Source organism: Stenotrophomonas mexicanensis, assembly GCF_032911605.1.
Classification (GTDB): Bacteria; Pseudomonadota; Gammaproteobacteria; order Xanthomonadales; family Xanthomonadaceae; genus Stenotrophomonas; species Stenotrophomonas maltophilia_A.
Genome location: NZ_JAWJTG010000030.1, coordinates 1 through 56,064, shown reverse-complemented (window position 1 = coordinate 56,064; position 56,064 = coordinate 1). Strand labels below are relative to the sequence as shown.

General features: G+C 64.5%; 53 protein-coding genes and 1 pseudogene. 22 read left to right on the top strand and 32 right to left on the bottom strand.

The genetic code is table 11. From position 1 onward, the window contains the following. Nucleotides 1-14: 14 nt before the first annotated feature. Genes R1L06_RS13830 through R1L06_RS13820 form a run of 3 tightly spaced genes read right to left on the bottom strand, consistent with a single transcriptional unit; the run spans nucleotide 15 to nucleotide 4,763 of the window. Nucleotides 15-2,213, bottom strand: a complete 2,199-nt coding sequence (locus R1L06_RS13830; RefSeq protein WP_317217982.1) for an ATP-binding protein — start codon at nucleotides 2,211-2,213, stop codon at nucleotides 15-17. Between the two features lies 1 nt (nucleotide 2,214). Beyond that, a complete protein-coding gene (locus R1L06_RS13825; RefSeq protein WP_317217981.1) occupies nucleotides 2,215-4,101 on the bottom strand; it encodes an EAL domain-containing protein in 1,887 nt (628 codons plus the stop codon). A 44-nt stretch (nucleotides 4,102-4,145) separates the two neighbouring features. Continuing rightward, a complete protein-coding gene (locus R1L06_RS13820) occupies nucleotides 4,146-4,763 on the bottom strand; it encodes a DUF4126 domain-containing protein (protein WP_005411305.1) in 618 nt (205 codons plus the stop codon). Between the two features lie 180 nt (nucleotides 4,764-4,943). Between R1L06_RS13820 and R1L06_RS13815 the strand changes: the two genes are divergently transcribed. From R1L06_RS13815 to ampE, 5 genes are all read left to right on the top strand, one after another. Beyond that, nucleotides 4,944-5,687 (top strand): DUF6776 family protein, encoded by a 744-nt coding sequence (locus tag R1L06_RS13815; protein WP_019336613.1) that lies wholly within the window; start codon nucleotides 4,944-4,946, stop codon nucleotides 5,685-5,687. A 4-nt stretch (nucleotides 5,688-5,691) separates the two neighbouring features. Next, nucleotides 5,692-6,156 (top strand): bactofilin family protein, encoded by a 465-nt coding sequence (locus tag R1L06_RS13810; RefSeq protein WP_006398829.1) that lies wholly within the window; start codon nucleotides 5,692-5,694, stop codon nucleotides 6,154-6,156. Nucleotides 6,157-6,187: 31 nt separating this feature from the next. Further along, on the top strand, nucleotides 6,188-6,580 hold the full coding sequence (gene erpA, locus R1L06_RS13805; RefSeq protein WP_005419789.1) for an iron-sulfur cluster insertion protein ErpA: 393 nt from the start codon (nucleotides 6,188-6,190) through the stop codon (nucleotides 6,578-6,580). Nucleotides 6,581-6,726: 146 nt separating this feature from the next. Next, complete coding sequence (gene nudC / locus R1L06_RS13800; protein WP_317217980.1) at nucleotides 6,727-7,632, top strand: NAD(+) diphosphatase; 906 nt, start codon at nucleotides 6,727-6,729, stop codon at nucleotides 7,630-7,632. A gap of 134 nt (nucleotides 7,633-7,766) precedes the next feature. After that, entirely contained in the window at nucleotides 7,767-8,654 is an 888-nt protein-coding gene (gene ampE, locus R1L06_RS13795) for a regulatory signaling modulator protein AmpE (protein WP_032127176.1), read from the top strand. Between the two features lie 583 nt (nucleotides 8,655-9,237). Here the strand turns inward: ampE and R1L06_RS13790 are convergent. The 7 genes from R1L06_RS13790 to R1L06_RS13760 form a co-directional block, all read right to left on the bottom strand. Next, nucleotides 9,238-11,619, bottom strand: a complete 2,382-nt coding sequence (locus tag R1L06_RS13790; RefSeq protein ID WP_317217979.1) for a methyl-accepting chemotaxis protein — start codon at nucleotides 11,617-11,619, stop codon at nucleotides 9,238-9,240. 101 nt (nucleotides 11,620-11,720) lie between these two features. Then, entirely contained in the window at nucleotides 11,721-12,104 is a 384-nt protein-coding gene (locus R1L06_RS13785; protein ID WP_010482470.1) for a hypothetical protein, read from the bottom strand. A gap of 136 nt (nucleotides 12,105-12,240) precedes the next feature. Next, entirely contained in the window at nucleotides 12,241-12,732 is a 492-nt protein-coding gene (locus R1L06_RS13780) for a chemotaxis protein CheW (protein WP_317217978.1), read from the bottom strand. Between the two features lie 243 nt (nucleotides 12,733-12,975). Continuing rightward, on the bottom strand, nucleotides 12,976-13,749 hold the full coding sequence (locus tag R1L06_RS13775) for a flagellar brake protein (protein ID WP_032129226.1): 774 nt from the start codon (nucleotides 13,747-13,749) through the stop codon (nucleotides 12,976-12,978). A 158-nt stretch (nucleotides 13,750-13,907) separates the two neighbouring features. Beyond that, nucleotides 13,908-16,565, bottom strand: a complete 2,658-nt coding sequence (locus R1L06_RS13770; RefSeq protein ID WP_317217977.1) for a methyl-accepting chemotaxis protein — start codon at nucleotides 16,563-16,565, stop codon at nucleotides 13,908-13,910. Nucleotides 16,566-16,775: 210 nt separating this feature from the next. Further along, nucleotides 16,776-17,669: an NAD-dependent epimerase/dehydratase family protein gene (locus R1L06_RS13765; RefSeq protein WP_164080613.1), complete on the bottom strand. Its 894-nt coding sequence runs from the start codon at nucleotides 17,667-17,669 to the stop codon at nucleotides 16,776-16,778. A gap of 98 nt (nucleotides 17,670-17,767) precedes the next feature. Then, on the bottom strand, nucleotides 17,768-18,679 hold the full coding sequence (locus R1L06_RS13760; protein WP_032128585.1) for a S41 family peptidase: 912 nt from the start codon (nucleotides 18,677-18,679) through the stop codon (nucleotides 17,768-17,770). A 50-nt stretch (nucleotides 18,680-18,729) separates the two neighbouring features. On the opposite strand from R1L06_RS13760, the gene R1L06_RS13755 reads away from it, so the two are divergent. Beyond that, on the top strand, nucleotides 18,730-19,194 hold the full coding sequence (locus R1L06_RS13755; RefSeq protein WP_317217976.1) for a MarR family winged helix-turn-helix transcriptional regulator: 465 nt from the start codon (nucleotides 18,730-18,732) through the stop codon (nucleotides 19,192-19,194). Nucleotides 19,195-19,199: 5 nt separating this feature from the next. Here the strand turns inward: R1L06_RS13755 and R1L06_RS13750 are convergent, their stop codons facing one another. After that, complete coding sequence (locus R1L06_RS13750) at nucleotides 19,200-20,684, bottom strand: DUF4434 domain-containing protein (protein WP_317217975.1); 1,485 nt, start codon at nucleotides 20,682-20,684, stop codon at nucleotides 19,200-19,202. Nucleotides 20,685-21,007: 323 nt separating this feature from the next. Here R1L06_RS13750 and R1L06_RS13745 point away from each other — a divergent pair, with 323 nt between their 5' ends. After that, the gene (locus R1L06_RS13745) at nucleotides 21,008-21,313 is read left to right on the top strand and encodes a KGG domain-containing protein (protein ID WP_032128582.1); all 306 of its coding nucleotides are present in this window, start codon (nucleotides 21,008-21,010) and stop codon (nucleotides 21,311-21,313) included. Between the two features lie 10 nt (nucleotides 21,314-21,323). On the opposite strand, the gene R1L06_RS13740 is transcribed toward R1L06_RS13745, so the two are convergent. Then, nucleotides 21,324-22,796, bottom strand: coding sequence for an MFS transporter (locus R1L06_RS13740; RefSeq protein ID WP_317217974.1), 1,473 nt, complete (start codon nucleotides 22,794-22,796; stop codon nucleotides 21,324-21,326). 126 nt (nucleotides 22,797-22,922) lie between these two features. On the opposite strand from R1L06_RS13740, the gene R1L06_RS13735 reads away from it, so the two are divergent. Further along, nucleotides 22,923-23,543 (top strand): TetR/AcrR family transcriptional regulator, encoded by a 621-nt coding sequence (locus tag R1L06_RS13735; protein WP_317217973.1) that lies wholly within the window; start codon nucleotides 22,923-22,925, stop codon nucleotides 23,541-23,543. A gap of 15 nt (nucleotides 23,544-23,558) precedes the next feature. Here R1L06_RS13735 and R1L06_RS13730 read toward each other — a convergent pair whose 3' ends face one another. Continuing rightward, entirely contained in the window at nucleotides 23,559-23,909 is a 351-nt protein-coding gene (locus R1L06_RS13730) for a VOC family protein (RefSeq protein ID WP_317217972.1), read from the bottom strand. Between the two features lie 124 nt (nucleotides 23,910-24,033). Then, nucleotides 24,034-24,234, bottom strand: a complete 201-nt coding sequence (locus tag R1L06_RS13725) for a hypothetical protein (protein WP_080291777.1) — start codon at nucleotides 24,232-24,234, stop codon at nucleotides 24,034-24,036. Between the two features lie 188 nt (nucleotides 24,235-24,422). Here R1L06_RS13725 and R1L06_RS13720 point away from each other — a divergent pair, with 188 nt between their 5' ends. After that, entirely contained in the window at nucleotides 24,423-27,791 is a 3,369-nt protein-coding gene (locus R1L06_RS13720) for an autotransporter domain-containing protein (RefSeq protein ID WP_317217971.1), read from the top strand. Nucleotides 27,792-27,857: 66 nt separating this feature from the next. Here the strand turns inward: R1L06_RS13720 and cml are convergent, their stop codons facing one another. Next, nucleotides 27,858-29,045, bottom strand: a complete 1,188-nt coding sequence (gene cml / locus R1L06_RS13715; protein ID WP_317217970.1) for a CmlA/FloR family chloramphenicol efflux MFS transporter — start codon at nucleotides 29,043-29,045, stop codon at nucleotides 27,858-27,860. A gap of 198 nt (nucleotides 29,046-29,243) precedes the next feature. Next, nucleotides 29,244-30,149, bottom strand: a complete 906-nt coding sequence (locus R1L06_RS13710; protein WP_317217969.1) for a LysR family transcriptional regulator — start codon at nucleotides 30,147-30,149, stop codon at nucleotides 29,244-29,246. 107 nt (nucleotides 30,150-30,256) lie between these two features. Between R1L06_RS13710 and R1L06_RS13705 the strand changes: the two genes are divergently transcribed. Continuing rightward, nucleotides 30,257-31,747 (top strand): MFS transporter, encoded by a 1,491-nt coding sequence (locus R1L06_RS13705; protein WP_317217968.1) that lies wholly within the window; start codon nucleotides 30,257-30,259, stop codon nucleotides 31,745-31,747. Between the two features lie 85 nt (nucleotides 31,748-31,832). Here the strand turns inward: R1L06_RS13705 and R1L06_RS13700 are convergent, their stop codons facing one another. Continuing rightward, nucleotides 31,833-32,285: a PA2169 family four-helix-bundle protein gene (locus R1L06_RS13700; RefSeq protein ID WP_005419568.1), complete on the bottom strand. Its 453-nt coding sequence runs from the start codon at nucleotides 32,283-32,285 to the stop codon at nucleotides 31,833-31,835. A gap of 554 nt (nucleotides 32,286-32,839) precedes the next feature. On the opposite strand from R1L06_RS13700, the gene R1L06_RS13695 reads away from it, so the two are divergent. Both R1L06_RS13695 and R1L06_RS13690 read left to right on the top strand, forming a co-directional pair. Further along, nucleotides 32,840-35,674 (top strand): TonB-dependent receptor, encoded by a 2,835-nt coding sequence (locus R1L06_RS13695; protein ID WP_032128574.1) that lies wholly within the window; start codon nucleotides 32,840-32,842, stop codon nucleotides 35,672-35,674. Nucleotides 35,675-35,932: 258 nt separating this feature from the next. Then, the gene (locus tag R1L06_RS13690) at nucleotides 35,933-36,961 is read left to right on the top strand and encodes an IclR family transcriptional regulator (protein WP_317217967.1); all 1,029 of its coding nucleotides are present in this window, start codon (nucleotides 35,933-35,935) and stop codon (nucleotides 36,959-36,961) included. 8 nt (nucleotides 36,962-36,969) lie between these two features. On the opposite strand, the gene R1L06_RS13685 is transcribed toward R1L06_RS13690, so the two are convergent. Continuing rightward, a complete protein-coding gene (locus tag R1L06_RS13685) occupies nucleotides 36,970-37,920 on the bottom strand; it encodes a DMT family transporter (RefSeq protein ID WP_317217966.1) in 951 nt (316 codons plus the stop codon). 7 nt (nucleotides 37,921-37,927) lie between these two features. Here R1L06_RS13685 and R1L06_RS13680 point away from each other — a divergent pair, with 7 nt between their 5' ends. After that, the gene (locus R1L06_RS13680; RefSeq protein WP_317217965.1) at nucleotides 37,928-38,731 is read left to right on the top strand and encodes an AraC family transcriptional regulator; all 804 of its coding nucleotides are present in this window, start codon (nucleotides 37,928-37,930) and stop codon (nucleotides 38,729-38,731) included. A gap of 7 nt (nucleotides 38,732-38,738) precedes the next feature. Here R1L06_RS13680 and R1L06_RS13675 read toward each other — a convergent pair whose 3' ends face one another. Then, entirely contained in the window at nucleotides 38,739-39,155 is a 417-nt protein-coding gene (locus tag R1L06_RS13675; protein ID WP_049423734.1) for a hypothetical protein, read from the bottom strand. Between the two features lie 127 nt (nucleotides 39,156-39,282). Here R1L06_RS13675 and R1L06_RS13670 point away from each other — a divergent pair, with 127 nt between their 5' ends. Then, a complete protein-coding gene (locus R1L06_RS13670; RefSeq protein WP_317217964.1) occupies nucleotides 39,283-39,924 on the top strand; it encodes a glutathione S-transferase family protein in 642 nt (213 codons plus the stop codon). A 21-nt stretch (nucleotides 39,925-39,945) separates the two neighbouring features. On the opposite strand, the gene R1L06_RS13665 is transcribed toward R1L06_RS13670, so the two are convergent. Continuing rightward, the gene (locus R1L06_RS13665; RefSeq protein ID WP_317217963.1) at nucleotides 39,946-40,353 is read right to left on the bottom strand and encodes a hypothetical protein; all 408 of its coding nucleotides are present in this window, start codon (nucleotides 40,351-40,353) and stop codon (nucleotides 39,946-39,948) included. Between the two features lie 49 nt (nucleotides 40,354-40,402). Beyond that, entirely contained in the window at nucleotides 40,403-40,822 is a 420-nt protein-coding gene (locus tag R1L06_RS13660; protein ID WP_317217962.1) for an H-NS histone family protein, read from the bottom strand. A 118-nt stretch (nucleotides 40,823-40,940) separates the two neighbouring features. Here R1L06_RS13660 and R1L06_RS13655 point away from each other — a divergent pair, with 118 nt between their 5' ends. Further along, nucleotides 40,941-41,333, top strand: a complete 393-nt coding sequence (locus R1L06_RS13655; protein ID WP_121504312.1) for a DoxX family protein — start codon at nucleotides 40,941-40,943, stop codon at nucleotides 41,331-41,333. A gap of 24 nt (nucleotides 41,334-41,357) precedes the next feature. On the opposite strand, the gene R1L06_RS13650 is transcribed toward R1L06_RS13655, so the two are convergent. Beyond that, entirely contained in the window at nucleotides 41,358-42,044 is a 687-nt protein-coding gene (locus tag R1L06_RS13650; RefSeq protein WP_049401056.1) for a hypothetical protein, read from the bottom strand. Between the two features lie 60 nt (nucleotides 42,045-42,104). After that, nucleotides 42,105-42,752 (bottom strand): hypothetical protein, encoded by a 648-nt coding sequence (locus R1L06_RS13645; protein ID WP_317217983.1) that lies wholly within the window; start codon nucleotides 42,750-42,752, stop codon nucleotides 42,105-42,107. A 228-nt stretch (nucleotides 42,753-42,980) separates the two neighbouring features. On the opposite strand from R1L06_RS13645, the gene R1L06_RS13640 reads away from it, so the two are divergent. Continuing rightward, on the top strand, nucleotides 42,981-43,580 hold the full coding sequence (locus R1L06_RS13640; protein WP_317217961.1) for a hypothetical protein: 600 nt from the start codon (nucleotides 42,981-42,983) through the stop codon (nucleotides 43,578-43,580). Here R1L06_RS13640 and R1L06_RS13635 read toward each other — a convergent pair. The 3 genes from R1L06_RS13635 to R1L06_RS13630 all read right to left on the bottom strand — a co-directional run bounded on the left by R1L06_RS13635 (nucleotide 43,564) and on the right by R1L06_RS13630 (nucleotide 45,628). After that, nucleotides 43,564-44,619, bottom strand: coding sequence for a YagK/YfjJ domain-containing protein (locus tag R1L06_RS13635; RefSeq protein WP_317217960.1), 1,056 nt, complete (start codon nucleotides 44,617-44,619; stop codon nucleotides 43,564-43,566). The genes R1L06_RS13640 and R1L06_RS13635 overlap by 17 nt on opposite strands. Before the next feature lie 155 nt (nucleotides 44,620-44,774). Continuing rightward, nucleotides 44,775-44,975: a helix-turn-helix transcriptional regulator gene (locus R1L06_RS20510; protein ID WP_373695426.1), complete on the bottom strand. Its 201-nt coding sequence runs from the start codon at nucleotides 44,973-44,975 to the stop codon at nucleotides 44,775-44,777. Nucleotides 44,976-45,403: 428 nt separating this feature from the next. Continuing rightward, nucleotides 45,404-45,628 (bottom strand): DUF4224 domain-containing protein, encoded by a 225-nt coding sequence (locus R1L06_RS13630; RefSeq protein WP_051007172.1) that lies wholly within the window; start codon nucleotides 45,626-45,628, stop codon nucleotides 45,404-45,406. A 280-nt stretch (nucleotides 45,629-45,908) separates the two neighbouring features. Here R1L06_RS13630 and R1L06_RS13620 point away from each other — a divergent pair, with 280 nt between their 5' ends. Both R1L06_RS13620 and R1L06_RS20505 read left to right on the top strand, forming a co-directional pair. Then, nucleotides 45,909-46,271, top strand: a complete 363-nt coding sequence (locus R1L06_RS13620) for a hypothetical protein (protein WP_180890460.1) — start codon at nucleotides 45,909-45,911, stop codon at nucleotides 46,269-46,271. Nucleotides 46,272-46,291: 20 nt separating this feature from the next. After that, the gene (locus R1L06_RS20505) at nucleotides 46,292-46,582 is read left to right on the top strand and encodes an excisionase family DNA-binding protein (protein WP_373695425.1); all 291 of its coding nucleotides are present in this window, start codon (nucleotides 46,292-46,294) and stop codon (nucleotides 46,580-46,582) included. Between the two features lie 65 nt (nucleotides 46,583-46,647). Here the strand turns inward: R1L06_RS20505 and R1L06_RS13615 are convergent, their stop codons facing one another. Continuing rightward, nucleotides 46,648-47,091 carry a RidA family protein gene (locus R1L06_RS13615; protein WP_317217959.1) on the bottom strand — a complete coding sequence of 148 codons (444 nt, stop codon included), beginning with the start codon at nucleotides 47,089-47,091 and terminating at the stop codon, nucleotides 46,648-46,650. 314 nt (nucleotides 47,092-47,405) lie between these two features. Beyond that, nucleotides 47,406-48,338: an NmrA family NAD(P)-binding protein gene (locus R1L06_RS13610; protein WP_197561134.1), complete on the bottom strand. Its 933-nt coding sequence runs from the start codon at nucleotides 48,336-48,338 to the stop codon at nucleotides 47,406-47,408. A 142-nt stretch (nucleotides 48,339-48,480) separates the two neighbouring features. Between R1L06_RS13610 and R1L06_RS13605 the strand changes: the two genes are divergently transcribed. Further along, nucleotides 48,481-48,873 (top strand): winged helix-turn-helix transcriptional regulator, encoded by a 393-nt coding sequence (locus tag R1L06_RS13605; protein WP_262217263.1) that lies wholly within the window; start codon nucleotides 48,481-48,483, stop codon nucleotides 48,871-48,873. Here R1L06_RS13605 and R1L06_RS13600 read toward each other — a convergent pair. Further along, nucleotides 48,867-49,367: a hypothetical protein gene (locus tag R1L06_RS13600; protein ID WP_317217958.1), complete on the bottom strand. Its 501-nt coding sequence runs from the start codon at nucleotides 49,365-49,367 to the stop codon at nucleotides 48,867-48,869. The two genes, R1L06_RS13605 and R1L06_RS13600, sit on opposite strands and share 7 nt — an antisense overlap. A 471-nt stretch (nucleotides 49,368-49,838) precedes the next feature. Between R1L06_RS13600 and R1L06_RS13595 the strand changes: the two genes are divergently transcribed. Then, nucleotides 49,839-50,114: a hypothetical protein gene (locus R1L06_RS13595; RefSeq protein ID WP_088435548.1), complete on the top strand. Its 276-nt coding sequence runs from the start codon at nucleotides 49,839-49,841 to the stop codon at nucleotides 50,112-50,114. On the opposite strand, the gene R1L06_RS13590 is transcribed toward R1L06_RS13595, so the two are convergent. Beyond that, on the bottom strand, nucleotides 50,111-50,560 hold the full coding sequence (locus tag R1L06_RS13590; protein WP_317217957.1) for a BLUF domain-containing protein: 450 nt from the start codon (nucleotides 50,558-50,560) through the stop codon (nucleotides 50,111-50,113). The genes R1L06_RS13595 and R1L06_RS13590 overlap by 4 nt on opposite strands. 444 nt (nucleotides 50,561-51,004) lie before the next feature. On the opposite strand from R1L06_RS13590, the pseudogene R1L06_RS20500 reads away from it, so the two are divergent. Next, nucleotides 51,005-51,244: pseudogene (locus R1L06_RS20500) on the top strand (SOS response-associated peptidase family protein); the annotation flags it as partial. A 699-nt stretch (nucleotides 51,245-51,943) separates the two neighbouring features. Further along, nucleotides 51,944-52,783, top strand: a complete 840-nt coding sequence (locus tag R1L06_RS13585) for a DNA adenine methylase (protein WP_253086147.1) — start codon at nucleotides 51,944-51,946, stop codon at nucleotides 52,781-52,783. Between the two features lie 11 nt (nucleotides 52,784-52,794). Here the strand turns inward: R1L06_RS13585 and R1L06_RS13580 are convergent, their stop codons facing one another. After that, nucleotides 52,795-53,856 carry a hypothetical protein gene (locus R1L06_RS13580; RefSeq protein ID WP_317217956.1) on the bottom strand — a complete coding sequence of 354 codons (1,062 nt, stop codon included), beginning with the start codon at nucleotides 53,854-53,856 and terminating at the stop codon, nucleotides 52,795-52,797. 236 nt (nucleotides 53,857-54,092) lie between these two features. Then, nucleotides 54,093-55,628 (bottom strand): DGQHR domain-containing protein, encoded by a 1,536-nt coding sequence (locus R1L06_RS13575; RefSeq protein WP_253086149.1) that lies wholly within the window; start codon nucleotides 55,626-55,628, stop codon nucleotides 54,093-54,095. Nucleotides 55,629-56,064 lie beyond the last annotated feature (436 nt).

Sequence of the window (56,064 nt, the reverse complement as noted above, 5' to 3'; positions counted from 1 at the left end):
GAGCAAGCTCGATGCTACCGATGCTGTGCCAGGTAGCCCGTCAGCGCCACGCGCGCCCGGGCGAATTCGGCAACCAGCAGCGCCACCGCCACTGCGGGGCGCTGCAGGCTGCCACTACGGGCTTCGTGCTCGATCCGCTGCGCGATTGCCGACAGCGACAACGCCCCCACGTTCGCACTCGATGATTTAAGGCTGTGGGCGATTGCCTGCAGTCGCGGCTCGTCGCTGCTCTGCGCGGCCTGCTGCAGCTGCTGCACCATCGCCGGCGCATCCTCCAGGAACACCGAGACGATCTGGAGGGCGGTATCGCCGATCACCGCGTGCAGTTCGTCCAGCACATCACGGTCCAGCACCGGTTGCGTCACCGCTTGGCTTTTCGTCTCTTGTAGAGCCGGGCCATGCTCGGCTGGCGGGATTCCACTGGCCCCGGATGCATCGCCGTAGAGCAAGCTCGACGCTACGACATCGCGTGATCGCTGCCCCCAGCGCTTCAACAGCGCATGCAAGGTGGCGCGCGCGATCGGCTTGGACAGGTAATCGTCCATGCCGGCCTGCAGGCAGCGTTCGCGGTCACCGGCCATGGCGTTGGCCGTCATCGCGATGATCGGCAACCGCGAGCGCCCGGTTTCCGTTTCTTCCGCACGCCAGCGGCGCGTGGCGGCGTAGCCGTCCAGCACCGGCATCTGGCAATCCATCAGCACCACGTCCACGCCGCCCTCGCGAAGGGCGGCCAGTGCCTGCTCGCCGTCGGCGGCGTTGCGCACCTCGCACTGGAACACGCGCAGCAGATGCTCGGCCACCATCCGGTTGACCGTGTTGTCTTCCACCAGCAGCACGCGCAGGTGCAATGGCGGCAGCGTCGGTGCGGGCAAGCCGTCTTCGGCATTGGCCAGCAGGGCGGCAGGGCGGGCAGGCGTGGCAGGCGCCGCCAGCAGTGCATGCAGGGCTGCATCATCGAAATGCGGGAGCAGCTGGCGTTGGCGCGGGCGTTGTGCAGGCGTGTCTTCCTGCAGCCACAGTACCTGCAGTGCATCATCGTCGCCGCGCTCGGCCAGCGCCTGCTGCAGCGTGACCTCGCCGTTGCGGCGGGTGCGGGAATCGACAATCAGCCATGCCGGTGCTGGTTGTCCGGGCCGCGCGGGAGCGCGCAGGCGCTCGACCACGGCATCCAGCTGTGCCAGCACCTGCACCTGCAGCCCATGGTGGGCGGCGATGCGCTCGATGCGTGCCTGCAGCGTTGCATCGGCGCTGAACAACAGTAGCGCTGCGGGGGCGCGCGCCATCGCAGGCAGGTCGCCGGGTACTTTCAGCAGCGGGATCTCGAACCAGAACGTTGCGCCCTGGCCGGGTGTGGACTGCACGCCGATCTGCCCGTGCATCAGGTCGATGATGCGCTTGCAGATGGCCAGGCCCAGGCCGGTGCCACCGTAGATGCGCGTGGTCGAGGCATCGGCCTGGCTGAAGGACTGGAACAGGCGTGCCTGCAGTGCCTCATCGATGCCGATGCCGGTGTCGATGATCTCGAAGCGCAGCTGGTGCTGGGCCGCACCTTCGCCCAGGCGCTGCACGCGCAGCTGCACCTGGCCGCGGGCGGTGAACTTGATGGCGTTGGCCAGCAGGTTGCTCAGCACCTGGCGCAGGCGTACCGGGTCGCCGCGCACCGGCAGGCGCACCGATGGGTCAAGCTGCAGGGCCAGGGACAGGCCCTTGGCATCGGCGGCGCGCTGCATCAGCTGCACCACGCCATCGAGCAGGTCGCGCAGGTTGAAGCTGGTGATCTCCAGTTCCAGCGCCTGCGCTTCCAGCCGGGAGTAGTCGAGGATGTCGTCGACGATGCGCAGCAGCTGCTGTGAACTGGCCGAAGCGGTGGCCAGCATCTGCCGCTGGTCCTCACCCAGCGGCCCGCGCGCGATCAGCTCCAGCATCGGCAGGATGCCGTTGAGCGGCGTGCGGATCTCGTGGCTCATCGTGGCCAGGAACTCGCCCTTGGCCAGCACGGCCGCTTCGGCGGCCTGCTTGGCCTGCAGCAGCTGCTGTTCCAGCTGGCCCTGGCGTTCGGTGGTATGGCGCAGCTGGTCGCGCTCGGCGGCCAGCGCGCTGTGCTCGCGCTGCAGCTGGGCCAGTGCCCGGCTGCGCGCGCGCAGGCGCATGCCCAACAGCAGCAGTGCGACGGCCGCAGCAAGGGCAACCAGCAGCACGCCCCACAGCGGCACCTCAGAGCACCGCGTTGTGGAAGTCGAAGTTCAGGTCACTGCCGGCCGACTGCACCATGTTGCCCTGGATGTAATCGACGCCGCCGACCCACATCGCTGCCGCGGCCTGCGGGTCCTCGATCTGCTGGCCGATGATCTGCAGCCCGGCGGCATGCGCCTGTTCGATCGCCTTGCGCAGTTCCTCGCGCGTGGCCGGGTTGGAATGGCTGCTGGAGAAACGCGCGGCCATGCGCACGAACGACAGCGGCAGCTGGGTCAGCAGTGCATCGGCTTCGCCACTGGGTTCGAACTGGCTCAGGCAGAAGCGCACGCCGGCGCCGGCCATGCGCTGGCAGAACTGCTGCAGCGGCACGGTGTGGATCAGCGCGTCGGGCAGGCGCACGTCGATCACCAGCGCACTGCCGGGCAGGTCACGCTGCTGCAGTGATTCCAGCAGCCAGTCGCCAAAGGCATCGCGCTGCAGGGTGCGCAGCGACTGCGAAACGAACAGGTTCAGCGGTTGCGTTGCGTGCCTGTACAGGTCCAGCAGGCCCAGCGCATGGTCCATCACCTGCTGGTCGAGGTCGGCGATGCGGCCTGCCGCTTCGGCGGCGGGAATCACCTGGCCGGCCGCCAGCACCGTACCGTCGGCCTGGCGCAGGCGCAGCAGCAGCTGGTACTGCGCGGTGTTGCCACCGGCGACGGCGACGATCGGCTGATAGGCCAGCTCCAACTGGCCCTCCAGCAGTGCCAGGTGTTCCTGTTCGGTGACGGCCTGGCGATGCACATGGCCTGCCACGCCGGCGCTGAGCAGGCGTGCCTGCAGGGTGGTGCGCTCGACCGCTTCCAGTGCAGCGTTGGCATCGTCGAAGCCCGGCGACAGCGGCGCGTAACCCACCACGCCGCGCAGATGCACCGATTCATCATCGCGGATCACGAAGGCGCGCGCCGAGAGCTGCTCACGCAGGGTCGCGGCGATGCTTTCCAGGCTGTCTTCATCGGTATTGCGGGCCAGCAGCAGGAAGCTGTTGTCGTTCAGGCGTGCCAGCAGGTGCGGATGGCCGGCCTCGGCCAGGCGCTGCCCGGCCTGCACCATCAGGCGCTCGAAGGCGGCGTAGCCATAGCGTTCGCGCAGGCCCAGCGCGCTGGCCACTTCAATGAAGAACACGCCGCCCCGGTCGCGGTGGGTGAGGGTGGCGTTGAGTTGCTGCAGCACGTGGTGACGTGTCGGCAGGCCGGTTTCCGGATTGCTGGTGGCCGGTGCGCCGGTAGCACCAGGCAGGGTTGCTGCCTGCGCACGTGCGCGGCGGATGCGGTTGGCCACCGCCGCGATCAGGTGGCGGGGGCGGATCGGCTTGCTCAGGTAATCGTCGGCGCCGCTGTCGAGCACCTCGAACTGGCGTTCCGGGTCCGGATCGCCGCTCAGGAACACGATCGGCAGCAACTGCAGGCCAGGCTGCTGGCGGATCAGCGCGGTCAGGCGCATGCCGTCCAGGCCGGGCAGGTGCAGGTCCATCAGGATCAGGTCGGGCCGATGCTCCTTGATCGCCTGCAGCGCGCCGTCGGCATCGCTGTGCACGATCGCCTGCATGCCGGCGCCATGCAGCACGCTCTGTGCGAACAGGGCCTGCGGGCGGTCGTCCTCGACGATCAGCACGCGGTAGGGCGAATCGGAGGGCGGCGGCGCCTGGTCGTTGTTGCCAGCCTCGGCAAGCACGGCCGGGGCCGGCAACGGCGGCGGTGCGCTGCCGATCGATGCGGGTGCGTCGGAGGCGGCCAGCGGCGGAACCGCGGCCGGCGCTGCGGCGACCGCGCTCGCCGGTTCAGCGGTCCAGCGTTGCCAATGATCGGCCGGAGGGGTTTCAGCGCGTCCCGGGCGGGCGCCCGCGGGGGATTCGTTTGCGGCCATCGGTGCTCCTGGTGTTCGCGTCCATTATGCGACAAGCCCGGCGATCAACCGGTACCGGGCTGGCGTGGACTGTCGGGCGACGCACTGCGTGCCAGCCAGCGCACGCCCTTCCACAAGGTGCGCCAGACCAGCCACACCAGCAGCGCGCCGGCCAGGCTGCAGGCCAGCACCACGATCAGCGCGATCCACGGGTGTGCCAGGGCCAGGGCCAGGCCACCGACCACCACGGTGTCCTCGGCGGCGGAGGCCACCCAGTTGCTGGCAGGCTCGGGCGATGTATTGAGCAGGGCGCGGGTGCCGGCCTTCAGGCCATGGCTGGCCAGCGCGACACCGGCACCGGCAGCAAGTGCGCCGGTGCCCAGCTGCCCATCCGGCGACAGCGTGGCTGCGGCAAGGAAGGCACCTGCGGGTACGCGTGCCAGGGTCTGCACCAGATCCCACGCCGAGTCGACGCCGGGAATCTTGTCGGCGAAGAATTCGGTCACCGCCAGCGCTGCCGAGGTGCCCAGCACCCACCACGATTCCGTGGCCTGCAGGGCCGGCGGCAGGTCGACCCAGCCGAGCAGGCCGGCCAGGCCGACACCGAACACGGTGAGGTAGACGCGGATGCCGGCCAGCCAGGCCAGCAGGATGCCGATCACGAACAGGTGGGCTTCGGTCATGGCGATGCTCCGGCGACGGAACTGTGCAGGGGACCACACTATCGACGATGGCATGCCTGAACGCCACAGACGGTGGCTCGCCACTGCGCAGGAAACCCACCCGTCCTGTCATACACTAGCCCGTCGTTTGCCACAGGGGCCGTACCGGTGTCGCCCTCGCGATGCCCCCGGAATCCACCCATGACCAACCGTCCTCCCATGCGCGTGCAGGTTCGCCTGCCCGGCGCGCCGCAACCGCCGGCCGACCGTCGCCGCCTGCTGGTGATCGGCGGCATCTGGCTGCTCAGCCTGGTGCTGGCCGTGCTGGGTGGCTGCTGGATGGCCACGCCGCGCGATGCACAGGGCCAGCGCCTGCAGGCCGCCGAGAAGCGCGCCGAGACGTTGCAGGCGCAGCTGACCGAACTGCGCCAGAAGCAGGCCACGCTGGAAGCCTCCGACCGCATCAGCCGCGCCGCCAACACCGAGGTGCAGTCCTCGCTGGCCGAACGCGATGAGGAAATCGCCGGCCTGCGCGCCGACGTTGCCTTCTATGAGCGCCTGGTGGGTTCGACCAGCCAGCGCAAGGGCCTGAACACCCATTCGATCGAGTTCAGCCCGGAAGCGGCCGGCACCTGGCAGTACACCGCCGTGCTGACACAGAACCTCAACCGCGGCGCCATCAGCCAGGGGCAGATGCGTTTCACCGTGGAAGGCGTCAAGAACGGCAAGCTGGCCACGATCAGCTGGGATGATCTGCACCAGCGCAGCAAGGTACCGGGACAGGATTACTCGTTCCGGTACTTCCAGCAGCTCACCGGCAGCGTGATGCTGCCGGCTGACTTCACCCCGCAACGCGTGCGGGTGACATTGGGGAGTGGTACGGGGGGTACCACCCAGGTATTCGACTGGAAACAGGCCGGTGCGCCGGCCGCCAAAGGGGAGTAGGCAGATGTTCGGAAGCAGCAAATCCAACCGTGAAGGCCAGCTGGTGGTGGATGCCCTGATCGGCAACCAGGTGGTGATCCGCGGTGATGTGGAATTCAGTGGTGGCCTGTATGTGGAAGGCCGCATCCATGGCAAGGTGATCGCCGCCGAAGGCGCCAGTGGCGCGACCCTGACGGTCGCCGAGCATGGCGTGATCGAAGGTGAGATCCGTGCCCAGGTGGTGGTCATCAGTGGACGCCTGGACGGCGACGTGCATGCCACCGAGAAGGTCGAACTGACCCCGAGCGCGCGGGTCAATGGCAATGTCCATTACCAGGTGGTGGAGATGAATGCGGGTGCCCAGCTGAACGGCCGCCTGATCCATGCCAGCGCCCCGATGGCGGCCCTGCCGGCCCCGGAAGGTGATGAGGCCAATGGCGGCAAGGGTGACACCGCCGCACGCCGCAAGCTGGCCGAGGCGATGGCTTGAAAGCCATCGTCGGCACCCCCATGCTGACACCATGAGCACGCTAGTCTCCCTGCCCGGCGCCACCCCGGTTGCCGCGCCCGATTACCAGTCGCTGGAGCGCCCGCTGAACTTCACCGAGTCGGCGGCCGCCAAGGTCAAATCCCTGATCCAGGAAGAGGGCAACCCCGACCTGGCCCTGCGCGTGTACATCGAAGGCGGTGGCTGTTCGGGCTTCCAGTACGGGTTCGAGTTCGACGAGAACCGTGCCGAGGATGACCTGGCGGTACAGACCAGCGGGGTGACCCTGCTGGTCGACCCGCTGAGCCTGCAGTACCTGATGGGCGCCGAGGTGGACTACACCGAGAGCCTGACCGGTGCCCAGTTCGTGATCCGCAACCCGAACGCCAAGACCACCTGCGGCTGCGGCAGCAGCTTCAGCATGTAAGAGGCCTGTGGCCGGAAGGTGCCAACCAAGGTTGGCACCTCAGTAGATCCACGCCATGCGTGGATGCTGTGCCTGCACGCCCACACCGGCAGATTGCGCACAGCGCCGAACTTGCCACCTGCATCGATTGGCGGCACGCTTGCCGGATGCCCAATACTCCTTCGCCGCTTTCCGGTTTCGCCTTCGTTGGCGAACCGCTGGAGCGCGCCGATGCCCTGCGCGACGATGCCGATGCACTGGCGCGCCTGTGGGCGGGCGCGCGCATTCTCGTGCTCGATCAGGACGGCAGCGCCTTCACCGGCGATGACGACCAGCCGCTGGTGCTGACCGGCGCCGACATCGGCGGCGGCCCGGGTGCCGCGATCTTCCTCGGCCTGCGTGGCGAGCAGGCCTGGTTTTCGGTCGAAGCCGCCAGCGTTACGGTTACTGCGCCCCGCCGGCTCGACCTGCGCCAGGCCGCACTGCTGTGGCCGATGGCCGATGCGACCGCCTTCAGTTATGCCCGCGGCATGTCCTACTGGCACTCGCGCACCCGCTTCTGCGGCGTGTGCGGCGGTGCCGTGGCGTTTGCCCGTGGCGGCTTCGTTGGCCGTTGCGCGCAGTGCGCCACCGAGCATTACCCGCGTGTCGATCCCGCCGTGATCGTCGCCGTGGAAAACCAGGGCCGGCTGCTGCTGGGCCGGCAGTCGAACTGGGCACCGCGGCGTTACTCGGTGCTGGCCGGCTTCGTCGAACCCGGCGAGACCTTCGAGCAGACCGTGGTGCGTGAAGTGCACGAGGAGAGCAAGGTACGGGTGACTGCCTGCCAGTACCTCGGTTCGCAGCCGTGGCCGTTCCCGGGTGCGCTGATGATCGGTTTCCGTGCACAGGCGCAGGATGACCTGCCGACCGTGGATGGCGAGCTGGAAGATGCGCGCTGGTTCAGTGCCGACGAGATCGGTGCTGCACTGGCACGCGATGTGGAGGACGATGGCCAGGGCATCCGCCTGTCGCCGCCGATCTCGATTTCGCGCGGCCTGATCGAACACTGGTACCGGCAGCAGAAGGGCTGAGCGGGGCTGACGGTGGCGCCTGTATTGCCGCCACCTGAACACGGCCCGGGTTACAGTCCGGTTCACCGCTGAGGGCGCCGCTGCGACAGGTAAGGTAGCGACGCCGAGCGTTCTGTTTCGTAGGGAGACCTGCCATGTTCACCACTCTGGCCGCCGTGCTGGTGGCACTGGCCCTGGGCCATGTTGCCCCGGCCGCTGCCGCCTCGCTGCGCCGTTTCGACGGCTTCCGGCGTTGGCTGGGCTGGCTGGACGCGCGCGGTGGCAAGGCCTGGCAGGGGCCGGCAGGCGTTGCCCTGGCACTGCTGCCGCCGCTGCTGCTGATGGCGCTGCTGGCGTGGTTGCTGCGTGGGGTGCTGTTCGGCCTGCCGTCGCTGCTGCTGGGCGTGGCGGTGCTGGCGTGGTGCTGGGGCCCGCGCGATCTGGACCGCGATATCGAAGCGATCATCGATGCCGATGACGCGGCGACGCGCCAGGCCGCGGTGCGTAACCTGCAGGCGGCCGGTGGCAGCCTGCGCGAGGACATTCCGTCACTGGTCGAGGCAACCGTGCTCAACGCCTTGCGGCGCTGGTTCGCGGTGCTGTTCTGGTTCCTGCTGCTGGGCCCGGCCGGTGCGCTGGGTTACCGACTATTGGCGTTGATGGCGGAAAGCCCGATGCGCGCCCGCGTGCCGGTGGAGCCGCTGGCACTGGCGCAGCGCCTGCTGGGCTGGATCGAGTGGCCGGTGGCGCAGCTGATGGCATTCTCGATGGCGCTGGTGGGCAACTTCGATACGGCGTGGAAGGCCTGGCGCCAGGCCCACGGCGAGCGCCTGGCCGGCAACATCGGCTTCCTGGGCGCGGTGGCGCGGGCCAGCGTCAACGCCGAGCTGCGCGAGGATGCGCATGATTACACCGAGGCGGGGCTGTTGCCGGTGTGGCAGCGGTTGCCGGACCTGCGGGATGCGATGAGCCTGGTGTGGAGGATGCTGCTGCTGTGGCTGGCGATCCTCGCCCTGCTGGTGATTGCAGGCTGGGTGACGTAGTTGCTTTGCAGGGCTTGCAGCCCTGCACCTGCAGAAGCAACAGCAACAGTAACAGCAGCTCTGGATTGGTGATGGTTGAGCGGGGCGGTGTGGGGCTGCAGGACACGCCGTAAACCCGTCCTTGGGGGCTCGATGGCGCCATCCATGGCGCCAACGGTCCCGCCAGCCCACCCCGACCCAACCCTCTCGGCATTCCTGTGACGGACGGCAAGAGCGTTGGGTTTCCAAGTGGGAAGAGGGGGCAGATCCGTTTTCCTGCGGAAAGCGAATCTGAACCCGGAAGCGGTGCTGTTGCTCTTGCTCTTCCTTCTTCAATCCGGGGTGGACGCGCACGGAAACTGTCCGTGGCCGGGAGGGTGGGCTGCGCAGGGGCGTGAGCCGCATGGATGCGGCGACCGAGCTTACATGGACGTACTTGCAGCGGCCCCTGCGCAGCCCACCCTCCCGGCCAACCCTCAGTAGCCACGCGCCTACCGCGACCACCCCGAGGGGCATCGCCGTTGGCTGGATATCCAGATGCCCCGTAAACGAAAACGCCCCAGCGCAGGGCCAGGGCGTTCTCGTACTTCAGGTCAGGCGGGCATCAGAATTCCTGCCAGTCTCCATCAGCCAGTTCGGTGGCCATCGGGCGGCCGCCTGCAGTGCGTCGGGCCTGTGGGGCGACCGGAGCCGGTGCGACCGGTGCGGCGGCACGTGGTGCCGGCGCTGCAACTGCCTTGCGGGGGGCGGCCACGACCTCGGCTTCGTCGACCACGAAGATCGAGACCGCCTCGCTCAGGTGGCCCGCCTGTTCTTCCATCGCACGTGCGGCGGCGGTGGCTTCTTCCACCAGCGCGGCGTTCTGCTGGGTGGTTTCGTCCATCTGCACTACGGTCTGGTTGACCTGCTCGATGCCAGCACTCTGTTCCTGCGAAGCCGCGGAGATCTCGGCCATGATGTCAGTCACGCGCTGCACCGAGGCGACGATCTCGCCCATGGTGGCGCCGGCCTTGTGCACCAGCGCCGAGCCGTCGTTGACCTTGCCGACGGAGTCGTCGATCAGGCCCTTGATCTCCTTCGCGGCAGCGGCCGAGCGCTGGGCTAGGGTACGCACTTCGCTGGCGACCACGGCGAAGCCACGGCCCTGTTCACCGGCACGCGCGGCCTCAACCGCGGCATTCAGTGCCAGGATGTTGGTCTGGAAGGCGATGCCGTCGATGACCGAGATGATCTCGGCGATCTTCTTCGACGAGGCTTCGATGGCCGACATGGTGGTGACCACCTGGCCGACCACTTCACCGCCCTGCGAGGCGACGCCATGCGCGCCGATGGCGAGCTGGTTGGCCTGGCGGGCATGCTCGGCGTTCTGGCGCACGGTGGAGGTCAGCTCCTCCATCGAGGCGGCGGTTTCTTCCAGGTTGGCGGCCTGCTGCTCGGTGCGGCGCGACAGGTCACTGTTGCCCGAGGCGATCTCGCCGGCGGCCGAGCTGATCGCGCGGCTGGACTGCTTGATGCGGGTGACGATCTCGCTCAGCTGCGCGGCGGTCGCGTTGGCGTCGTCTCGCATACGGGCGAACACGCCCTGGTAATCGCCGTGCATGCGCACGGTCAGATCACCCTGCGACAGCGCGGCGAGCAGGCCGGAGATCTGTTCTATGCTGCCGGCGTTGGCGTCGAGCAGGCCGTTGATCTGCTGGGCCAGCTGCAGGAAGAAGCCTTCCTTGTCGCTGGAATCGATGCGGCCGGACAGGTCGCCGGCAGCAGCCTGGGCGATCACGCGGGCCACTTCGGCTTCCACCTGCGCTTCCTGGGTGCGGTCGCGCCATTCCACCACGTAGCCGACGGTGTCGCCGCCTTCATTGCGGATGGTCGAGACCACCTGGGCGAACTGGGCGTCGCCGTACTGCATCGGGCGACGGGCGACGCCGTGTGCCTTCAGGTTGCCCAGCAGGGTCTGGTCCATCTCGCCGCGATGCTCCAGCACGGTGACCGGCTTGCCGATCAGCGAGGCTTGTGCGTCGAAGTCCGGCAGGTCGCGGCGCACGTCGTCCTGGTACTGGCTCAGGGTCTGTTGCAGGGCGCGATTGGTGTAGACGATGGTATTGCTGGTGTCGGTCAGGTACACGCCGGTGGAGCTGTAGTCCAGCGCGGTGCGGATGCGCAGGTTCTCGCGGGCGATGGCCTGGTCGGTTTCGGTGCGCTCGCGCAGGTCGCGCTGCATGCGCTGCATCGCCTGCATCAGTTCGCCCACTTCGTCCTGGCGGCTGACGTCGATGTGGCCATCGAGCTTGCCGCCGGCCACATCGTTGGCAACCGAGACGGCGCCGCGCACGCTGCCGACCAGGGCACGGGCAAACAGCCAGACCAGCACCAGGCCGAGTGCGGCGCCGCCCAGCAGGGCGATCACGGTCAGCACGGCCGAGGCGGAGTAGGTGGATTCGGCCTCTTCGCGCGAGGCGCGGGCGAGGCGGTTGTCTTCGGCGATCAGCGCTTCCAGCGCCGAAGCGGCCTTGCGGTGCTTGGTGCGGGTCTCGCCGACGAAGGTATCGATGGCGTCGTCCGGCAGGTCCAGTTCCAGCATCTCGGTGACGCTGTCATAGGAGGCCAGGGCGTCCTTCCATTCCTTGGCGAAGGTGTCGAACAGCTTCTTCTGCTGTGCGTTGTCGACCAGCTTCGGATAGTCCTTGATCGACTTGTCCATGCTGGTACGCAGCTCGACGGTCTGCTTGCGTGCATCAGCCTTGACGTCGTCACTGGCGCGGATCAGCTGCTGGTAGGCGGCGTTGCGGTATTCACCCAGCATGCCGCGCATCTCGCCGGCCATGCGGATGCTCTCCATGCGAGAACCCGCCAGCTCGGTGGTGACGTTGTTCAGCGAGTGCAGGCCGCGATAGGCGACGATACCCTGCAGCAGCATCACCAGCAGGAGGACCCCGAAGGTCAGCAGCAGCTTCGGCATCAGTTTCAGGTTGTTGATCCACGGCATGGGCGTTGCGAGCTCCTAAGGCAGACGCGCCCGGGCATCGGGCCCGGTTGCAGCAGAAACCACGCCGGCACCAGGTCCGGCGTGGTTCGACGGACAGCGGATTACTTGATGTTGGCCAGCTTCAGGCCGGCCGGCGAGCTGACTTCGATTTCGGCGCGCGAGGCGTCGCGCTGGATCTTGCCGATCACGCAGACGGTCTTGCCTTCCAGGGTTTCCAGCGGGAAGGAGAACTTGCCGCGGTTCTCGCCAGCGATGCGGGCCGAGAAGGTGTGGCGCGGGAAGGCGCCGCCCATGTACAGGAAGGTCGGCTGGCCTTCGGAACCTTCTGCGTAGCGGGCCTTCTCGACCTTGCCGCAGACCATGCCGTCCTTGCCGACCGAGCGCGGTGCCAGTTCCGGCGGGATCATGTCGGCCGACTGGGCGAACGCGGCGGAAGCAGTGGTGGCCAGGACAGCGGCCGAAACGAACGCAAGCAGGGACTTCATCGAGGTGTATCTCCGGGGATGGTGATGGTCGTTCCGGTTCTGCGCGCTCCTGCGCGACCGGCTTCTGTCCCCCTATCGGCACTGCCGGAGGGAACTGAAGGGGTTTGTGACCAGAACGTGAAGCAGGTCCGTTCGATCAGGCAGCGGCGTCTTCAACGATGCTGGCCTGGCCCATGTCGGCGCTGTCCAGCAGAGTCTCGATGTCGAGCAGGATCAGCATGCGGTCGTCCTGCGTGCCGATGCCGGAGATGAAGCGGGTATCGACGGCGGCGCCGAATTCAGGGGTCGGGCGGATCTGCTCGGCCGACAGCGGGATCACGTCCGAGACGCTGTCGACGACGATGCCGACCACGCGGTCGTCGACGTTCAGCACGATCATCACGGTGAAGGCGTCGTAGCGGGCATCGTCCAGGCGCAGCTTCAGGCGCAGGTCGATCACCGGGACGATGGTGCCGCGCAGGTTGATCACGCCCTTGATGTAGTCCGGTGCATCCGGGACCCGGGTGACCGCGTCATAGCCGCGGATTTCCTGGACCTTGAGGATGTCCACGCCGTAGTGCTCGGCACCGAGGGTGAAGCTGAGGAATTCGCCACCGGCGCTGGCGGCGGAGCTGGTCTTGTCGTTCATCGAGGGGTCCTGGTTCTGCCGGAAGTCCCGGTGTCAGGCTCGATATCGGCCCCTCGTCGGGGGACTTTAGGTGCCGGGGGAAGGCATCCACGCATGGCGTGGATCTACCGGGGAAGATGGGGGCATCCACGCATGGCGTGGATCTACACGGGAAGCGGTAGTGCCGGCCGCTGGCCGGCAACCTGGCAACAATGTGGATACGGCCATTGCCGGCCAGCGGCCGGCACTACCTGTCCGGAGGCCTCACAGCTCGCCGTTGCGGCGCGCCTTGCGCTGGCGGTCGATGCGGAAGATGTAGCGCTGGATGGCACTGTCGGCGCCACGCGGCAGGATGTCGAAGCGCATGCCCACGCGCTTGATCTCGATGCCATTGGGTTGGCGCTGCGGCAGCAGGTTGCAGACGACCAGCTCGATCTCCAGGTCGGGGCCGTCGGGCAAAGACAGCATCGCCGGGTAGCGCTTCTGCAGGCTGAACACCGCGCAGTCGGTAGGTACGGCCACCGCCAGGCCGCCGCCGCTGATGTCCACCACCCGCATCGACAGCGCTTCGGCACGGCTCTCGCCGGCGGGGATCAGCAGCTGGGGTGAATCGGTCACTGGCGTCTCCAGCCGGTACATCTCACGTCGCTGCAGATGGACCAGTTCGTCCGGCAGAGGGGCACGGAAGGCGACGTGGCCGTCGTTGTCCACACGCTGCAGTGCCTGCAGGCGGAACCGAACCAGCACACGTTCGAGCTGGGCAAAGCACAGCAGATGGTCGGCCTGTTCGGCGGCGCGGTTGGACGCCTCCTGCGGGCTGCCATCGAGCAGCAGGGTGTCGTCGTCCTCGTCGAGCTCAAGCAGCGCGGTCGGGAACGAGCGGTCGCGGCCGTCGATATGCGCATTGATCAGTGATCGCTGGTCGATCAACGATCGCAGCAGCTGCCGCAGCTGGCGCGGATTACGGACCAGGAAACGTTCGTCAGCGGCATCAGCCGCGTGGACATCATGCACTGCAGTGTCGTTGCCGTCGGACATGGAATCTACGGTCAGGGGCGGGCGCCAGCACGCGTTGGCGCGAGGCTCGATGGGGATATCGGCTACTGTGCCCGATTATGAAGTGAGAATTGCATCACTTTCCATGCGTCAGGGGTCGGATCCCTTTCCCGAAGGAAAGGGATCCGACCCCGGGTACATCAGAACTCCTGCCAGTCGCCGTCTGCGGCCAGCGCCGGCTGGGCCGTCGCCGTGCGCAGCGTACGCGCCGGGACCGGCTTTGCGGCCGGTGCGGCGGCTGCGACCTGGCGCGGTACCGGTGCCGCCAGTGGGCGTGCCGGGATGGCCGTCGTGCCCTGTGATGCCAGCCGGAAGCGGGCCACGGCTTCACCGAGCTGCACGGCCTGGTCTTCCATTGCACGTGCGGCAGCGGTGGCTTCTTCCACCAGCGCAGCATTCTGCTGGGTGGTCTCGTCCATCTGCACCACGGTCTGGTTGACCTGCTCGATGCCCGCCGACTGCTCGCGCGAGGCTGCCGAGATCTCGGCCATGATCTCGTTCACTCGACCGACCTGGCCGACGATTTCCTGCATGGTGCGGCCCGCGCCGTGCACCAGCTGCGCACCGGCACCGACCTGCGCCACCGAGGCGTCGATCAGCTCCTTGATCTCCTTGGCCGCGCCTGCCGAGCGCTGGGCCAGCGCACGCACTTCGCTGGCGACCACGGCGAATCCGCGGCCCTGTTCGCCGGCACGCGCCGCTTCCACCGCCGCGTTCAGCGCCAGGATGTTGGTCTGGAACGCGATGCCATCGATTACCGAAATGATCTCGGCAATGCGCTGCGAGGAGGCCTCGATCTGTTCCATGGTCTGCACCACCTGGCTGACCACCTGCCCGCCTTCGCTGGCCACGCCCGCTGCGGAGCCGGCCAGGGTGTTGGCCTGCAGCGCGTGGTCGGCATTCTGGCGCACCGTGGAGGTCAGCTCTTCCATCGAGGCCGCGGTCTCTTCCAGGTTCGCCGCCTGCTGCTCGGTGCGGCGCGACAGGTCACTGTTGCCGGCGGCAATCTCACCCGCCGCCAGGCGGATGCTGGCCGCCGACTGCTGGATCTGGCCAACGATCTGGGTCAGCTGCTGCACGGTGCTGTTGGCATCGTCGCGCATCACCGCGAACACGCCGTGGAAGTCACCCTGCATGCGCGCGCTGAGGTCGCCTGCGGCAATCGCGCGCAGCAGCGTCGACAGCTCGGCCAGGTTGTGGTCGCTGACCTGCATCATGGTGTTGAGGGTTTCCACCATGCGGCGGAAGTCGTGGTCGAAACGCAGCGTGTCGCCGCGCACCGCAAAATCGCCGGCGGCGGCGGCAGCGGCCAGCTGCTGGATCTGATCGTTGATCGCAGCCAGGTTGCTCTTGGTAGTGGCCATTGCAGCGGTGAACACCGCCTTCTCGCCCGGCAGCGCTTCCATGTCCACGCTCAGGTCACCCACCGCATAGCGTTGCATCACGTCGACCAGGCGCTGGGTGACGGCGTTGCTGGAGGCCACCAGCTTGTTGCTGTCAGCCACCATCCGGCCGTACTCACCCGGGAACGCCGAGGCGTCCATGCGGTAGCTGATTTCACCGGCGTCATGGCGACGCGCCATTTCCGCCTGCGCCGCCATCACCGACTGCAGCTGCCCCCGCATGCCCTGCATCGCGTCCAGCAGGCGGCCCACTTCGTCGTTGCTGCGTGCCGGCAGGGTGCTGTCCAGCTTGCCCGCGGCGACGTCGCCGGCCACGCGCACGGCTTCGGCCAGTGGGCGGATCGCCAACCGGCGCAGCAGCACATAGACACCGGCACTCAGCGTCAGCGCGGCCACCACACCAACCAGCAGGGTCAGCCACAGCAGCTGGCGCGCCTCGGCCACGATCACCGCGTGCGGCATCACCACACCCAGTGCAAAGCGCTGCGGCGCATCGCCCACACGCAGCGGCACGTATACGCGCACGTTGCCGGCGGCATCCGGAGTGAAGGCTTCGAACCGGCGGTCGGCGGCGATGTCTGCCAGCATGCTGCGGGTCAATGCGTCGCCACGCGGCTTGCCGATTTCGGCGGCATTGGCCGAGGCCAGCACCACGCCATTCGGCGAGAGCAGTTCGACGCGCCCGGCGCCCATCGGCTTCAGCGTGGCCAGGTGCTTCTGCAGCGCCGCCAGCGAGAAGTCCACAGTGAATACACCGAGGAACCGGCCGTTTTCGATGATCGGCGTGCTCAGCGTGCTCATCAGCACCTGCTGGCCACCGATGTCGTAGGCGTAGGGCTCGCTTACCTTCGCCAGCTTGTCGCGGCTGGGCACCATGTACCAGTCACCGGAGCCACTGGCCGTCTCGGTGTAGTCGGTCATCGTCGACTGCTGCGGCTTGCCGTCGTGCCAGGCCCAGTAGCTCATGTAACGACCGGTGGCATCGTGCGCTTCGGTGTTGACGAACTCGGCATCCTTGCCATCGAAGGCGTCGGCCTCCCACATGGTGCTCTTGCCCAGCCACTCGGGGTGGGTGCGCAGCTGCTCGCCCAGCACGGCAGCCAGGCTGGCACGGTCCGGAACATCGCCGCGCGCGCGCTGGGCGAGCACGGCCTCGACCATGGCGTCGTTGCTGGCAAAGGCGGTGCCCAGATCGGCCGCGACCTGGCGGGCTTCGGCGGTGGCTTCGCTGGCCATGGTCTGGCGCGAGGCGTCGATCAGGCTGGCGCTGGCCTGGCGGTAGATCAGGAACGCAGTCAGGCCGAAGCACAGCAGCGCGATCGCAGCGGTGCCCAGCATCAGCTTGTGGGCGATGCTGCCCGGGCGGCGGGCAGCGGCGGAACGGGGAGAAGGCATGGAAGGATCCGCAAGGCAGTTCAGGACGACCGGCACCGCGAGGGCACCGCGCAGGTGCGCGATCCGTCGCGCAGGCCACCGGCCGCCGGGACACGCCCGGCGCTGGAAGCGCACCGGGTTAGCGGCCGCCTGCGAACGAGGTTGAGGCGGTCCATCTGCACATTCCTGAACCTGCTCAGGGTCGGGTCAGGAACCCGCCCGGCTGCCGCCCTATTCGGCCACGCGGTCCTTGATCCATTCCGCCCGCGGCAGCACCTCGATGCTGCCAACCGCGTACTGCTGCAGCACGTCGTCCGGGCCGAAGCGCGGCTGCCAGCCCAGTGTGCTGCGCATCAGTGCACTGTCGTAGACGCGGTCAATGCTCAGCGGCAGCGGCCAGCCACGGCGCTCGAACTCGGCCAGCAACTGCGGGGCGCGGCGGGCCAGCACCCTGCGCGGCTGGGTCGCCAGTTCCAGGCAATCCTCACGCAGGAACGGCGTCGGTGCGCAGGCAATGTAGCGTGCGAAGGCAGCGCCCTCATCGTGCAGCAGCGCGGCATGTGCGCTGGCCACGTCGCGCGCGTCGATACCGCGGTGCAGGCGGAACATCGCCATCCGCTCCGGTGGCTCGGGGAAACAGCGGGCCATGCGCAGCACGCGCACGCTGAAGCCCGGCGCCGCAGCGGCTTCAGCCAACGCCTCGGCCTGCAGCTTGCTGCGATGGTAGATGGTGCGTGGCAGCGGCTCGGTATCTTCATCGATCCAGCGGCAACCGCCCGCCACCACCGCATGGCCATACAGCGCCGTGGTGCTGGTCAGCACGAAGCGGCGTGCACCGGCCTCGCGGGCAGCCTGCAACAGGTGTGCAGTCGCCTCCACATTGATCTGCTGGAATACCGCATCCGGCACCAGGCCGACATGGGGTGCGTGCAGGGCGGCGGTATGGATCACCGCGTCGACGCCCTGCACTGCCCGGATCACGGCCTGACGATCGGTGACATCGGCAATGATGCGGGTGGTGGCGAATGGGCTGCGATCCAGCCCCACCACTTCGTGGGCCGCCGCCAGCGCGCCGAAGATCGCACGCCCGATCCGCCCGGAACTGCCGGTCAACAGAATCTTCATTGAGTCCATTCACTCGAAGCGCCCGGGAACTACCGGGATGCATCGATTCTAGGCACGCTGCATGTCGTCTGCGATAGGGCGCGGTTGCAATTGTGCGTTCATTCTGGCGATGCCGATCGGGCCAGCAGCTGCCGGGCGACGAACAGCGGATCGTCACCGCCTGCTGCATCAGGCGTGACGCCGGTGCGTTCCCAGTTGGTTCCGGTACGGAGGTTGATCGGCTGCCGGTCGGGAATGCTGATCTGATAGCCATCCGGCAGCAGCACAGGATCATCGAACATATGTGCCGCACCGCCACTTCGACTACCAACGACACGTGCCCGCCCCTGCGCCTGCAGCGAGTACGCGACGAATTCGGCGGCCGACCCGGTGCGGCGGTCGATCAGCACCACCAGCGGCTTCAGGTACAGCCCCAGGCTCGCCGGTGGCAACGGTACCGGACTGCGCTGGCCACGGCGTTGCAGTGACTGCACCTGGGTGATCTCCGCCGCCAGCAGGGTCCGCACCAGCAGGTCCGCACTGCCGTCATCGCCACCACCGTTCTGGCGCAGGTCCAGCACCAGGCCGTCGGTGTCGGCCAGCAGGGTGAAGGCAGCAGCCAGCTTCGGCCGGGCCAGATCGAGCGGATAGAAGGTGCTCAGGCGCAGGTAACCGATGTTGCCTTCCAGCACCCGCACCTCGCGCACGCCCGCACCATTGCTGCGCGCATCCGCGCGCCAGGCCATCAGCCAGTCGTCCTGGCCGGCGCGGGCATCCACCCGCTCGACATGGAAGTGGCCATCGAACACGTCCAGATCCTGGTTCAAGCGTGCGCTGAACGCCTTGGGGTCCGCGCAGCTGTCCACATAGCGCTGCTGGGTGGACCAGCCGCGCACGGCCTCGGCAATGTGCGCGCCTTCGGCCACGTCCAGGTACTGCGCCTGTATCGCCGTGGCCGCCGCCTGCAGCACCGCGTCCTGGGCCGGGCAGGACGCCGCCAGCAGCGCGCCCAGGATCCACGAAACTGCCATGACCGCACCCTATGTTGATGATATGTAAGTGCTTATATATCATCACCACCATGGATCTCCAACATGCCACCCTGGGAACACTGGTGCGGGCCCTGCTCGACCAGCTCGACCCGGCGGTCGAGCAGGCCTACCGCGACCTGAAGCTGGACTACCGGCCGCGCTACACCCCGGTGCTGCGCACGCTGCTGGCGCAGGGACCCTGCCGCATCAAGGATCTCGCACTGGCCTGCGGGCTCAGCCATTCGGCGCTCAGCCAGACGGTTTCAGCAATGGTGCGCGACGGCTGGCTGCACGCTGCGGTCGGTGAAGACAGCCGCGAGCGCATCCTGCAGCTGAGCCCGCGCGCGTTGCAGGCGTTGCCGGCGCTGCAGGCGCAGTGGCAGGCCACGGCACGCGCGGCGCGCAGCCTCGATGCCGATCTTGGACAGTCATTGGAGCAGGTGCTGCGCGACGCACTGCAGGCGCTTGAACGGCGGCCGTTCGCACAGCGACTGCGTGGCACGCCCCAACGCTGAGGCGCTTACTGCTCGGCCGCCATCTCGATTTCACTGAGGAACGTCCAGCTGCCATTGGCCAACCGCAGCTCCAGCGTGCGGCACTGCGCGGCCAGCGGCGCGGCGTTGCCCAGCACGTATTCCTCTTCGGTCGAACCGCTCAGTCCGGCCTGGGGGAATGGCGCCGACAGCACACCGATCTTCACCGCAGCGGCGCCCGGCTCGGCACACATCACCTCCACAGCTGTCGGCGTGACGATGCCCCACTCCGGGCGGGTCATCGTATGCAGGCCGATCCAGTCCACCCGCCGGCGCTGGCCCAAGTCGATGGTGATGCTGGCGTTGCAATGCACGCCTACCCAGCCGGCATCCATCGGGTTGCGCGGATCCCCCACCCGGCGATCGAACAGTTCATGCCCGGTGCTGTCGGGATAGTTTGCATCCGGCGCCACGCTGTAGCTGTAGGTGGTCTGCACCGGATCGACACTGTAGGACGCACCGAGCCCATACAGCCCGCGATAGGTGTTCATCAACCGCGGAGATTCGGCATAGCCCTGGCCGGGGCCGACCACCTCGGACATGTGGTACTGGTTGAGCCAGGCAACGCGCTTGCCGGCCGAACGCGCGCTCCACAACTGCTGGTTGATGCGCTGCACCGACGCGGAGCGATAGGCACCGGACAATCCGTTGCCGGTTTCCAGGAACAAGGGACTGCCATGGTTGAACAGTTCGATGTCGGCCCACAGGCCGCTGGCCCCCAGCGCCACCGACAGCGCCTCGTAATACGCCTCGGTGGAATGACCCGGGCGATCCCACTGGAACAGGCGTGCATGCGAGGCGGCGCCGATGCCGTCCTGCCAGATCTGCACATCCACGCCGGTGGCCGTACGGAACTGTGCAGCAGCCCGGCCCACGCTGGCCGGATCCACGCTGGATGACGCCAGGTAGGGGGCCACCATCACCGGCCGCGAGGGTGTACTGCCTTTGAGCGCCGTCACGATCGCACGGTAGAACGGCGCGCGATCAGCCGGCACCTGTGCTGGCTCGTCGGTGATGTACCAGCCAGCGAACGCCGGATGCGATCCGTACTGTTGGCCCAGCTGGGCCAGCGACTGCGCCGCATCCTGTGCCACGGCCGTTGCGTTCTGCCCCTGCCAGAAGGTGGCGCACTGCCCCGAGCTGTAGGTGGTGCCGACCACGACCTTCATGCCGCGCGCGGCCGCCGCATCGAGCACGGTGCCGAGCTTGCCGGGAAAGCCGGCAATCCATTCGAAATCCTGCACGCCGCTGGCGCAGCCCACGCCGGCACGGGTGGCACGCACCTGACCGAGGATGATCGTGTCGTTGCCCAGGTCCTGCAGTTCATCCAGGAACAGCGGCAACTGCGCGGCCGGCAGTTGTTCGTCGCTGCCCGAGTAGCCAACGTGGACGAAGCTGCCGGACAACAGAGGGCTGGCTGCGTGGACGGGAGCGGTACAGGCCAGCACTGCGATCAATCCAATCCTGTTCATGTTCTACGTCCCTGTCGTGGCCAGGCGAGTGGCGTTGTTGCGCATCCTATCAACAGCAACGGTGGCCCCATCATGATCACCGGTGGATGCACGTGTGCTTCTACGCAACACTCCATCCTCACTGTGTTCCTGCGGCCCTGCTGCCGCAGTTGAGCGAGATCGCGGCAGCGAAGGCAGCGCCCGCCTGAATGGCTGCCTGATCAGCCCCGTGCGCAGGGCGCGTGAAAACCGGGGCGAAGATGGCGACCTGGACTTAGCGTGCGATGGCCAAGCATGGATGCCGTCGTCTACGAAGGCGACGCCCACACCGCAGGAGATTTCACATGACTGAGCAGAACCCGCGCAGCTCCAACCGGGGTTTCGCATCAATGGACCAGGAAAAGCAGCGCGCGATCGCTGCCAAGGGCGGGCGCGCCGCACATGCCTCCGGGAACGCGCATGAATTCAGTCCGGCCGAGGCACGTGTCGCAGGCCGCAAAGGCGGCGAGGCGATCAGCCGCAACCGCCAGCACATGGCCGAGATCGGTCGTGAAGGTGGACACGCTCGCCACGCCAATGCGCGCCAGCAGCAACAACAGCCTCAGGAGATCGAACGCACGGCAGCGGGTCCGCAACGCCAGCAGGGCTGAATGCAGCGCGTCAGGCCGGTGCGCGCTGCCGATACAGCCCGAGCGCCGCAAGCAGGGCCAGCGCACCGGCCACAGCCATCGCCCATCCGAAACCACTGGCCATCGCACTGCGATACCACGTCAGCATCTGCGGCGTGGCGTGCATCGAGCCCGGTTGCAGGATCAGTTCGCGCGCCTGTGCCACCAGCCCCCGCTGCCCGGCCGCCTGCGCGGACGCGGCGAACTGCTGCACGGCGCGCTGGCCCATCAGGCTGCCCAGCAGCGCGATGCCCAGGCTCATGCCTGCCTGACGTAACGCGTTCATCGTGGCTGAGGCAATACCCGCGCGCTCGACCGGCGCGCTGGCCATGACCGCCATGCCGGTCGCCGGCACTGCCAGCCCCATTCCAATGCCAAGCAGCACCAGCACAGCACTGGAATAGGCGTGCGAAGTAGCCGGTTCGAACGTGGCCATCGCGCACAGCGCCGCCCCGGCCAGGGCATAGCCCAGCACCAGCGCGGCGTGCAGCCCGAGGTGGGCGACCAGACGCCCGAACAACAGCGAGACGGCACCCATCAACAGGAACTGCGGAGCCAACTGGGAGCCTGCCAGCGCAGCGTTGTGCCCCTGCGCCTGCTGGAAGAACAGCGACAGGAAGAACAGGCTGGCATAGGCAGTGAAGCCCAGCACGAACGAGGCCAGGTTGAACATGCCGAAGCGGCGGTCGGCAAACAGGTCCAGCGGCAGCAATGGGCGTGCCACCCGGCGTTCGACGATGCCGAACAGGATCAACCCGGCAGCTGCCACGCCCAGCGCCAGCAGCGTCACCGGGGCCAGCAGGCCATGCGCGCCGATCGCGATCAGGCCATAGCTCAGCGCACCCAGCGCGACGACGCTGAGCAGCTGCCCGGCAGGGTCCAGCGCAGCGTGCTGCGGATGCCGCCGCTCCGGAATTCCCCAGGCGCCCAGCGCCAGCGCGAGCAGGCCCAACGGCAGGTTGATCAGGAAGATGCTGGGCCATCCGACGCGCTGTACCAGCACGCCGCCCAGCAGCGGGCCAAGCACCAGAGCCAGCGCACTGAACGCCGACCAGCCACCGATCGCACGTGCACGTTGGCGCGCGTCGGGAAGCGCGTGGCTGAGGATCGGCATTGCGGCGGGAATCAACAAAGCGCCCGCGATGCCCTGCACTGCACGCCCGGCTACCAGGGTCGCAAGATTGCCGGCACAGGCGCACAGCAGCGACCCCAGCGTGAAGGTGGCGACGCTGAGCAGCCACATCCGCCGATGACCGTAACGGTCCCCAAGCGGCCCCGCCGACAGCATCAACGCCGAAAGCGCGATTGCATACGCATTGATCACCCACTGCAGGCCGGCCATGTCGGTATTCAACGCCTGCTGCAGGGTCGGCAGGGCGACGTTGACGATGCTGATGTCCAGCGAGGCGAGGAATGTGCCGAGGTAGGCCGCCAGCACCAGGGCCGGCCGCTGGAAACGTCGCATGTACGGTTCCCGGGGGAATGATGTGCGCGCATCGTAGCCACTGACTGACCGTCGGTCAATGACTGACGGTCAGTCGGTGCCACAGGCCAGTTAGAATGGCTTCCGTCGCACCCGGATCCCTCCCACATGCAGACCCCAGCTGTCGCCAGGCCACGCACCAAACCTGCGGAAACCCGCCAGGAAGAACTGATGGACGCCGCGCAGGCGCTGTTCCTGTCAAAGGGAGTGGATGCCACCACCATCAGCGACATCGTCGCCGCAGCCGACGTTGCCAAGGGCACCTTCTATACCTACTTCGCCTCGCGCACCGAGATCCTGCAGGCACTGGCGCAGCGCTACACCCAGCGTTTCATGGAAGACGTCGACCGCGCCGTGCAGCAGTACCCGACCCGCGATGGCGTGGCGCGCCTGCGCGCCTGGATCCGCGCCAACATCGAACTTTATGTGCGCACCCATGCACTGCACGACGTGGTGTACGCCAACCATCATCACCACCAGCGCGGCAACGCCGAACGCAATGCGATCCAGCAGCAACTGCTGGGCATCCTCGAAGCAGGCAATGCCGCAGCTCTGTGGCAGCTTCCAGCGCCCAAAGTCACCGCCTCGTTGATCTATGCCGGCGTGCACGGCGCCACCGACGACCTGATCGCCGCACCCGCACAGGATGCCGAAGCCTTCATCGGCGCCGTGGTGGACGATTGCCTGCGCATGGTCGGCGTGCCACCAACCGGTGCCAAACGTCGCTGACGGGCTTTCTGCTGCTCAGATGTGGGCGAGGATGTTCAACAACCGCCCGAACGGGTCACGGACGAAGAAGCGGCGCACACCCCAGGGCTCATCGGCGGGGCCATATTCCAGCGGGATGCCGGCCGCGCGCATGCGCTCCAGTACCTGTTGCAGATTGTCCACTTCTATCGACAGGTCCGGCACTGCGGTGCCAGACCCGCCTTCGCTGGCAAAGCTGACCTGCGCCAGCGCGCTGCCCTGCCCGCCATGGGTGACGATCCAGCCGTGGTCCATCACCACCGGCATGCCCAGCAGCTCGCCATAAAACGCTGCGGCACGCGCAGGGTCAGGCGTGGCGATGTTGGCGACGACACGTTTGACGGCCATGTGCGGCGGCTCCGATGCGATTCCCCATCCTCGCCGCTGCGTGCATGGCCTGCAAGCGGGCGGCGCTGAAACAGAAGAGCCCCGTCAGGGACGGGGCTCGTCACCAATCCTGCATTGCCACTGCTTACACAGCGCCGCAGCGATCCATGATGCAACGATCGTATTCGTACTGGCATTCCATCGCATCAACGCCACCGGACAGACACGCCTGGTAAGCCTTCCAACAGGGAAGATCGCATGGCGGAATCGGCCCAGCCACAGCAACCGAACCGCTGCAGGCCAAGGCGAACACCGCACCCGCGATCATTTTCCTGAAAGTACGCATCGACATCACTCCTTGATAAGCCTGGTGAGCCCAGGCCGGGCCACGGTAGCGAGACCTCCGGGAGATGGAGTGAACGCCAGCGTCACGCCCAATTAACGTGTTCATAAAATTCCTGCCACATAGCTGGGGGGTATCGCCGTGCCTTGGCGTTAACGGCTTTGTAGTCCGTCATCCAAGGAAGTTGTCCGATGAATCACCCGCTGCACGGCCGTTCGTCCCACTCCCGTTCTCCGATGCATAGCCGCCTCGCACTGGCTGTAGCCAGTTCCCTGCTGCTGGCTGCTACGCCCGCCATCGCCAGCGAATCACTCGACACCTGGCAACAACAGCGACAATTGCAGGCGGCCTGGGCGCAACCTGCCACGTCGGCGCCCTCTTCCACGCCCCTTCAGTTGCCGGTTGCAGCAGCCGCAGCAGCAGCCAGCACCACTTCGATTCTCGGTAAGCCGGGTGATCCGGCCAGCTGGCGCACGGACGAATTCAATGCCGACTGGGGTCTGGCCGCGATGGGGGCCGACTACGCCTATGCACGGGGCCTGACTGCCAAGGGCGTCAGACTTGGCGTTTTCGACGACGGCACCGGCCTAGGACATCCAGAGTTCGCTGGTAAGAACCATCGGAGCATCCGGCTGGCAGGGGTTCTTGCCGATGGCAGCTTGTGTCCGGCAGAGGTGATCCAAGGCCCCAACAGCTGTTTCAGGACCGATGGTGATCAGGTCCAGCTCACCTATCAGACCCTCGATCCGCAGTACGCCGCATTGCTCAATCGAAATGGATATTTTGAAGGGGTCACCTATGGGACACATGGCACCCATGTGTCCGGGACGATCGCTGCCAATCGGGATGGCACCGGCATGCACGGCGTAGCCTTCGGTGCCGACCTCAGCGTCGCCCGCCTGTTCTCCAACAGTGTGGCGCACCTTAGTGTCTCGCCACGGATGACGCTCGATCGAAGCTCTAAATCCGTTGGCGCCCCAACGGCAGCGTTCAGCCAGTTGTACGAACAGCTCGAACAACAGGAGATCCGAGCCATCAACCACAGCTGGGGGCTTGCTACAGAGCCGAACTCAGCCCAGCAGATGGATGTGTATCTATCCCATACGGTTTTCGCCGATCGGCTGGCGGTGATGGCAACCGCTTCGCGCAGGACCGGCCTCATTCAAGTATGGGCTGCTGGCAATACCGACGCTGCCAACCCATCCCCACAACAGGCGCCGATTGCAGGCATGTACGCCACGCTGCCACGTGCTCAGAAGGATGTTGAGCCGTACTGGCTGGCTGTCGTGAACGTCAATGAAGCTCTGGAGCTGAGCAATCGCTCCATGCGCTGCGGACTCGCCGCAAACTGGTGCCTGGCAGCACCTGGCACGGCAATTCTTTCCACAACCTTTGGCGCCAAGACCAAGCTGGACGCCACGCTGTCCAAGGACAGCGCCGGCAACGTCACAATTGACACGTTGAGCCTGCTGCCAGACTACGACTACGTCAAGAAGAGCGGAACCTCGATGGCCGCTCCACACATCACCGGTGCATTGGGCCTACTGTTCGAGCGATTCCCCTACCTGAATAACGCGCAGGTCCGCGACGTGCTGCTGACCACCGCCCGCGATCTGGGCGATCCGGGCGTCGATGAGATCTACGGCTGGGGCATGGTCGACCTGCGCAAGGCCATCGAAGGCTACGGCTCGCTGCGCGTGGACACCAACGTGGTGATGAACCAGAAGGCCGGTGGCCTGAAGGTGTGGGAAGGCGATGCCTGGGATGACTGGACCAACGACATCGGCGGCCCCGGCAAGCTGACCAAGTCCGGCATCGGCTGGCTGCGCCTGAGTGGTGGCAACACCTTCAACGGCGCAGTGCTGCAGGACGGCACGCTGGAATTGAACGGCACCAACACACTCACGTCAGCGGTCGAAGTCCAGGGTGGCCAGTTCCTGCTCAACGGCTCGCTGGTCTCCACCGCCCTGAACACCACTGGAGGCGTGAGCACGGTCAGCAGCAGCGGCCTGCTGAAGGACAGCAACCTGACGGTCAACGGTGGCGTGGTGTCCTTCAACGGCACGCAGACCGGCGGCACCACCACGGTCGGTGCCAACGGCCTGCTGAAGGGCATCGGCACGCTGGGCAACACCCGTGTGGACGGCATCATCGCGCCCGGCAATTCGATCGGCACGCTGACCATCAACGGCAACTACGTGCAGGGTGCAACCGGCGTCTATGCCGCCGAACTTGCCCCGGGCGGCCGCAGTGACCAGTTGCACGTAACCGGCACCGCCACTCTCGGCGGCACCCTGGTCGCACTGCCGGAGCCGGGTACCTACTACCTCGGCGAGCAGTTCAATTTCATCCGCGCCGACGGCGGTGTCAGCGGCCAGTTCGCGAAAACCGACTTCAGCGCGTTCTCGCCGTTCCTGCAGTTCAGCCTGGCCTACGGCGCCAATGGCACCCGCATCGACGTGACCCGGGGTGCCTCGCTCGCCAGCGCCGCCACCACGCCGAACCAGCGTGCGGCCGCGGCGGTGGCCGATGGACTGGCGATCAACCAGGGCCTGCCCAAGCCGCTGACCCAACTGTTCCCGCAACAGGTGGGTGGCGTGCTCGATGGCCTCAGCGGCGAGCTGCATCCGGCCACGGCGCTGGCCCTGGTCGAGGGCAGCCGCTATGTGCGCGATGCCGCACTGTCACGTCGTGCCGGTGCCACCGCACCCGGTGCCGATGCGGGTGATGCCACCGGCGCCTGGGTGCAGGCACTGGGCGGCAACAGCAAGCTGGATGGCAACAGCAACACCGCGCGCACCGACGCCAACAGCAACGGCCTGCTGGTCGGCATGGACCGCGAGTTCGGTGGCTGGCAGATCGGCGTGCTGGCCGGTACAGGCCGCACCGACGTGAAGCAGCAGGAGCGTCGTGCCAAGTCGAAGATCGACAACACGCACTTCGGCGCCTATGCCAGCCACACCTGGGGCGGCTTCGGCCTGCGTGGTGGCGTGGCATGGAGCCGCAACGAAGTGAAGAGCACGCGTGATGTTGCCTTCGCCGGCTTCAGCGACAGCCTCAGCGCGCGCTACAACGCACGCACCCGCCAGGCCTTCATCGAAGCCGGCTACCGTTTCGGTGGCCCGGAAGCCGGGCTGGAGCCGTACCTGCAGATCGCCCGCGTGGAGGTGGACCTGAAGCAGATCAACGAGCGTGGCGGCGCGGCCGCACTGCACGGCAAGGTGGACGACACCGGCACCACCATCGCCACCGCTGGCCTGCGCTTCGACAAGGGCCTGAAGGCATCGTTCCAGCAGGACAGCTGGCTGCACCTGCGCGGTGGCGTGGGCTATCGCCGCGCCTTCGGTGACCGCAGCCAGGTGGCCAACCTGGCCTTCGCCAACAGCAGCACCACCTTTGCAGTCGAGGGCGCACCGATTGCCGACAACGCCGTAGTGGCCGAGCTGGGCCTGGCGGCGTGGCTGACCCCGCGGCAGCAGCTGGAGCTGGGCTACAGCGGCCAGTTCGGCAGTGAAAGCCGCGACCATGGCGCCACCGCACGCTGGTCTGTGCGCTTCTAAACACGTGCTCTCTTGACGGGTTGGGGCGGCCTTGCGGCCGCCCCCTTTTTTGCCCGCCACCCAGCGTTATGCGCGATGCCGCAGCGCGGCGGCACCTGCCAGGCTGGCAAGTGGCAACAGCAACCCATAGGCCACCAGCGGCCACACGGTATCGCCGGGCAGCACGAGGGTAACCAGCGTGCCGATGCCTGCCACGATCAGGCTCTGCACGGCGTAGTACAGGGCCACCGCCGTACCTGACGCATCGGCGAAATCACGCAGCGCGCCGCTTGCAGCCACCGAAACCACCATCACCAGCCCCACCGCGATGCCCCACATGGGCAGCACCACTCCGACGAACGAGGGAGGCCACGCTGCGGCCAACGCCATCAGCAGTACGCCGGCCACCATCACCCACAGGCCACGCAGGAAGGTACCGCGCACGTTCCAGCGGGCAATGCACACGTTCGCCATCCGCGCCGTGACGATCATCACCAGCGCCACCGTGGCGAAGGCCAGGCTGAACGACAGCGGCGAGTACTGCATGCGCCCGACCAGCAGCCGGGGCGCGACCGAGAAGAACACGAAGAACGTGCCCATGCCCGCACTGAAGCCCAGCGTGTAGACCCAGAACGCGCCGCTGCCGAGGATGCGCCGTAGCGCGGGTCGCGACGCGTCCCGGCACTGCGGGCGGGTTTCCTGCCAATGCCGTACCGCGCGCATGCCGGCGATCATGCCCAGTACGCCGAGCAGAACGAAGATCGCGCGCCAGCCGAAGGCGCCTGCCAGCAGCGCGCCGAGGATCGGTCCCAGCGCCGGCACGAAGGCCAGCATCGAGGCAAACAGCCCGTACAGCGACGCGCCTTCGGCTGTATCAGCATACACATCACGCACCGTGGCAAAGGTCGCCACCAGTGCCGCCGACGCCCCCACCGCCTGTACGGTTCGCCAGGCCAGGAATGCCGCGCCACTGCTGGACATGGCCAGCGCGAACGACGCAAGCGCGAACAGCAACGTCCCCAGCAACAGGACCGGCCGCCGCCCGATGCGGTCGGACAACGGGCCGAACAGCAACTGGCCGAGGCCAAGCGCCAGCAGGTAGATGCTCAAGGTGAGCTGCACCAGCGTCGGTGATGTCTGCAATGCCTGCGGCATCACCGGCACCACAGGAAGATAGATGTCCATGGCCAGCGAGGCCAGGAGGTCGAACGGCGCCATCAGCACAATGGCCGATGGCAGCGGGTGGGCCCAACGCGGGGCCTGTCGATTGAACATGGGGAGTCTCCGCCCAGAGTGAATCCGGCGGTGATCCATCCAATTCGCGTGCATCGCAGGGATGATCACCGCAACAACGTCTGCATCGTTGTTGCGGCTCAGCGAACTGTCTGCGGACCGTCCCCGTTGTTCATGGTGTCCATCGAATGCGAATGCAGGTGGCACCAGTGTAGCAATCGTCCACCTGCCGCGCGGCGCTCAGATCAGGGGCAACATGTCGATGCGCCTGCACGGTGTCTCCTTCACCTGCTCGATCAGCCGTCGCACCACGGGCGAAGTCTCTGCCCGCCGGTACTGCACAGCGATGGTCGAGACGATGGTGGGGCCGGCCAGTGGCAGATAGATCATTCCGGGCAGCACCAGCGTGCGTTGCAGCACCGATGGCACGATCGCCACCGAACCAACGCCGACCGACACCTCGGCCAACACCGCCGCCAGATGCCCGGGCTGGGAACGGATACGTGGAATGAACCCGCCGCGGCGCCCGACTTCCATTGCGCCCACCGGCTGCTCCGGCATGACGAAACCCTCCCGGGCCAATGATGCCGGCTGTACCGGCGACCGGGCCTGCGCCAGCGGATGGGTTTCCGGCAGGGCCACGCAGAACTGGTCTTCGACCAGGGTGTGTTCGCCGAAACTGTCGGGCACATCCATCGGAGGCCGGCAGAACACCACATCCACCCGTCCTTCCTGCAGCAGCTGCGGGAGCTCGCCCATCGGCCATTCGCTCACCTGCAGTTCCACGCCCGGGTAGCGGCTGCGGAACCGGCTGAGCTGATCCTGCAATGCTCCGGCATACAGCGCCGAGCCGACGTAGCCGATCTCGATCTTGCCGATCTCACCCCGCCCCGCGCGCCGGCCCAGGGTTTCGGCCTGTTCGAACCGGCGCAGCACATCACGGGCTTCCGCCAGGAACACCTCGCCTGCCGAGGTCAGCAGCACCTCGCGCCGGCCGCGGTCGAACAGGCGCGTGCCGAGCCGACGCTCGATGTCCTGGATCTGCACGCTCAGCGTGGGAGTGGCAATTCCCAGGCGCAGGGCCGCACGACCGAAGTGCAGCTCCTCGGCCAGGGTGACGAAGTACTCCAGGTGACGGCGTTCCATGGGCGGCATTTCGTTAGGTTCAAGCTAACGTAACCAGAAAACACCGAGAATGAAACAAACACCGATCATTGATGGAATGGCCGTCCTCCCCTTCCTGCGAGTGACCGGTGCCGCCCTCTCCTCCCCCTTCGCCTGCACAGCACACGCTGCCTGACGCGGTCCTGCTGGTGGCCTCGCTGGGCTGCACGATGACCGTGCTGGAGACCAATGCCGTCGCGGTCGCATTGCCCAGCATCGCGCGTGACCTGCACGCCGGATTCGCGGATATCGAGTGGGTGATCAGTGCCTACATCCTGTCCTTCACCTCACTGCTGCTGCCCGCCGGCGCTGTCGCCGACCGCTACGGCCGCCGCCGGGTGCTGCTGATCGGCATCAGCCTGTTCGCCCTCACCTCTCTGCTCTGTGCACTGGCGCCCGGTGCTGCCCTGCTCTACCTGGCGCGGGCTCTGCAGGGCATTGGTGCAGCCTTTCTGCTGGCACCCTCGCTGTCGATCATCGGCCACACGTACCACGAGGGGGCCGCCAAGGACACTGCATGGGCGTTCTGGGGCACAGCCATGGGCGTGATGATGGTGCTCTCACCGCTGATCGGCGGCGTGCTGTCCGCACTCTGGGGCTGGCGCGCGGTGTTCGTCGCGATCCTGCCGTTCCTGGGCCTGCTCGGCTACGGCACGCTGCGCTGGATACCCGAGTCGTCAGACAGCGTGGTCCGCCCGCTCGATCCGCCCGGCATCATCACGTTCAGCGCTGCCATCTTCGGCATCGTGTTCTTCCTGGTGGAAGGACTGGCAGAAGGATGGACATCGGCCCCGGCGCTGATTGGGCTGGGCCTGGCCATCATCATGGCTGTTGCCTTCGTCATCGTTGAACGGGCACGGTCACATCCCATGGTCGATCTCGGGCTGCTGGCCAGTCCGCGTTTCGTCGGCGCACTCATTGCCATGGTCGGCTATTCGGTCAGCGCACAGGTGATGGCATCGATGCTGCCGCAGTACCTGCAGAACGGCATCGGCCTGAGCGTACTGGCTGCCGGTGCTGGCATGCTTCCGTTCGCTGCGGCGATGCTGCTGTTTCCCAGCGTGGGCCGGCGGCTCGGTCGCCATCTGACCAGTCCGGCGGTGCTGGCTATCGGGCTGTCGGTCACCGCCGCGGGCAATGCCGTGGCCGGACTGGCCGCGTGGCAGCACCTGCCGTGGCTGGCACTCGTCGCAATGGTGGTGATCGGTGCCGGCGGCGGCATCCTCAATGGCGAGACATCCAAAGCCATCATCGGCGCGGCACCGCGCGAGCGCGCCGGCATGGCCTCCGGCATCAGCGCGACCACGCGCTTTGTCGGCATCCTGCTCGGATTCACCGTACTGTCCAGTGCCTTGAGCCTGGGCATCCGCAGCGCACTGTCCGCGGCGGTTCCCGCGCGCGACGTACTGCCCATGGCCGATGCGATCGCTACCGGCACCTTCGCCGATGCGCGCACCGCCGCCTTCGCACAGGCGATCTACAGCCATGGATTTGCCAGTGCACTGTGGACGTCGGCCATCGCCGCGCTGCTGGCCAGCCTTGCGGTGTTGCTGCTGGGCCGTAGCACCACGCGGCGATGATGTTGGAGCGCTGGTTGCAAAGATGGCCGGGGCAGCCACGCTGCCCCGACCGTGGCGGCCCCGGGGAGAAGGCCGCCGATGATCGTCAGGCCGCCTTCATGGCGTGCTTGCGCGCACGCATCACGTTATGGCACTCCTGCACTTCAGGCAGAAGCTGGGTGACTTCCTGGCGCACGGCCGGCGGCAGTTCGTTGTCCTTCAGCACGTCCTTGAACGCGCCAAGCAGCCGGTCTTCGGACTCTTCCAGCTCGGCCACGTAACCATAGTTGGTGTCGCCGAATGCAGCGCGGACCTTGCCATAGAACTGCTGCATCGAACCGACCACGGTGCCGTGCTCGGCCGGCTTGCCACCGCTGGCAGCAACGGAGCCACTCAGTGCGGCGACGATGCGGCCCTTGACGCCGGCAATACGAGTGAACAGGGCCGACAGTTCGGCATCCTTCACCTTGGTCGCAGCTTCCTCGTAGAACGACTTTCCGTCGCGGGCGATCTCGATCAGGTCATTGAGGCGGTGTTCGATGGTGGACTGGGTGCTCATGGAATCGCTCCTGTGTGCTCGATGGTCTATGGAGAATGACAGCGCGAGTGCGTTGCCTTCGGGGCCACTGTGGAGGTTTGAATGTGCCGATTGGGTGAGTACGAATTGATGCATGCATCACCACCCTCAACGCGCCCTGACTCCTTCATCCCGTCGCATTTCCGCGTTCACGGTACCTGAGCAGAACGCCGACGATTCACCATGGCGCGATGACGATGATCAGCGTCACCAACAGTGCGATGGCAAGCACCAGCAACAGCACATGCCACTGCTTCCACGTGGGTCTTGGTTTGCCGGGGGTATTCATCGGATGTCTCCTGGAGTCTGTCATCAGCCCGCAGCCAGACTGAAGCAGAGCACCCTTGGTGCGCGTCGCGGTTTCGTGCATGGCCTGTGCATGAACGCTGTATCCGGCGCGCGACGATAACGCGTCCATAACGTAATCGAGTTGTAAACGGAGTGTTAGGTTCCTTCCGATTCCGCACAGCGGGATTTCAGATCGGTTTCCACGCAGCGATGCGGAAACCCATTCAACTGGATTTGGAGAGAGCCAAATGCACTACAAGTACACCCTGCTTTCCCTGGCAGTGGGCACGGCCTTGGCCGCTGCCTGGTCACCGGCCGCGCATGCGCAGGATGACAGCGATAAAACACCGAAGAACCTCGATCGCATCCAGGTTACCGGTTCGGCCATCCGCAGCGTGGATATCGAAACGCAGCAGCCGATCATCGCCATCACCCGCGCGATGATCGAGCAGCAGGGCTTCACCACCATCGCCGACCTGCTGCAGAACCTGACATCCACCGGCGCGCCGACCATTTCGCGTGCGCGCGCGTTGGCGTCCGGCGAGAACGTCGGTGGCTACTACGTCAACATCCGCAATCTGGGTGCCACGCGCACCCTGGTTCTGGTCAACGGCAAGCGGCTCGGCGCCACCACCAGCGGCCTGCAGGATCTCAGCCAGATTCCGATGAGCGCGGTGGAACGCATCGACGTGCTCAAGGACGGCGCCTCCTCGCTGTACGGCTCGGATGCAATCGCTGGCGTGGTCAACATCATCACCCGCAAGAACTACGAAGGCCTGGAAGTGTCCATGCAGCACGGGCAGTTCAGCCAGGGCGATGGCAAGGACAGCACGTTCTCGCTGGTCACCGGCGCCCGTGGGGAGCGTGGCGGGTACACGCTCGCACTGGAATATCAGAAGTCAGACCCGGTGTTTGCCCGCGACCGCGAGTTCTCCCGGTACGGCGGCGCCGGCCCCAACTACCCGGGCGCGGACTGGAGCAACATCAGCCAGAACGGTTCGTGGTGCGACCCGGCGCTCTACAAGTGCAATACCGGTGATGCCGTATTCAAGACCCTCAATCGTGGCGGCGATCCGAAGAACCCGAACGACTACCACCCGATCACGCCGGCCGAGTTCGCCAACGGCAACGACCAGATGCACCTGCAGACCGGCATCGAGCGCCGCTCGCTGTTCCTGAGCACGGACTACGCGCTGACCGACCAGATCAAGTTCACTGCCGACATCGGCTACAACGAGCGCACCACCGACCAGCAGATCGCGGGCTACCCGTACCAGTCGACCAAGTTCGGCACGCCCCTGGACGCGGCCAGCGTATTCAACCCGCTCGACCACGGCATCGCGTTCAATCGCCGCCTGTGGGAAGTGCCGCGCACGACCGAAAGCAAGCTGAAGTCGCTGCGGGTTGCACCCAGTCTGTCCGGCTACTTCGAGCTGGGCACCAAGACGTACGACTGGGAAGTCGGCGCGTTGTTCAACCGAAATGAAGTTACAAAAACAGGCCGTGGCGACATGAGCCTGATCGCTTCCCGGCAGGCATTGGGGCCCTCCTACCTCGATGCCAACGGTGTGGCCCGGTGTGGCACGGCGGCATCGCCGGTCTCGGGTTGCCTGGCCTGGAATCCTTTGCTGCCGTTCGGGGTCGCGGGGGCTGGCTCTCTCTCCGATCCCGAACTGCAGCGCTTCTTGTTCCCGACGTTCAACGATACCGGCATCACCAAGACCCGCAGTTACTTCGCCAACATCTCCGGCCCGGTGATCGAACTGCCTGCCGGTGACCTGTCCGTCGCCCTGGGGTATCAGTACCGCAAGGAAGAAGGCCGCTTCGTGCCCGATGCCTTCGCCCAGTCGCGCCAGAGCACTGCACTGGGCGCATCCACCACCGCCGGCGACTACAGCCTCAACGAGTTCTTCGCCGAAGTGAACGTGCCGATCCTGCGCGACCTGCCGTTCGCCAAGGAACTGACCGTGAACCTGGCTACGCGCTACTCCGACTACAGCAACTTCGGCAGCACCACCAACTCCAAGGCGAGCTTCGCCTGGCGTCCGATCGAAGAGCTCATGATCCGTGGCACCTTCGCCGAAGGCTTCCGCGCACCGAGCATCTCCGATCTGTATGGCGGCCTGGGCACCAGCTTCGAAACCTATGTCGACCCGTGCGGCATCGGCGCCACCAACAGCGTCAACGGCAATGCCGCCTGCAACGCCGCCGGCGTCCCGCTGGGCTACCAGCAGCTGAACCAGAGCCTGAAGCCCTGCGCCAGCTATCCGTGCGCCACGCCTGACGAGTTCACCACCGGCTCCGATCCGAAGCTGCGCCCGGAAGAGTCCAAGAGCAAGACCGTGGGCGTGGTCTGGAGCCCGCGCTGGGTGGACGGGCTGGACATCAACCTCGACTGGTACAGCTACAAGATCACCAACATGATCATCCAGGACAGCGTCGACCGCATCCTGCGTGACTGCTACGTGCTCGGCAACGCTTCGCGTTGTGGCAGCGTCAAGCGCGCTGGCGATGGCCACATCACCAGCATGTTCTACGGTCTGGCCAATCTGGGCTCGATGGAAACCGAAGGCTGGGACCTGGGTATCCGCTACCGCCTGCCCGAGTTCTCGTTCGGCCGCTTCACCATCGACCTGCAGAACAGCTATGTCTCCAAGTACGACGAGGAGAACCAGAACTCGGCCGGCGATACGATCATGATGGGCCGGATCGGCCAGCCGGGCATTTCCCGCCTGCGCTCGAACCTGGGTGTGAACTGGCAGCTCGGCAACTTCAGCACGCAGTACACCGTGCGCTACTACTCCGGCATGGTTGAAAACTGCGTACCGAACCGTCCGTGCACCCTGCCCGACCGCTACGCCTACGGTGAACCGGATGCCCTGCGCAAGGTCGGCTCCAATGCCTTCCACGACATCCAGGTCAGCTACAAGCTGCCGTGGGACGGCACCGTGGCGCTGGGTTCGAACAACGTGTTCAACCACCAGGGCCCGATCATGTTCTCCAAGCCGTCCAGCTCCTTCCCCTATTACGGCGGCTTCGATATCGGCCGCACCGTGTACGTGAAGTACTCGCAGCGCTTCTGACGGGCAGGTCCGTGCTCGTGGCCGGCGGAAGGGGAGTCCGCCGGCCACGATGCACACCGCCTCCACCCAATCTCCATCGTTTTTCGACGGAATCTCCAAGGTTCCCGGCAACACTTGATGTCATGACGGCTAAGGAGCAGGACCGCATGGATCGCCACGCGCCCCGACACTGCACACCCGTCTCCAGGTTCACCACTGAATGTGACGGTGTGGCCGGGTTCCGATCTTCCGGACATGCCGCCGCAAGGGAAGTACGAGATGACGACGGCAGTTCGCACCGGCCTGACCGACCTGGTCGCTGACGCGCAGCGGTACCTGCGCAGGATTCTTCCCGGGCTCGCCTCGGCAGTGCATCCACTTGCTTCATTGCATGCCATTCCCCACGCGATGGCATCGCGCTACCACCTCGCCGGGCTGATGCTGTACGGGGAAACCCCCGCCATGCTCGCCGTGGCCCGCGAGCCGGGCGAGTCCAGCACCCGCGTGATCGAGGATGTGCGCTGCCTGCGCTCTGCAGCGAATGCACTGGTGCTGTACGTCTCGCCCTATCTCACGCCGACCCAGCGCCGCTTCCTGGTCGAGAACCACATCGACTTCGTGGTCCCGCACACCCAGTTGTTCGCGCCGAGCCTGGCCATTGAGTTCCGCGACGACCCCGATCATGAGAAGAAAGCCATCTCGCTGCTGCCTTCGGCGCAGGCCGTACTGATCCACGTGCTGCTGAGCGGCCAGTCGCGCTGGTGGTCGCCGCGCGAGATCAGTGCCGTCGCCGGCTACACCTCGATGACGGCGTCGCGCCTGTCTGCCGAACTGGTCGGTCGCGGCCTGGTTGAACGCTCCACCGGGGGCCGCGAGCGCTTCCTGAAGCTGGCCGGCAACCGCGACGAGGTCTGGGCCAGGGCACAGCCGTTCCTGCGTTCCCCCATCCTGAAGGAAGTGGATGTCTGCTGGGGCCCGACCGCCAAGGCACTCCGCGATGCGGGGCATCCGGCGCCGACGGCCGGCCTCGATGCGCTTGCTGAAACGTCACCGCCCCCGATCGGTGGCACCCGCGCACTGCACATCGATGCGTGGCGGTTGCTGGGCGCACTTCCCATGCCCGGCCCGGACTGCCTCCAGAGCGCACGGCTGCAGATCTGGGCCTATCCGCCGGCATTCACCAGTATTGGCGATGTGGTGGACCCGCTTTCACTGTATCTCAGCCTGCAGGGCAAACGCGGCCATGATGCAGACGCGCTGCAACAGCGGGTGGAACAGGCGCTGAGCGGAGACACGTATCCCGCATGAGCGAAGCCCTATGCGGGCTGCTCGCTCGGCACTGCGGCGGCGCGCCCGGCGCTGTACTCGGCGAACACCACGCCGGACACCGCCAGCAGGCCACCGCCCAGTACCCAGCCACTGAGCGATTCTCCCAGCAGCAGTACAGCCAGCGCGGCGGTCACGATCGGCACCAGGTTGAAGAAGCCAGAGACGCGCGCAGCGCCCAGGCGTGACAATCCGGTCATCCAGGTCAGCGGCGCCAGGATCGAAGCGCACACGGCGGCGAAGCCGATGCAGCCGACCGCCGTGAGGTTATTCACCCCGGTGCCGACCAGCAGCTGTACCGGCAACAGGATCAGCGATGCAGCGGTGGCCTGCAGGAACAGCGACTCCAGCACCGACAGCGGAATCTTCCAGCGCTGCATCAGCACGTTGTAGGCGGCGAAGGCCAATGCGCCGATCAGCATGATCGCGTCTCCTCGGTTCAGGCCCTGCGCCGCCAGCCGTGCCAGGTCGCCCTGCGAGACCACCGCCACCACGCCGACGGTGGAGATCACCGCGCCAAGAATGGAAGTGCCTCGCACCGGATGGCCCATGAACACGCGCGACAGCGCCAGCGCGATCAACGGAATCAGCGCCTGGATCACCCCCATGTTGGTGGCCGAGGTGAAGTGCGCCGCATAGTAGGCCAGGCACTGGTACATCACCCCACCCAGGCAGCCCAGCACCAGGAAGCGCCCGAGATTGGCGCGCACGGTCGGCAGGTTTTCGCGCAGACGTGGCAGCGCCAACGGCAGCAGGACCACCGCCGCGACCAGCCAGCGGAAGAAGCCGATGTCGATGGGGCCGACCGAGCCCGAAGCAAGCTTGGTGACGATGGTGTTCGCGCCCCACAGCAGGCAGGCGAGGATCGGGAAGAGATAGTTCACGCGTATAGGTGTACGTAGGGGAGTGGCCAGCGTACGCTTGGCGCATATCGAGGACATCCTGAAAATGCGCCACTCCACCCCCGGCTTGCGGCAACCGATGGAGCCGATCCCCACCTTCCGCCAGCTGCCCGGTCCGATCTACTTCCGGCAGGGTGCGATGGAGCCCACGGACTGGGGTACGCACAGCCATCCGTGGGGCCAGTTCAACTTCGTCGCGCAGGGTGTGATGGAGATGAAGATCGACGGCGAGTGGATGGTGTCCCCGCCGCACTACGCGATCTGGATTCCACCGGGAATGGCCCACTACTCGCGCAACCGCTCGCAGCTGGCCTACCGCTCGGCCTATCTGTCGCCGGCCTTGTCACGCCGCTTGCCTGATCGCTGCCGTGCACTGGAAGTCAGCCCGCTGCTGCGCGAGCTGCTGCACGAACTGGCACGGCAGGGCGTGACCGATCCGCAGACCCCGGCCCAGCGGCGCATGGCCGCCGTGGTGATCGACCAGATCGTCAATGCGGCCGTACTGCCCAGCTTCCTGCCGATCGCCAGCAGCGATGCGCTGAAGCAGGTGATGGCGTACATGGAGAAACACCTGTCGATGGCCGAATCGGTTGCCGAAATCGCGCTGCGCCACCACATGAGCGTGCGCAAGCTCGAACGCCTGGCACGCAGCGAGCTGGGCATGTCGCTCGGCGACTGGCGTGGACGGGTGAAGTTCGTGCGCGCCACCGAGGCGCTGTGCACCCGCCGGCCGATCAGCCGGATCGCCGAGGAGCTGGGCTATTCCGGCGTCAGCGCCTTCGCTGAGATGTTCAAGCGACACGCACAGTGCACACCGGATCAGTACCGGAAGCTGCATCGGGCGGGGTGAGGGCGGCCTAGAGAGCGATCAGCAGGTCCGCAAGCAGCCTTGGCAGGAACAAGGCGGCCAGAACGCAGGCGAACAGGATGAGAATGACCTTTGCCGTCAATGGGCGACGGCGGGGATTGCTGAAATAGAGGTGCAGATCGCGCAGTTCATCTTCCAGTCCCCTCCGCACGCCTGCGTTCTGTGTACCGGGTTCGAGCAGCTGTCGCTCAAGCGCCTTCAGGCGCTTCATCAGCTCACGCGGCGGTGTAGCCCGCAGGATCAGCTGATTGAGCTCCTGAAGCCGGCGCGCCTGCGGCATCAGCGCTGCCACGAGATCATCCGGCGGAAGCTGTGAGACCCATCGCTGGGCGTCCGCATCCATCTCAGCCTGCAGCACATCGCGTTGCTGCTGCAGTTCGGCCAGGGAAGTGCGGCGCTGCCACATGAGGAGGCACAGGTGTGGTGGGTGGCGGGCAGTGTATCGCCCGCCGTCCCGGGAAGGGTGTCGATTTCCCGCCCCGTGGTTCGTCGGAACAGGAAAGGCAGGCCCTTCGACCTGCAGGAGTGCCACGATGTGCCCGATCCTCACCGCCTTCGCCACTTCCCCGGACCGCGGCCAGGGCCTGGCCCGTGACATGCGCGTGCGCTGGGCGCTGGAGGAGCTGGGCGTGCCCTACAACGTGCAGCTGCTCGGCTTTGCCGAGCTGAAGCAGCCCGCGCACCTGGCCCGCAACCCCTTCGGGCAGATCCCCACCTGGCAGGACGGCGGCCAGGTCCTGTTCGAATCCGGCGCGATCGTGCTGCACCTGGCCGAGCAGCATGCCGGCCTGCTTCCTGCTGATCCAGATGCACGCATGCGCGCGATCATGTGGGTGTTCGCTGCATTGAATACGGTGGAGCCGCCCATCGTCGAGCGCTCGATGGCCTGGGTGCTGGAGCACGAGCAGCCCTGGTATGCGCAGCGTCTGCCAATGCTCGATGAGCGTGTGCGTATGCGGCTGGCGCAGCTGTCCGCCTGGTTGGGATCGGCGTTGTGGCTGGAGGGCGAGTTCAGCGCCGGCGACCTGATGATGGTTTCGGTGCTGCTGCGCCTGAAGAGCAGTGGCCTCCTCGATGAGTACCCGCAGGTGGTGGCCTATGTGCGCCGTGCAACGCAGCGCCCCGCCTACCAGCGTGCGTTTGCTGCGCAGCTGGCGGTGTTCCAGAACGCCTGACGCTACGCCCGTGGGCAGGCCTCAGCGCAGACTGCGCCGACATGCGGCCTGCACCAGCATCAGCTGCGCCACCAGGATCAGCATCGCGCAACCTGACAGCAGCCACGGGTCGATGTACCACTGCGCGTTGAAGCTGAAATCTCCGGCGGAAATACGCTTCCAGCCGTTGAAGTGCTGCATCGCCGCGACCACGAATGCGAAGCCGCCTGCGGTGTACGACAACCACGGCACGATGAGGCCGCCCGGTCGCGCAAACAGCGTCAGCACACCCAGCACGCCGATGACCGTGCGCTGCACGCGGCAATACGGGCAGACATAGGCCATCCCACTCCATTCCACCGCCCAGGCCAGCACGCTGACCAGCACCGCCGCGCCTGCCGCGATGTAGAGGACTCTGGGTGAGATCGTCATGCTGCCATCGTGTGCCATCCCGTGTTCCTTCGTTCAAAGACCCCGGCAGGGTAGCTGCGCGGCAGGTTCAATCCTTCTTGAAAACCGTGCGCTTGCCGATCGGGCTGCTCTTGCGCGCCGTCGGCCGGGCCAGGCCAGGAATCAGGAAGTCGGTCACCTTGTGGCCCTTCTGCACCTTGGACGCCAGCCAGCGCGGCATGCGCCCGCGGCCGGACCAGGTCAGGCGCTTGTACTCCGGGTCACGGTACTTGGCAGCCACTTTCCCGGTTCTGCGCCGTGCCGGTTTCCGGCGGGGAGCGGCCTCTTCGTCCACCTCTCCGCCGAACAGCTCTTCGAGGGTATACCCCGCTTCTGCTGCTGCGGCCTTCAACATCCGCCGTACCGCACTGGCCGGACGGCGGCTGGATATCAGCTGTTTCCGCTGTTCAGCGGCAACCACCAAGGCGCCCAGCTCCCGAAGGCTGAGCGATTCAATATCAATCGTCATGGGAGAAAGGTCTCCTGCGGACGGCCAGCTGTCAAGGCGCCTTGCCCTTGGCGTAGACACGGGCTTCACTGCCGGTGGGCTCCGATCGCCTTCGCCGGCCATCTCCGAGGACACCGACGTGAGCCACTCATCCCATTCGCTCGCTTACCTGCTTGCACGCATCCTGCTGATGGCGCTGTTCCTCATCTCCGGCCTGGGCAAGCTCGGTGATCTCAGCGGCACCCAGGGCTACATGGAAGCGATGGGCGTGCCCGGCATCCTGCTCTGGCCCACCATCGCCTTCGAGATCGGCAGCGGACTGTGCATCCTGCTTGGCTTCCAGACCCGGCTGGTGTCGATCGTGCTGGTGGGTTTCAGCCTGGTCACCGCTTTCATCTTCCATCACAACTTCGCCGACCAGACCCAACAGATCATGTTCCTGAAGAACCTGGGGCTGGCCGGTGGCTTCCTGCTGCTGGCCTGCACCGGGGCCGGGCGGTACAGCATTGATGGCAGAGGGCGGCGCGGGTAAGCGCCGATCGGCGCCCCCCACGCGCTAGCGCCGAAGCTCAGCCTCCGGCGCCAATGTGTGGATCACCTTGCCCTGCGCATCGAGGAACTCGATCGCGCCGTAGCCTTCCGCAGTGACAGTCAGGCGCAGTCGCGTGCGGTCTGCCTTGTCGTTCAAGGCAATGGCCGGCGTGCCGTCAGGCCCGACCACCAGACCGATGCGGGTCGGTGCTTGCACCCCAGGAATCAGCTTGTTGCCCAATGCAGGCTCACGGATCAGTTTCGGCGCCTGGTTGATCGAAAAACTCACCGCACCATCGGGTGATACCCGCCAGCCGATCGCATCCATCGCCGGATGGTCCAGCGCAAGCACCGCCATGCCGCCGTCGACATCGGCGGTGCCGAAGCCACCGCGTTCGCTGCCCTTGTCGTCGTACAGCACCATGCCGGCCACGTTGAAGGCGCGCTTGTACTGCAGGCCATCGATGATCGGTGCCGGTGTCTTTCCGGACAGCGTCATGCGGATCACCCCCGTGTCATCGACAATATCGATGCGCCGTGCGGTGATGCGCTCGTGGTCCGGTGTTGCTACGCGCGTCTGCGGTGCCTTGTCGACGATCAGGCGTTGCAGGGTGTCAACCGACGGGCGCCTGGGTGAGTCGGACGGCTCGGCAGCGGCAGGCAGTGCCGCAAGGGTAGTCAGGGCGACGAACATACGGGCACTGCGCTTCATGCGGGCTCCTTGTCGTACGGATCGGCGGAAGCCGCATCATGCCACCCTTGCAGCGCCCTCTCATGAGGGAGGCGGAATTTCCGGCAGCTGGAGCCCCTGTGCCAGGGCGAATGCACGTGACGCGCGCCAGTACGCCTCAGGCGGCCTCTGCAGTTCGGGCCGGCTCCAGTAGTCATTGATGTGCAGTACGCTCATCACGTCGACCCATGCAGCGCGCGCATCGTGGACGCACATGCGCCAGCGATGATGCGGCGGAAAGTACGCGTAGTGCTCAAGCGCCTGCCGCTGTGCCTGCTCTTCGTCAATCCCTGCCTGATGGATCAACGTCCACGCATGCATATGGCGCGCGTGCGCAAGCGCACTGAGATACTCATCCTCATCCAGCAAGGGAATCGGCTCGCCGCGCGCCAGGCACAGCGCGTCCGATTCGGTGTCGTACTCCAGCGACGGCTGCAACAGTTCCGGGTTCTGGTGCCAGTACCCTTCGCCCAGCACATGCAGCATCGCCCAATGCCAGGGCTCGTCGTGGAAGAGCAGTTCGTGCTCGTATTCGTGGCCGGCGGCCTGGTCCGGATAGCGTTCGCGTGCCTGTTCGATTGCCAGCGCTTCGGGAATCTGGCCGTAGCGGACCAGGCACCAGGCGAACAGATGCCGGCTGTCTTCGATTTCAGTGGTGAAGTCTTCCACCGGGGCGCGGGTGTCGGGCATGTTCGATCCTTGCGTGTGGATCAGATGTTGCCCTAAATGAAGAACGCGCGGAGAAGAGGAGACCGGCAGCCGATCATGCGAACTGGCTTGGTGGCCCACCAGCAACCGCATTTGAGATTCAAATGATTGATTTTATTAAAATTCAATCTACTCAAATCCACTTTTGACTCACCATCCGACTCACTTTGAACTGCGGTGGGCGGGGCGGGGCCTAGCCAGATTGAGGCGGTGATCTCAGACTCCTTGGTTAAGCACAAGGATGGAGCTATGCACAAAAGCGCGCGCAATCAGAGTACCACCCCCTCCTTCGAGAACGTCTGGTCCCGCCTGGAGCGCATCTGTGGACTGGAAGGCGATCCACTGACCGAACAGATGTGCCTCACCCCTCTGACATCCGTTGAGCTTCGATCGGTCAACGATGCACTGGCGCTCGCCCGGACACTTCACGCTAGCGGAAACCCCGAAGAGGCGTGGTACTACCTCTGGGAGGCCGGATCCATCGTCTCTTACCGAGATGGGTTCATGGAAGGCAGATACGAATCATCAGACCGGGCCGGCGCGACTCGACTTGCGGCTGAGTACGGCCGGCTAGGGGCGAAAAGGAAAAAGGCGATCAACGAAGCGAAGCGTGAAGACGCAGTTGCGGCATTGTTGGCTCAGCACGAGGCGGACCCGTTCCGAATCAGGCGCCAGCTGAAAGAAGCCGCCGCCAAGCTCGGGCCTGGCGGCGGAAAGTTACACACTGATGCGGGGTGGGGATATCGGCTCATCAAGCAGACACGCCTTTACGACCTTTACGACAGCCTAAGCGCTAGGCGGAAGCCTTGACGCCCAGTCCCAAAGACGGTGCGAGGGTTGGACCAGCCTTGACCCCACCATACGGTCCGCCTAACCCAAATGTTCGCGCGCGACCGTCAGGTCGAAATCGCAGGTACAGATCAACCTTCGTCAAGTAGCGCAGCGCATCTTCCAAGCATGTCCACTTCTCATCGTCTCCGCGATTGACCATGCCAATGCCACAACGGTCATAGGCATCCTTCTTCTTATTGCAGTTGAAGAACATGCCTTTGGAGGCTGTGACCTTCTCCTGCCAATAGCGGCCCAGCAAGTCCCCGAGGACGATGTCGCGAGACACACGCTGCCCGTCGAAGAAGATCGCCATGTGGAAGTGGTGGCCTTTCTCCAAGCCGTATTCCATCTTCCATATGTAACCTGCGAGATGTTCGGCATACGCCCCTTTGCGGAGATGGTCTAGAAAGCGATCACGATGGGCCTGCGCGTCCTTCAAGGTCATTGCCTGCCCCCTGAAGCCACTCCCTGGACAGAAGTTCGAGAAATATTCCAGGTCCAGGCGGACCACCAGCAGCTTGGAGTAGCGTGCCCGCAGCGCCTTGAGCAGTCGTTTGCAGGACTTGGCGTTCTCGCGCTCCGCCCGCTTCAGGTTGCCCAGACGGCGGCCTAAGGCCTCCCCCTTTGCGAATGCCCGGATCTTCGCTACCGCAGCATTGAGGCGCGGGACGTCCTCCGGCCAAACCTTGCCTCCCAGAAACATGAACGGACCGAGGAAGCGCTTGAACAGCGTAAAGAGCGGGCTATGGCGGTGAGCGGGGAAGTGCTCATCAATTTCCCGGAGACCGGACTTGAGGCACAGCAGGATGGAATCTCCCAGCTCGGTCTTTTCAACCCACTCGCGGCCGTGCTTCGCCACGACTGCGAACGGCGTCTTACGGCTTGCCATCAGCCTGCCCATCGTCTCGACGATACGCTTGACCTCTAATACTGCGTCCAACTGGTGAGTGACGAAGCGGGTGCCGTCTTCACCCCATACGTAAGCGCGTTCGCGCATGAAACTGCTGTTGTTCTTCAATGATGTTTTCATTGTCGTTGCCATCCCCCTCCTACTGGAGGTCAGGAGTAACAGTGTTTATTCCTACTGAGCCCATGTAAGAAGATGCCCAGCACACATGCCGTTTCTAGCCCATGCAGAGGGCTAAGATCGGCGTCGATCTAGGAAAGTTAGGGCTAGCGGCGCCCCACCCCCCTGGCCTGAATCAGGCCCACAACGAAGTCATCAACTTCGTGCTCAAGGAACAGGACTGACGTCCCCAAGCGAAGCGGCTTCGGGAAGGACGGCAGGTAGCTCGGCGAGCGCTTTTTGAGGTAGCCGTACAGCGTGGATCGGGCGATGCCCAAGCGAGCTTGGACTTCTGCCCGACGAAGCATTCGGAGTGATTTTGGTGAGTTGTTCTGCATGCCGCCTGGCCGTCTGTGGTGTGTGGACGAGCCTACGAACCAAGCGCCGACAGAACCATCCATTTAGCCCCCTGTAGAAAAATACAGTGCGTAAGCCATTGATTTTGTTCACTCGAAATTTGGCCGGGATCTAACTTTTCAGAGGGGAGGAACTAGCTGAAAAGTGGCCGGGGCCAAGAAATGCGCCCCGGCTGATCGTCAATTCGAGCGACTGCTTGCCAGAACGCCTGCCATGAAGACGACCGCGAAGGCGGCCAAGTATTCGAGAGGGGAATTGGATCGTTCGATGAACACGATAGGCTCCTAGTCAGTAGGGAGCCGGCATTGCGCCGGCATAGAGGAGAGGCTGATGCCCCTCCCTATCGTGTTATGGGTTTGAAATTCGTTTGCTTGGCCGATCAGCCAGGACGTGATTCGGCCTTGTTCGGCCACCAGGGCACGGCTTTGACGGCCGGCGTCGGCTCGACAATGCCCACTGCGGCCCGCAGTACCACCGGCCATCCGTGCCCATCGATGTAGTGCCGGATACCGTTCTGGCGCAGGAACTGCAGCTGACGAGCTTTCTGGGGCGTCCGCGTCAGCGCCTTGATCTCATCTTTGGTGAGGCAGAGCTTTTCAGACATTTCAGACATCCTTGCTGGAATGCCAAGCAGGCCTAGGCGCGTCGAGTCGTTCTGGCGCCCCCACTGCCTTACGAAGCACTATCACCCGGTTGTATTGGTCGACCTGATGGGGAATTCGGTTCTGGCAGAAAAAGGCCAATTGCCTAGCCCTGATCGGGGTCCGAGTGATCTCTTCGACTTCAGCGCGCGACAGCACATCCCCAGTCATCGAATGCCCCCAAATGGCCAGTGCCGATCATGCCCCAGGGCGCTACTCTCGGCTACAGACCAAGGAGAAGCCATGGACGAGTTACCAGCCGCACTGCCGCTTGAACAGCAGATCGCCCTACTGAGGCAGCAGCTGACCACCCTCCGGATCGACCTTTCTGGCAAGGACTGGCTGACGGCGGAAGAGGCGGCGCACTACTGCGGCGTGTCAGTTAGCCAGTTCAACGCGAGGGCGCATGAATACGACCTCCATCCACGCAAATTCATGGGCAAGAAGCTCTACGAGAAGTCTGCCCTCTATCAGGCAATCTACGGCGCGAAGGCTTGGACGCGTCCATCCGCAACCTCCGCACCAACCCTAGCTGCGACCTCCCCTGAGATGAAGGAGGCGCTTGCCCGGCTACGGCGCTATGACGATCGCAAGGGGAAACGCTAGTGCAACCTCCCGGCAAGCTGATGACCGTTGCAGAAGCGGCTGAGCAGAGCGCGTGCTCTGCCAAGACGATACGCAGAGCCATTGATGGCGGGCAGCTCGCCGCTGTGAGACTCGGGCAAAGCGCCAAGTCGGATCGCATCCATAGAGAAGACTTGGAGGCTTGGTGGAACCAATGCCGCCTGCGACCTGTAGCAGCTCCAAGAATATCTATACGTGATATTCGCCCGCCACCACTCGATACGGCGGAGGCGAGACTCGAGAAGAGGCTGGGAATCGGTGCTAACGGCAAGACGGCCCCCCGCCGACGCTAAGCAATGAGGATCTGCAACGCCAGCGAGGTCCGGCAATGCGGAGAAGGCTCCGCCCGCACTACGCCTTAATCTTGGACCTCGGCGCGGAAGGCGATCTCAATCAACTGCTCTGGGAATGCAAGCGCCGAGACCCCAATCAGGTTGCTGGCCACCTGAGGCACCGGCTGACCATACACAGCCGGCCGGACCTTGCCACTGGCCGCGAAAGCCGACGGAACGTCGATGACAAACAGCGTTTCCTCGACCACGTCCGCGAGCGAACCACCCAGCTCTGCCAGCAGCACCTGCGCGTTCTCGTAGGTGCGCCGCATCTGGGCTTCCATGGTGTCGAAGTTGGCGGGCTTACCATTCGCCCCCAGCTCTGCGGGTGCGACCAACTGCCCCTCCGGCGTATGGGACAGCTGTCCGGACACGAAGATCGTGTTGTTAACGCGGACGGCTTGGACGTACCCGTAGGCCGACTCCCACGGCACTCCGAAGCTGGCGGTCTTGCGATTGCTGGCGCTCATCGTTGCTCTCTCTAGTGAAAGGGCAAGTGTGGCAAGCAATGAGCGGCGACCGCCTCCCCTGAACGGGGGATCAGATTCGAGGTCGGGACAGCTGCTCTCTACCTGTACTAACCCAGGCCTTCATGGAATCCCTCGCCCTTGGCTTGGTCTCCTTCGGCGGCCGGCGTGGTTCCAGCGCTTCCTTCACCCGCTCCAGCTCCTTCGCCCCCGCCTCGGCCAAGCGCCGGGCCTGCTGCAGCTGCGAGGCCACGCCCATACCATGCCCAAAAGAAAAGGCACCGGATCCCGGTGCCCTTCTTAGAAGCCAGCAACGCCTACGAGGTAGTGAGGTTGGCCCTCATCCAGTCCCTGACGCTTTCCAGCTTCGCTCCGGTCTTCGCATTGAAGGTCTTTTCCATTCCCCAAGATACGCCCCTGCCCTGAGCGAAGGCAGCGCGGTACTTCTTGATCATATTCGAGGGGTCGTCTGCCAGCTCCCGCATCAATCGCGGAACGTCCCACACTGCGAAGTCGAAGGGGCTACCAAATTGTTCTTCCAACATGGCCGGCAGCGCTTCATACCGAATCGTGTCACCCGCAAGATAGACGATCTCGTTGCGAATCGCGGGCGTATGGAAGACGATCTGAGCGGTCATTGCGCCAATGTCATCGGGCGTGGTGAGCGTCACAGCGTTAGTCGGCGAACCCAGGGCATTCACCCTCTTCCCCTTGAGATCGATGACACCAAATTCGGGCTCGAAAAGATAGCTCGTGAACATCCCGGTGGAAATGACAACCCAGTCCATGGCGGACTGAGAACGCAGATAGTCGCGCACATCAAGCTGGGCATCGAACAGATCCTGCGGACCACCTCGCCCGATTGCGTCGAAGTCCACACCGAACTGCCAAGGGAAGTACCTCGGGATACCCGACTTCACTGCAGCACGCGCAACCTTCATCGGCGTGTCGCGGCCAGCCGCGTAACCCGTGCAGCCAATCACGGTATCGTACTTGGAGAAAATGGCCGCCAACTCGTCCACAGTGGCAGCCACCAGGTCGCCAGAAACAATGGCCACACCCAGCGAGCGGATTTCATCAACCACAACGCGCTTCTCAGGCAAGTCCGAAGCAATGGAAGCGGATCGGAGCATCACGCTGATGCTTGCGCCGTGCTCCTTTCCTAGACGGGCGAGATTCCGAATAACTGGCATTCCGAGCTCACCGGCACCCAGGACCAGGATCGCGCGGGATTGGATCGGGGTAGACATTCAAACCACCATGTGTGTGTACGATGGCGGCGATTCTGCCCCCCTCCTCATCGCGACGTAAGAAGGCACACCGATGATACCGACCGTACCGTTCATGAGTTCTGACGAGCTCCTGCGGCATTCCCAATCGATATGCGACGGCATGAGCGCGGACGACGACGGCCTTCGGCGTGAGGTTCTTGCGCACGCTGGCAGCCGCTGGTCGCTTGGCATCATTCATGCCTTGGGCGTGTACGGAACACTGCGTCACGCCGATGTTGCGCGGAGGATGAAGGGAATCACCCAGCGCATGCTGACACGCACCCTCCGCCAGCTGGAAAGGGATGGGTTGATCTACCGACATGATTTCCAAGAAGTTCCCCCTCGCGTGGAATACAGCATCACTCCGCTGGGCAAAGACCTTCTTGTTCTGATGATTCCCATGTGGACTTGGGTCGTGCAGCACGCCGAGGAGTTCCGACACTGCCGCGAGATCTACGACAGCAACCACACCTCCTTTGCACCTGACTCGCCTCGAGACAACGAGTCTCAATAGCGAGAAATCACCTGTCCTCTTCCCGCCCTGACCCAAGCCTTCATCGGGTCCTTCGCCCTCGGCTTGGTCTCCTTCAGCGGCCGGCGCGGCTCTAGCGCCTCCTTGATTCGTGCCAGTTCCACAGCCCCGGCTTCGGCCAGGCGCCGGGCGTGTTGCTGCTGCTCGCGGGTTGGCGGCAGGCCTGGCAGTGGTGGTGGCGGCTGGGTCGGGGTGCTGTCGGTCAGCCGGGCAACCGCCTGGCACAGGGGCAGATCGGGATACAGCCGGGCTGCGCACCAGCGCTCGGCGTAGCGCTTCGCCTGCCGCACGCCGGCCGCGCGCACTTCCTTCACCTGCCACATCTTCTGGCCTTCCATCCATAGCCGGACCCCAGGACCGCCATCAGGGGTAACGCTGGCCGTCTCCCGGCCGTTGTACCAGAGCGCCCAGCGCTCACCGGTCTGGACCCAGCCAGAGGGAATTGGGGCGGTGCGGAAGCCGTGGGAGTACTGCATGGCCGGAAGGATACGACCGGCCGTCGCAGATCCTGCGAAGGCACACCACCGTTCGGCCCGCTGTGATGAAGCGTTCACCTTAGGGCGAGCACAGTACGGTCTCACGGCTCTTCTCCGGCGCAGAATCCTTTGCTCCCGTGTCCAGCCCCCAAGCGGCACGGCTATGCACCCTCCCAACGCTTTCAGGATCCATTCGATCCTGCCTCTGCTTGCGCCCAATGGGGCAATCATCCGGTTGGAACAGGTGCGATCAACCTGCAAAAACTGTGGACTCAGGTCATCGATGACTGAGGGTGCGGGCTTTCAAAAGGATCCAACGGGAACCACGCTTACGTGCCCTGCTTGCGGAGCTACAGGATTGATGGACGAAATGGAGATCTGGCATCACTGGCTTGAGCAGCGACGTCGTGAACGACTGCTGGCACTCTTTGATCCAGAGCCCGACGAACCACTTGATACTGAGGATCCAAAATGAATGATCGAACATCGGAGTTGCTCGACCGACTCCATTGCTGCGAAGCCTCAATAGAAGTACACCGTGCCTACATCAAAGCCTTGGAGTACGGCCTGCGCATGGCGGTATTCAGTCATCCAGCGCGGGAACAGCTCTCCGGTGCCTGGCTCCAGCTGCTGCCCAATATCGCGGCGAAGCACCGAGATGATGGCGGCGAGCTATTCGCCGCCGCCTTCCAACAGGCCCTTACAGTGCTAACCGAGCAAATCGGCGAGCCGAACAGCAAGCTTTAGGCTGCGATTGCGTAGGGCTCGACTAACGCGACTAACAGATCCATCGCCGTCGCGTAGGATGCCAAGGCGTCGCCGCGCTGATTGAACCGGGTCCAGTCCGCATGGGCCACGCGCTTAAGCTCCTCGGGCTCGACTGGAAGCCACTTCATTGGCCAGAACGGCAGCCGGCGTTGTCCCACCCGGCCCCGCTGCAGCTCCACGATGCCGTTGTGGCTGCTCGCACCCAGCACGCGGGAGTACGCCACCGCTAATCCGTCTTCTGGCCCCTCCAGGTACTGGAGGAAGCGTTCGCCATCGAAGAGGAGCACCCCCGTAACCCCAGCATTACGGTTGAACCGGGCCGAGTCATCCACGATCTGATCCAACTTACCGTTGGACAGGCCCAGCTTGTCGCCGGCGATTCCCTCTCCGGCACCGCTCACATATACAACCGCCCTGATGGGCATTGCGCACCTCCCTGATGAAGGATCACGGTAGCAGCAGCGGGCTCATGTGAGCGTGAGGTCCTTGAATCGTCCTGAACGCGTCAGGTTCGTGTGTTGCTGAATTCGGACCTTCGTCACAAGATGCAGGCGCCACAAAACGCAGCATGCGCAAAACTTTCCGGTAGTCAGCAATGCCAGATACAGGCCTTTTCACGTTATCGACCTCGACGCGGACCGCGACGAGCTGGACAAGTTGAAGCACGTAAGTGCCATCACTATCCGCTGCAACCAGTGCAGACATGTCACCCATTCAAGCGCTCCGGAGCTGGAGACAATGCCGGGAGGAACCCTGCTCGCTTGCGGTGGATGCGGCGAGCGTCAGGCAGTCAGCAACGCCCGCCTGGTCGAATGCGATCATGTTTTAGGGAACACGTTACCCCTCGCGATGCCGGCCTGACTCGCACCATGTGCGGCAGATTCGTCCAGCTGCCCGTTGTCGACTTCGGCCAGCCGGGGCTGACTGACCTTGCCCCCGGCCTGCGCGAGTTCTAGGCGCGCTAAAACTTGGCGCCGATGCAGCGCGCGTCGGTGATCCTGGGTCGCGGCGAAGGCAGGCAGATCACTCGCCTATCCTGGGGCCTGCTGCCGTTCTGGGCCAAGGGTTCAACCATCAATACCCGCATCGAGGCCGTGGCCACGAAACCGACTCGGTGTCGGCTATCGGCACAAGAGGGACGTCAGGATTGTCCTGACTGGCGGCTATAAGCTGCGTCTGAGACGGTACGGCTACAACCAGACAAGCCTGCGCGAAGCCATGCTGGACATCCTAGACATCGAGTTGCCCATGTGGCTGCCCATCTCCCTATCCGTGCTCCTGTCCCTGTGGGTAGGCGGCATGTATCTCCGTTTCCACCTTGATCTGCACGATCGGCGCGCTTGCTCAGGACTGGAGGCGCTTCAGAACGACTCTTCCGCGCTTGAGAAGAGACTGTCCCAATGCCTGAAGGAAGGGCGCACGTTCCCCGCCAGATGAGCTATCCGCTTGAACAAGCGATCCTTCAGTTCCGCGACCTGCAGGAACTCTGCCAGCCAGGCAAGAAGCCTAGGCTTGCCATGTGATCCGATGGGCCAACGAATGCGGGATCCGCTTCCTATATGACGGAAGCGGCGGGATCTGGACGACTATGGACGCGCTCAATGAAGCGCTCGGCCTAGCCGGAGCGACGCCACTTCTTGAGCCCTACGATCCTGATGACTAGGGATGATGCGACTGCAGCAGGCGTTGGAGCCTTTAACCAACTCCGCTATTAGAAGCCGGTTGAGCTATCGCGGGGACGCTAGAGATCGCCTCTCCCAAGGAGGCGCTAGGTTATCATTGCTGCACAAGAAGAATCGGCGTCCAAGATGTCAGCACTCCACACCTCCAGCGCCAACAGCGACCGCAAGCCCCTCGTGCCGTTTCTGAAATGGCCTGGGGGCAAACGCTGGTTTATACGCAACCACTTATCTGAGCTTCCCACAAGTTTTAACCGCTATTTCGAACCATTCATGGGTTCGGCGTCGGTTTTCTTCGCACTTCAGCCTCAAGAAGCAATTCTCAGCGATCAGAATGCAGAGCTAGTTAACCTCTTCAACCAAATGAAAACGAGGCACAAGCAACTGTACAAGGCACTTAGCGATCATGCCAAGGCCCACTCAGAGCTGCACTATTACTTGGTTCGAAGTACTGTCCCCACCGATGCCCTAAGCAGAGCTGCCCGAACTCTTTACCTTAACAGATCGTGCTTCAACGGCATCTACCGTGTAAACATGCAGGGTGAATTCAATGTACCCAAAGGATCAAAGGAGTGCGTGCTTCTCGACACAGACGATTTCTCCGCGACTTCCCGCGCTCTGCGTGCAGCGAAAGTCGTGCGTGCGGATTTCGAGAAAGTCATTGCTGAAGCAGCCGAAGGCGATTTAATCTTCGCCGACCCACCTTATACGGTTCAACATAACAATAATGGCTTCGTCAAATACAACGAAAAACTCTTCTCTTGGAGTGATCAAGAGCGACTAGCCCGCAGCCTGCGTCAAGCTCGTGAGAGAGGCGCTCACGTGGTTGCCACAAATGCGAACCACTCGTCCGTTGTGAAGCTTTTCAACGATCACGGCTTCAAGACTACGCCGCTCTCCCGATTTAGTTCCATCTCGGGAAGCGGCGCATCTCGAAAACAGTACGAAGAAATAGTCATCAAAGACTAGTTTTTCTTCACCTAGAGTGGAAGACCCCACGCACAGACGCTTTCCACTTTGGAAAGACGTGCAGAGTACTCAGCTGTCTCACCCAGCCACAAGGTGCTTGGCAGCTCCGCACCTGCGGAGAAGTCGAGCTCGGCAATAGCGTCTTCAAAGTCCACCACCAGATCTTGGACTTCAAACTCTCCAGCGGGAATCACGCCGATTGCGGACAACCAACACTTGATCCAACTCTTGCAGCTGCGTGCCGAGCTTTCATCATTACCAAGAGCACGCGCCACGCTTAGAGATGCAATTCGGACCAAGAAAAGCGCTCGTGCAAGCACATTTACAACATCTTGCTGCGGCTCTGAGGCAGCGGCAAAGAGACGGTCGTCAGCCCCGGGGTCTGACAAGCGTCGTAACAGAGCCGCCGCGTCCTGACCAGTGGCACCCGCCACCTTGGTAGCAATTTCCTCAAGCTGCTGCTCACGAGAAATGATCTCGTCATCCGCTCCGCCAGATGCAATAGCATCAGTGACGGCAAGGTCAACCAAGTATCTAACGAAGGCAGCGTCGAACGCGATTGCGGAGTCATCACTGAGCAGCAGCCGCCAGATTGAGCGCACAATTGATACGTGGTCGAAAGTCAGAACAGGAATTGGGAACGGCGCCTTTGAATCATAGCTAGCGGCATTTCTAGCAGTCTTCTCGGTCGCGCCAACCGCGAGGTCAAAGCCCCAGCGTTCCAGTACCCCGCCTGGACGCGGCGAGGGAACAATGTCAGAAAGGCTGACCAAGGGCATAAGTTTGATCTGGTCACCGATCAGGTCCTCAGCCCGACTGCCCTTAATCCACTCCCGCCAAAGCTCCCATACGAAGGTGTGCGTGCCAGCCGCTGAGAAATTATGCCTCGTGCCAGATGAGTCGAGGTAGAAATATGCCCCCTGCTGTACGAACACACCTTCACCCGAAAACACTGCCATTGCCGCGCGTAGCTGGGCGTAATAGGCGAAGTGAATTGCGTTGTATGGTGAATTGACGAGCAGAGCATTAACGGACGCGCCGAAGTACCGCCAAGCCTCGAGCATATGCGACACGTGGGCACCGGCGAGCTGTACGGCGTCTCCACCACCCGCAACAAGCGGCTGGTGCGCGTCCGCCCCAGGCGCAAGCGCAGGATATGCAAGCGCTAGCGAGGAGGGAGAGGCTGATGCACAGACTATGGAGGCGATACTCGGTCTGGCCGTATGAGGATTGGGCGACGAGGGCCTGCGCGGCGCGCCGGCTCCCCGATTGCGTCCAGCAGGGCCCCCACGGCTCCGCCGGCCGGGACTCATTTCGACCTCCCTGTCATCTGTTGGACTGCTGCGGCCGTCTCGCTAATTTCGCGGTTATCTGCCCTAGTCAGATGCTCAATGACGTTGCCAAACAGTGCAGTGTAGCCGCTACTGCCACGGTAAGATGCCTGCACCGGCTTTTGATCACTCGTCAGGCCCGGCCCAGTGGATGTACGCCAATCAAACCCAGTCCAAGTCAGTTCACGGGCGAGAGTCGCGCTGTACTGAGTAATTCGGGTGTGCTTCTTCAACGAATCCAGCGCATGGGACACGCCATCATCGGTCATCAGCGACTCGACGTCGTCCAGCACCCAAGAGTCCAGCCCAACTTCGTCGTAACGCACTTGGAACATGGCATTGAACACGTGCAGGATCGCGCGAACACCCTGGTCTGTACCTAGTAATGAGTGCGGGCCGGCAAAGGCTGCATCCAACCCTTCCGGATTGGTCCGTTGTCGAGCTGCATCAGGTAGTAATGCATAAGCTTCTCGGCACGCAACAGCCCATTCATTCTCACTGCCTTTAGCTGCTGCAGCGACATCTGACCAGATATGAATCAGAAAGGCAGCCTGCTGGGATCTATTCCATCGCAATATGCGCTCGTCGCCTGCCTTGTCGACAGCACCAAAAAGACCCCCGATTTTGTGATCGCTGCCCCATCTCCTGATAAATGTCGCGATAAGTGATCGGATAAACGCAGCGTTTGAAACGTGACCTTCCACGCGATTTCCGAGCAGCTCAATCCTGCCCTTCCACGGACTCTTCGCATGCCTCCAAAGTGCTTCTGTAAGCTCCTGGGCGCGATGCTCTTGATAGATCTTTAGCCCTTCTCCTCGGTCCAGCCAAAGTTGATTCCGAAGCTCCGGATACAAATCGAACGCGAGACTCGGATTGATCTTCTTGGGTTCGACGTTGATTACCCAGAAGAGGTAGGCTTGCCAAGATGTGGTCAAACCAGAGAAGAAGACGACGGGCACATCGTAGTCAGAAAGAAGACTATCAAGGCCATCTGCAGAAAAGACACGATGCTGGCCGTCGATGATCTCAAGAGGCTCGATGTCCGGTGAAGCAACACTCGGTAATTCGAGATGGTACAGGCCATCCGTTTCAACGACGTTGATCGCCGCGTTCCTAGCCAGCTCCACTGCCACGCCACCTCGATAGCGGACATCGCCAGGCTTCAAGATGTTGACCAAGATTGCCGTGGGCAGCCAGCCAGGGTGGATGAGGTCTGGCGTGGTCAAGGGCACATCGCCGCGTGTGGATGACGCTGGATAGCCGTACTGGATATATCGAGCGATCTTGTCAGACCTATCTCTGTCATGCCCGCGCTGATAGCCTGCGGGCGCATCCTTCATGGCACGCTCCTCCACTCGACGACGGCTCACGCCCGCCAGCTTGCGAAGTTCGGACAGCGACACAGAACCCATGAAGAAATGATCTTCAGGCTTAGGCAGGTGGTCGGTCCAATCGGCTTGGTCCCACGTATTCACCCACTGCCGAACCTTGAGAAGCGGAATCTTTGCCGTCATAGCGCCCCCTGCGCATCCTTGTCAGGACTTGATGATAGCTGGTAAAGGGACGATGAGAGCGATAGACAAGCTTCGCTTCGCGGTTGTCACTGTGCCGCGTAGCAGTCTTGATCTGTTCCACATGTGCCAATCGCCAAGCCGAATCTAACCAACATGCGGCAATCCAAAGAAGCAAAAGTATCGTAAGCGATTGAATTTACTACACCCTTCGCAACTCGATCCCCCCCTTCCCCTTTTCACAAAGACGGCGGGATCAGCTTTACCACGACATCTGGGCCGTCTGTACCAACCATGTACCAAATCACCTCGCCCGAACCATCACCAGACCATCTGAAGCATTCAACCCCCAAGCACCCTTTTAGGACCTGACAAAGCTCAGTTGGGTTCTACCCCGATATCACGGACGGTTCTAAAAGAGCTGCAACCTTCTGATCCT

Bases quoted from the DNA above. Each gene is read 5' to 3' on its own strand.
- R1L06_RS13825 (WP_317217981.1), bottom strand. From the start codon at position 4,101: ATGGCCGCAAACGAATCCCCCGCGGGCGCCCGCCCGGGACGCGCTGAA.
- R1L06_RS13820 (WP_005411305.1), bottom strand. From the start codon at position 4,763: ATGACCGAAGCCCACCTGTTCGTGATCGGCATCCTGCTGGCCTGGCTG.
- R1L06_RS13815 (WP_019336613.1), top strand. From the start codon at position 4,944: ATGACCAACCGTCCTCCCATGCGCGTGCAGGTTCGCCTGCCCGGCGCG.
- R1L06_RS13810 (WP_006398829.1), top strand. From the start codon at position 5,692: ATGTTCGGAAGCAGCAAATCCAACCGTGAAGGCCAGCTGGTGGTGGAT.
- erpA (WP_005419789.1), top strand. From the start codon at position 6,188: ATGAGCACGCTAGTCTCCCTGCCCGGCGCCACCCCGGTTGCCGCGCCC.
- nudC (WP_317217980.1), top strand. From the start codon at position 6,727: ATGCCCAATACTCCTTCGCCGCTTTCCGGTTTCGCCTTCGTTGGCGAA.
- ampE (WP_032127176.1), top strand. From the start codon at position 7,767: ATGTTCACCACTCTGGCCGCCGTGCTGGTGGCACTGGCCCTGGGCCAT.
- R1L06_RS13790 (WP_317217979.1), bottom strand. From the start codon at position 11,619: ATGCCGTGGATCAACAACCTGAAACTGATGCCGAAGCTGCTGCTGACC.
- R1L06_RS13785 (WP_010482470.1), bottom strand. From the start codon at position 12,104: ATGAAGTCCCTGCTTGCGTTCGTTTCGGCCGCTGTCCTGGCCACCACT.
- R1L06_RS13780 (WP_317217978.1), bottom strand. From the start codon at position 12,732: ATGAACGACAAGACCAGCTCCGCCGCCAGCGCCGGTGGCGAATTCCTC.
- R1L06_RS13775 (WP_032129226.1), bottom strand. From the start codon at position 13,749: ATGTCCGACGGCAACGACACTGCAGTGCATGATGTCCACGCGGCTGAT.
- R1L06_RS13770 (WP_317217977.1), bottom strand. From the start codon at position 16,565: ATGCCTTCTCCCCGTTCCGCCGCTGCCCGCCGCCCGGGCAGCATCGCC.
- R1L06_RS13765 (WP_164080613.1), bottom strand. From the start codon at position 17,669: ATGAAGATTCTGTTGACCGGCAGTTCCGGGCGGATCGGGCGTGCGATC.
- R1L06_RS13760 (WP_032128585.1), bottom strand. From the start codon at position 18,679: ATGGCAGTTTCGTGGATCCTGGGCGCGCTGCTGGCGGCGTCCTGCCCG.
- R1L06_RS13755 (WP_317217976.1), top strand. From the start codon at position 18,730: ATGGATCTCCAACATGCCACCCTGGGAACACTGGTGCGGGCCCTGCTC.
- R1L06_RS13750 (WP_317217975.1), bottom strand. From the start codon at position 20,684: ATGAACAGGATTGGATTGATCGCAGTGCTGGCCTGTACCGCTCCCGTC.
- R1L06_RS13745 (WP_032128582.1), top strand. From the start codon at position 21,008: ATGACTGAGCAGAACCCGCGCAGCTCCAACCGGGGTTTCGCATCAATG.
- R1L06_RS13740 (WP_317217974.1), bottom strand. From the start codon at position 22,796: ATGCGACGTTTCCAGCGGCCGGCCCTGGTGCTGGCGGCCTACCTCGGC.
- R1L06_RS13735 (WP_317217973.1), top strand. From the start codon at position 22,923: ATGCAGACCCCAGCTGTCGCCAGGCCACGCACCAAACCTGCGGAAACC.
- R1L06_RS13730 (WP_317217972.1), bottom strand. From the start codon at position 23,909: ATGGCCGTCAAACGTGTCGTCGCCAACATCGCCACGCCTGACCCTGCG.
- R1L06_RS13725 (WP_080291777.1), bottom strand. From the start codon at position 24,234: ATGCGTACTTTCAGGAAAATGATCGCGGGTGCGGTGTTCGCCTTGGCC.
- R1L06_RS13720 (WP_317217971.1), top strand. From the start codon at position 24,423: ATGAATCACCCGCTGCACGGCCGTTCGTCCCACTCCCGTTCTCCGATG.
- cml (WP_317217970.1), bottom strand. From the start codon at position 29,045: ATGTTCAATCGACAGGCCCCGCGTTGGGCCCACCCGCTGCCATCGGCC.
- R1L06_RS13710 (WP_317217969.1), bottom strand. From the start codon at position 30,149: ATGGAACGCCGTCACCTGGAGTACTTCGTCACCCTGGCCGAGGAGCTG.
- R1L06_RS13700 (WP_005419568.1), bottom strand. From the start codon at position 32,285: ATGAGCACCCAGTCCACCATCGAACACCGCCTCAATGACCTGATCGAG.
- R1L06_RS13695 (WP_032128574.1), top strand. From the start codon at position 32,840: ATGCACTACAAGTACACCCTGCTTTCCCTGGCAGTGGGCACGGCCTTG.
- R1L06_RS13690 (WP_317217967.1), top strand. From the start codon at position 35,933: ATGACGACGGCAGTTCGCACCGGCCTGACCGACCTGGTCGCTGACGCG.
- R1L06_RS13685 (WP_317217966.1), bottom strand. From the start codon at position 37,920: ATGTCCTCGATATGCGCCAAGCGTACGCTGGCCACTCCCCTACGTACA.
- R1L06_RS13680 (WP_317217965.1), top strand. From the start codon at position 37,928: ATGCGCCACTCCACCCCCGGCTTGCGGCAACCGATGGAGCCGATCCCC.
- R1L06_RS13675 (WP_049423734.1), bottom strand. From the start codon at position 39,155: ATGTGGCAGCGCCGCACTTCCCTGGCCGAACTGCAGCAGCAACGCGAT.
- R1L06_RS13670 (WP_317217964.1), top strand. From the start codon at position 39,283: ATGTGCCCGATCCTCACCGCCTTCGCCACTTCCCCGGACCGCGGCCAG.
- R1L06_RS13665 (WP_317217963.1), bottom strand. From the start codon at position 40,353: ATGGCACACGATGGCAGCATGACGATCTCACCCAGAGTCCTCTACATC.
- R1L06_RS13660 (WP_317217962.1), bottom strand. From the start codon at position 40,822: ATGACGATTGATATTGAATCGCTCAGCCTTCGGGAGCTGGGCGCCTTG.
- R1L06_RS13650 (WP_049401056.1), bottom strand. From the start codon at position 42,044: ATGAAGCGCAGTGCCCGTATGTTCGTCGCCCTGACTACCCTTGCGGCA.
- R1L06_RS13645 (WP_317217983.1), bottom strand. From the start codon at position 42,752: ATGCCCGACACCCGCGCCCCGGTGGAAGACTTCACCACTGAAATCGAA.
- R1L06_RS20510 (WP_373695426.1), bottom strand. From the start codon at position 44,975: ATGCTTCGTCGGGCAGAAGTCCAAGCTCGCTTGGGCATCGCCCGATCC.
- R1L06_RS13630 (WP_051007172.1), bottom strand. From the start codon at position 45,628: ATGTCTGAAAAGCTCTGCCTCACCAAAGATGAGATCAAGGCGCTGACG.
- R1L06_RS13620 (WP_180890460.1), top strand. From the start codon at position 45,909: ATGGACGAGTTACCAGCCGCACTGCCGCTTGAACAGCAGATCGCCCTA.
- R1L06_RS20505 (WP_373695425.1), top strand. From the start codon at position 46,292: ATGACCGTTGCAGAAGCGGCTGAGCAGAGCGCGTGCTCTGCCAAGACG.
- R1L06_RS13615 (WP_317217959.1), bottom strand. From the start codon at position 47,091: ATGAGCGCCAGCAATCGCAAGACCGCCAGCTTCGGAGTGCCGTGGGAG.
- R1L06_RS13610 (WP_197561134.1), bottom strand. From the start codon at position 48,338: ATGTCTACCCCGATCCAATCCCGCGCGATCCTGGTCCTGGGTGCCGGT.
- R1L06_RS13605 (WP_262217263.1), top strand. From the start codon at position 48,481: ATGAGCGCGGACGACGACGGCCTTCGGCGTGAGGTTCTTGCGCACGCT.
- R1L06_RS13600 (WP_317217958.1), bottom strand. From the start codon at position 49,367: ATGCAGTACTCCCACGGCTTCCGCACCGCCCCAATTCCCTCTGGCTGG.
- R1L06_RS13595 (WP_088435548.1), top strand. From the start codon at position 49,839: ATGAATGATCGAACATCGGAGTTGCTCGACCGACTCCATTGCTGCGAA.
- R1L06_RS13590 (WP_317217957.1), bottom strand. From the start codon at position 50,560: ATGCCCATCAGGGCGGTTGTATATGTGAGCGGTGCCGGAGAGGGAATC.
- R1L06_RS13585 (WP_253086147.1), top strand. From the start codon at position 51,944: ATGTCAGCACTCCACACCTCCAGCGCCAACAGCGACCGCAAGCCCCTC.
- R1L06_RS13575 (WP_253086149.1), bottom strand. From the start codon at position 55,628: ATGACGGCAAAGATTCCGCTTCTCAAGGTTCGGCAGTGGGTGAATACG.